Here is a 57,671-nt window from a genome sequence, read left to right as displayed (position 1 = left end):
GCTATGAGTTTAAGGGAAGCAGCATTAATTCAATCGTTTCCTTTTAGTTACCGTTTTACTGACAATACAAGTAACTACTCAATTACGAATGTAGCGAGAATGATTGGTAATGCTGTTCCTGTAAATCTAGCTAAAGCTATTGGTGAAAGCCTTAATCTTCATGTAGTTTCTTACGGTTAAGCTTGTAAATACTTTTGACTATCAACACAGTCAATAATATTGTCAAAGATTTCATACATAAAAGCTATTACTTCATCGCATAACTTTTTTAACTCTGTGATGCTTTTTGTTGCTCCAACCTCTGAAAAGGTCTTGTTGCCATGTGCAAGATCATTTCTATTTTCTTTAATATTGGTTAAGTGCTCACCGTTTCTTGTTTTAAGATAGTCTGTTTTATCATTAAAACCATATATTGAAGCTGTATTTTTTATTTCTTGTCTATCTATATTGCCTGAGAATAGCTTCTCTTTTTTTAATGCTGCATTGTGAATATTCAATGAAATATCTCCTGCAAAATCTTGTAGAACAGTTGCTAAAGGGGTATTATTTTTTTTTGCTCGTTGTATAATTTTTGTTTGTAATTCTGATCTTAGATTATTAAAGCTGACTCCTGCGACAGAAATTTTTTCATGAATCTTTACTACAGCCTCCCGCATCGTTGATTCTATTAAATTATACAAAATAAGGTACACAGTACCTTTAGATGTTTTCAGTAAGTGATTGTTAACTTGAAATTCAATATTTTTTTCATTAGAAATTACTTTGCTTGAATCTAAAAATTCGATTAATTTAAGGTAACCTTCAAGCTCATTTTTTCTTTCTTCTAGCTCTGTAAGTAAGTTTTCCAATTTTAAACTCCTTCTAGAAGCTTATTTTTAACATACTCTATTCTTGCTATAACTCTAGGTTTACTATTTGAAGCATCTCCAGTTGTTAAGCTCTTAAATTCATCAGAAAATAACCATTTAGATATTTCTATTGGCTTTAAATCAGGCTCTTCTTCTAAGGCAAGAGCTATTCCAACAGACAAAGCCTCAAAACGGACTCGAGGTGTTGTTTTTGAACCAGTTGATTTTTTGAAACCAAATGGAAAATATTCTTTAGCAAAAGTCATTGTTTTATCAAAAATTTGATTCATATCAGCGATTTCTTCTTGTGTTTTATCACTATTTGAATCCAAATAGCTGTCTAAAAACTCTTTCACGGAATGATCGAATTGTTTATAGTTTTTTAAATATGCAAAGAACCTTAGTGAAAACTCAAGATCTTCACCTCGTTTTAGCTTCACTGGGCTTAAAGGCACAACTTCTTTAAAGGTTAAATTATCTGCACAAACTTTAATGACTTGATTATATAAAGCGGAGTTACCATGTTTAGAGCCTTTTCTTACTTCCATGTCTTTAAGTTCATCACTACCAGTATTTATTCTTTCAAACAAATCACGCCTAGTAGCTTCTGTACAATTACTAAGTTCAATTATTCTGACAGAAATCCGACTGAACCTTCTTTGTCTAGACGTGGGTAAGTCTGAAAATTTAAAACCATTTAATTGCGGTATCAATTGAAGATGTTCAAGTGTTAATTCATCATTTAAAAATGCATGAAGAGTTCTTATTCTCTGAGAACCATCGACAATCTCAATCCGTCCGTCAAGATCTGGGTCTTCAGACTCTACATCTGCGACAAATATATGTGGGATTGGTAGACCTATAATTAATGATTCAATTAGTCTACTTTGATTTTTAACAGGCCAAACAAAATCTCTTTGGTAATCAGGTACAAACAATTCATTCTCTTCTATATCTAGCTTATCCATATATTTAGAGACTACTAATTCAATAGTCATTTCTTTGGAATCAAAATCTACTTCGCGTTGATGCCTTCTAACTTCACTTTCAGCAACATCCTTAATAGTTTCAATTTTACCTTTAATCTCAACTTTTCTTTCGTCACTGTTGGCTTCAAGTAGTAATTGTTTGAGCTGTTTTATTTGAGGTTCCATTTCATATACCTATAATTTTAAGTGAAGTAGTTTTTCTCCTAAGATAATAATGACTTAATTATGGTTTGTATAGTGACTTAAAATTAAATGGTAACCGATTGTATATATGAAGTTTCAAAGAAAATTTATTTATCTTTATTGGATTTCCTCGGCGGGACGCGCAACTCCACTCACCTGCATTTTATTTTCTATGATCGCTACACCTTGGGTATTCTCTAAAAATTTTTGTGCCAAAGCGCGTTCAAAGCCAGTTTCTGCTTGGCCGTATAAGGCTACTTTGTTGCCATCAACATGGACTTGCAGTTGTGATAAGTTGAGGTTTGGATTGCTGCGCAGTTTATCAACAAGCGTTTGCTGTAGCGTTGGTTGAGGAGAAACGCTGCTGATCATAATTGTACTAGTGGCTGCACTGACTTGCGTTGCGCAGGCGAGTAAAAATACACAGCAAAGTGATACCAATGATACATTTAATTTGAAGCGACTCATGATTTTCCCTCATAACATCTATTATATTTAGTGAATAGCAACCCTAGTATTACAATATTTATTCCAAGGTTAAGTCTTTGAAATGTAATGGTAATTTAAATTTTTGGTGAACTGTTTAGGTATTTTTTACATTCAACTGAGTAAAAAATACGCTAGTTTTTAATTGCTTTAGATTTATTTGTTCCTTTTTTTATTTTTTTTAGAACAATATGATATAAAATCATCTGTAATATTTATTTTACAAAAAATCATGGAACTCAAGTAAATCAAAGGCATGTGGTTTAGTTACTGTATAGCCATCTAATTAAAAAATACTTTCTTTAATTGCAATAGATTAATTGCTCTACTTCCTATGGCTAGTGAATGTGTTTGGTTTGTTGACAGCGTTGTCTTTAGGTGTTTTTATTAAATTTCTGTGAATTAAATGTTAATTTTAATTCTATTTAAACTAACATCCAAGGATTTTTAAATGAAAGCGTCGAAAACCCCACCATTCAAAATAACGGCATTAGCGAGTGCTATTTTGTTATCAACAGCAGGCTCTGTAATGGCAGAACAAGTAGAATCAGAGCGCTTCATAGTGCACTTGTCTGAGCAAACAACTGCGGTACACACTGCGTTTGCACGCAGTAAAGCGCAGATTAATAATATTAAAGTAAGTTTAATGAGCGATATTGCTACTCAAGCTAATGTTGAAGTATTACAAAGCTTGCCTGATATTAACGCAATGGCGGCGGTTTTAACGGCGGATCAAAAAGCGCGTTTATTACAAAGTAGTGATGTAGCCAGTATTGAAGTGGATCCAAAGCGCTATTTAATGGCTGAAAGTACCCCATATGGTATTACTATGGTTCAAGCTCAGCAATTATCGGACAACCTAACTGGTAATCAAAAAGTATGTATTATGGATACTGGCTACACACTTAATCATCCCGACTTACCAAATACAGGGATCACTGGCAATGATGGTTATGGCGCTAATGATACAGGTAATTGGTATAATGATGGTAACGGCCATGGTACACATGTTGCTGGTACTATTGCAGCGTTAGGTGGAAATGGTCAGGGTGTTGTTGGGGTTAATTCTTCGGGCCAATTAGGGCTGCATATTGTAAAAGTATTTAATGACCAAGGTAATTGGGCATATGGTTCTGATCTTGTTGCGGCTATTGGCCAATGTCAAGCCGCTGGAGCAACAGTTACCAGTATGAGTTTAGGTGGTCCTCAATCATCTAATGCTGAGCGCCAAGCTTTTGCTAATAGCTATTCGCAAGGTATGTTACATATTGCAGCTGCAGGTAATGGAGCGAACAGCTCGTTAAGTTACCCTGCATCTTATGATGCGGTTATATCTGTGGCGGCAGTTGATAGTAATGGTAATAAGGCATCGTTCTCACAATATAATGCTCAGGTTGAAATTGCAGCGCCAGGCGTTGGTACTAACTCAACATGGAACAATGGCGGGTATAAGAGCATTAGTGGTACTTCCATGGCTACACCGCATGTATCTGGTGTAGCAGCATTAGTCTGGAGTCACTTTCCAAACTGTAGTAATCAACAAATTCGTGATGCTTTAAATGCCACTGCGCAAGATCGTGGCGCACAAGGGCGTGATACCTCATACGGTTTTGGTATCATTAAAGCAAAAGATGCCTATGATTATTTAGCGCAATCTGATTGTGGCAGTGACGTAGATAATGCGCCTGTTGCAAGCTTTAACGCAATCGTAAATGATAAACAGGTTACTTTTAATAATACCTCTACGGATGATAAAGGGATCAGCAGTTATAGCTGGAGTTTTGGCGATGGGAATTCATCGAATACTAAAAACCCTATTCATACTTATACATCTGAAGGTAATTATACCGTTCTTTTAGAAGTGACCGACACTATAGGGCAAACAAACCAGCGTAGTCAAATCGTGGCTATTTCATCGAATCCTCCAGGCGGTTGTGATGGTTTAGCTAGCTGGGATGCAGCAAAGTCATACCGTGTTGGTGATTTGGTTGAGTTTAATCAAGTTAAATATAAAGCAACTTGGTGGTCAACGGGGGCAAGTCCTGCGATTTATTCAAATGTTTGGTCGCGTCAAGGTAATTGCCAAAATGACGGAGATGTAAATCAAGCACCTAAAGCGAGCTTTGATTTTAGTGTAAATGGTTTAGCAGTCAGCTTCACTAATGCATCGACTGATGATGTGGCTGTTACAGCCTATAATTGGACTTTTGGTGATGGCAGTGTCGCTAATACTGTAACACCCGATCATACTTATCAAACCGCAGGTTCCTACGATGTAGCACTTACGGTAAGCGATGCCCAAGGACTTAACCATACCTTAACTAAAACAGTAATTGTTACAGATGGTACACAAACCGGCTGCACAGATTTATCAAACTGGAGTGTAAGTGCAGTTTACATGGCTGGTGAAGAGGTGGCCTATAATGGCAAGCGCTATAGTGCGAGATGGTGGACGCGCGGCGCAAACCCTGCTGATAATTCCAGCGCATGGGCCGTTTGGAAAGACCTAGGAGTCTGTCAGTAGCTGCTGGTAATTAAACTAAAAAGCCGAGACTATGATAAATCTCGGCTTTTTATGTAGCGTTAAAGTAGGTAAATTATTTCTTTTTCTTAGTTTTTGCTTTGGCCTTTTTACGGGCTTTGATTTTTACCGGATCTTTATGTTTTTTGATTGGCGCTTTAGCTTCTTTATGGCGCGGCTCAAATCCTTTAACAACACGGCGTTTAAGGCGCAACTCAATGTAGCGTTCAATTTTTGCTAATACTGCAATGTCATGGGCTTCTACTAACGAAATTGCAATGCCTTTCTTACCTGCGCGAGCTGTGCGGCCAATACGGTGAACATACACGTCTGCTGTGCGTGGCATATCAAAGTTGATCACATGACTAATATCAGCTACATCAATACCGCGGGCGGCAACATCAGTCGCAACTAATATTCTTGTACGGCCACTGTGGAAATTATCCATTGCCTTCATGCGTTTGTCTTGTGGCATCTCGCCACGTAACCAGGCTGCGCGAACCCCTGCATTGGTCAGCTCGCCGACTAATGTTTCTAGGCGATCACGGGTTTTAACAAACACAATAGCTTTGTTTAAGTCTTCACTGTTTAGTATTTCAACCAACATAGCTAATTTATGGTTGTAATCATCAGCAATGTGTACCCATTGGTGGATTTTAGCTTTTTCTTTACGTGAAGATTCAGCTTCTAATAGGGCTGGATCTTTTAAAATTTGCTCTGCAAATCGTTCAACGCTATCGCCTTCAAGAGTGGCTGAGAATAAAAAGCACTGACGACGATTTTTTGCTTCTTCACAAATACGCATCATTTCTTTACGAAAGCCCATGTCTAACATGCGGTCTGCTTCGTCTAAAATAAGCATCTCGACGTTTTCGGCATGAAAGTTTTCGGTTTCTAAATATTCCATTAATCGCCCTGGTGTGGCGATTAATATATCGTTATTTTTTTCAAAAATTTCTTTATGTGTACCGTAGTTAATACCGCCAGTAACAACACCAATTTTAAGGTTAGTGCCTTTAGCAAGTAGTTCACACTGTTCATGAATTTGATAAGCTAACTCGCGCGTTGGAGTCATGATCAAAACACGAGCAAAACCAGGCTCGCGACGCGGGAAATCAAGTAAGTATTGAATCGCCGGGATCAAAAATGCCGCTGTTTTACCAGTACCGGTTGGCGCAGAGGCTAAAATATCACGCCCTTGCAGCGCTTCAGGGATCGCTTGTTGTTGAATGCTAGTTGGGGTTTCGTAACCCATTTTAGCAACGGCTTGCAGTAGCTTGTTATCAATATCAAAATCAGAAAATTGCATAGAGTGTCAAAAATAGAGGACAATTGCTGGTAATTATACGCGCTATCCGCCAGTTGGTGAATGAAAAGGTGAAAAAATGTCAGGCTTTGTGTTTAAACAATTTAAAGTAGCGCAAACGCGCAGTGCGATGAAGGTCTCGACGGATGGAATTTTACTCGGTGCATGGGCTGACTTAACTACTTCACAGCGGTTACTTGATATTGGCACAGGTACTGGGTTGTTGGCATTAATGTGCAAGCAACGCAAACCAGCTATGCAGGTTAATGCTGTTGAAATTGATGCCAATGCATGCGCTGATGCGCAGCAAAATTTTACAAATAGCCCATGGCCCGATATTAAATTGATGCAAAAAGCTATTCAGCAAGTAACCACCACAACTGAGTTTGATGTTGTGATCAGTAACCCTCCGTATTTTAATGCCAGTTTAAAAGGGCAGGACTTAGCCCGTAATACCGCACGTCATACAGATAGCTTAAGTTTTAGTGAGTTAATCACTGCGTTTAAAAACCTTAGTCACCAAAATGCTTTTTTTAATGTGATCCTACCTTGCCCAGAAGCGCAGTTGTTTATTGCACAGGCGCAATTACAAGGTTTGTATTTAGTGCGCCATTGTTTAGTACAAACTACTGCCACTAAAGCGCCGAGCAGGAGCTTAATGTGCTTTGCTTATCAGATGCAAGAATGTGAGCTGACCAGCTTAACGATTCATGGTCAAGGGGCTCAATATAGCGATGAGTATATAGCTTTATGTAAAGACTTTTACTTGAAAATGTAATCATCATTGAAAAACAGGTACATTTATCGCACACTGATGAAAAACCTCAGTGATAGATATGGATAATCAACTACCTAAACCTTTTATTTTTGTACTTTCCTTAGTGCTTATATTGGTGCTCAGCAATATCCTATTACGCTGGTTAATAACGATGCTTTAACGGCCATTTTTATATTCACAGCCTTAATTGCCAGCTTTAAAGCACTTATGTATATCCAACAACTGATTGGTAATGAAGCAATTAGTTATAGCCAATTATTCAAGCTCTCATGGCGTAACTTTATTTTATTTGCAGAGTGTTGGTTATTCGTTTTAATTTTCAGGGGAATTTTGCAGTTAGGAGCGGCGCTATTTAATGCATTAGAGATTACATTCTTCTCTGAGCTACTCAAAAAATAGCTAAATTGCTCACGGTGTTTATAGACCTTGGGGGAGATATTTATTTTTAAAGGGCTAGAACCACTTTATCATTTAAATCAGAGTATTTAGTTTTCATTTTTGTAAAGCTGACTTTCAGCTGATATCGACTAACCTTAATTGAATAAGGTCACACATTTGGAGCGTAAAATGACGGTTTCAGCAATACCAAAGGGGTATCATGCAATTACTCCTTACTTGATAATTAATGGCGCAACAAAAGCAATAGATTATTACTGTAAGGTATTTAACGCGCAGCTTATTATGCAAATGCCGCTGCCAGATGGTGGGATTGCTCACGCAGAAATTAAAATTGGTGATTCGCATATTATGCTTTCAGATATGTGCCCTGAAGCGCATTTTAAAAGTCCCGGTGAGCTAGGCGGTACGCCGGTTAGCTTAATGCTGTACGTTGAAGATGTTGATGCCGTATTTTCTAAAGCGATTGCCGCAGGTGCTATAGAGGTGCGCCCAGTGCACGACCAATTTTACGGCGATAGAGCGGGCACTTTACAAGATCCATTTGGCCATGTATGGACTATTGGCACTCATAAAGAAGACCTTAGCGATGACGAGATTAGTCAACGTATGGCTGATTTAATAAGCAAAGAAGAAGACGCATAAATTATTAACACGCATAAATTATGGGGCTCATATCTGATCTTAAAGTTTTGAAAAATAGGTTTATATTTCATCTGACAGGCAGCTATGAGCGATGTATAGTCATCCAAGCTCGTTTTTGGGAAAACCTGGTTAACTTAAGATAATCGCGTGCCTATAATTGCTGTTCGACATTTCGTGCTAGAGGATTCTGGCTTCGTATAAAGCTCAACACTAAATCCAACTTCTTCCATAACTTTCTAATAATACTTGATACCAAATAACCCCAGTTCCATACGGTCAAACTCTATTTGTGTCACTCCTTGTTTTTGTTCGTAGTAGGAGATCAGTACATTCAGTCGATTTTTATCCGTAGGATGGCGCTCGATATAGTCGATAACAGTCAAGTCGGTTTCAGGAAGTGATGTTATGCGATGATTAACAATCGGTTTATTTATGTTAGCCTCTGCTGTTTAGTTAATTGATAAACTAATTAGGGCTCTGGTTTTGAATTAAGCTAATCCTCGAAAAGTCGAGGCTAACACAGTGAGGGGCCACTATGTCTAACTATTTAATTAATCTCATATGGAAGTATTATGATTAAAGTATTACTACTCTCAATTTCATTGTTTTCTGTTGCTTTATTAGCGCAGAACAAGGTTCTAATTGAAAATGTCACTATCATTTCACCTCATTTGCAAGCTCCCAAAATACAGATGAATGTATTAATAAATGACGGACGAATTACCGAAATAACTGATAAAAATGTTATATCCTACGATCTTAAAATAAATGGTTCGGGAAAATTCTTAACGCCTGGTCTTATGGATAGCCATGCCCATGTTTCGTCAATTCCTGGTATGGGTTTTGGTGTTGAACCTGTGGCTATTAAAAACCCAAAACTCGTAAAGGCTTATTTTGAACAACAACCAAAAAGCTTTTTATATTATGGGGTTACTCAAATACTTGATCCCAATCCGGGAGTGAGTTTCGACTATTTTACTTCGGCGCCTCATCACCCTGATTATTTTCGCTGTGAGGTATTAACATCAAAGAATACCTTTCCATATATAGAAAAAACAGATGATCTATCAAGATCAATATTTACTTATTTAATTGATGAAAGTGCAGAGGCAACCGCAGTAAATTCAGTAGAAAGGCTCGTTGGTGAAATTGCCAATTCAGGTGCTTCATGTATAAAAATTTATTTTGAAGACGGTTATGGTAACGCTAGTCAATGGCAAACATTTTCAACTAATACGCTAAAACGAATTAAAATAGCGGCTGAAAAATATAATTTACTTATAGTAGCCCATGCTAATGCCTTAGATATGCAACAATTAGCACTTGCCGCAGGTGTTGATGTTATCGCTCATGGTATGTGGAATTGGGGACAATATAATCGCGAGAAAGATATACCTAAGGAGGTATCTAACACTCTGGATATAATCATTGATAACAAAGTAGGCTATATGCCTACACAAAGAGTGATTGCTGGCTTAGGTGAAGTAATGCTCCCAACTATTGTTAATTCCCCTGAATTTTTATCCATTACACCTAAGTCACTTATCGATTGGTATAGGACGACTGAGGCGCAGTGGTTCAAGGAGGAACTTCGAATTGGTTTTGATGGAATGCCTGATCAATCAATATCAGATGCATTCTTATATGGGCGAATAGGAAAAGGTAATAAAGTCATTCAATATCTAAGAAGTTCTAACCTTCCTATTTTATTGGCTTCAGACTTTCCTGGTAGCCCTAGTTTTGCTAACCAACCGGGACTGACAACCTACCAAGAAATGGAAGCTATGGTTACCGCAGGGCTATCGCTTGAAGAAGTACTGGCGGCGGCAACTATTAATAATGCTAAAAAATTCAGAATTGATAAAGATTATGGCACTGTAGAAGTTGGCAAAATTGCTAACCTTCTGCTGCTTAAAACTAATCCTTTAGACTCTATAGAATCGTGGAACCGTATAGAAACGATTATCCTGCATGGAGACCCCATAGCTAGAGAAAGTTTGGTGGTCAATAAATAGCTAATCGGGTAGCCGGAGGCCTCTAACCTCCAGCCCCCACAGCACCCATCATGCGCTTTCTATTAACAGGAAGTGCAATGGGCGGCTCATCTCCCGTAATGAATATTGATCCAAATATCTCTTAGTGAAGAATACGTGCTCTGATCGTGCCTTCAACCGCACTCAACTCTTTTAGTGCTATTTCAGAGTGGTCGGTATCTACGTCTATTACTACGTAACCAATCGCTTCGTCGGTTTGTAAGTATTGCGCGGCGATGTTGATGCCGTGCTGGGCAAATGCTTGGTTAATTTGAGTTAACACACCTGGGCGGTTGTGGTGTACGTGTAATAAACGGCTACGGTTGGCAAGCTCTGGCAGTGATACTTCAGGGAAGTTAACAGCAGTAATCGTTGAGCCGTTGTCTGAGTATTTTGCTAGTTTACCCGCGACTTCAATACCAATGTTTTCTTGCGCTTCTTGAGTTGAACCACCAATATGCGGCGTTAAAATTACGTTGTCAAATTCGCGTAGTGGCGACACAAATTCTTCATCGTTTGATTTTGGCTCAACTGGGAATACGTCGATGGCAGCGCCGCTGATTTTTTTATCACGCAGTGCTTCTGCTAGGGCATCAATATCAACTACGGTGCCGCGTGAGGCGTTGATCAAAATTGAACCTTGTTTCATCACTGAAATTTCCGCGCTACCAATTAGGTTTTTAGTCTGCGGTGTTTCAGGCACATGTAAGCTAATAACATCAGCGCGTTGCAGTAGCTGCGTTAGGTTATGTACTTGTGTGGCATTACCTAGGGTTAGCTTGTCTTCTATATCGTAAAATTCAACGTTCATACCGATATTTTCAGCCATGATACCTAGCTGCGTACCAATGTGGCCGTAACCAATAATACCTAAAGTTTTACCACGGGCTTCAAATGAGCCATTGGCGGTTTTTAACCAGCCGCCACGGTGGGCAATGGCATTACGCTCTGGAATACCACGGAACAATAGTAAAATTTCACCAAGTACTAACTCAGCAACAGAGCGGGTATTAGAAAACGGTGCGTTGAATACTGCAATACCGCGCTTGCGTGCGGCACTTAAATCAACCTGGTTAGTGCCGATACAAAAACAACCAACGGCAACCAGTTTTTCTGCGGCTTCAAGTACAGCTTCAGAAATATGAGTACGAGAACGAAGGCCTACAAAATGCACATCTTTAATGCGTTCAATTAGTTCGTCCTCAGGCAATGAGGTTTTTACATAATCAATATTGCTGTAGCCGTTACGTTTTAGCGTTTCTACAGCGCTTTGATGTACACCTTCAAGCAAAAGAATTTTAATTTTGTCTTTTGCTAACGATACCTTACTCATATCCTCATCCTATTTTATCTAATTTGCGGCCCATTTTTGGTACCGATAATCACTTTATCTGCGCCACGGTGGGCAAATAAGCCGTTGGTTACTACGCCAACAATTTGGTTAATTGTCAGCTCTAAATCTTTTGCTTGGCTGATCGACAAGTTATGTACGTCTAAAATAACGTTACCATTATCTGTTACCACGCCATGGCGATAAACTGGATCGCCGCCTAGTTTAAGCAATTCACGAGCAACATAACTGCGTGCCATCGGAATCACTTCTACCGGCAGTGGAAATTCACCTAAGGTGTCCACTATTTTTGTTTCATCAACAATACATATAAACTGTTTTGCTACAGCTGCGACTATTTTTTCGCGGGTTAGTGCTGCGCCACCGCCTTTGATCATTTCGTTCAGCGCATTTATTTCATCTGCGCCATCAACGTACACGTCAAGGGCATCAACATCATTGAGTTCAAATACTTCAAGGCCGAGTGCTTTTAGTTTTTCGGTTGAAGCGTCAGAACTTGATACCACACCGCGTATGGTGTCTTTTACTGAGCCTAATGCATCAATAAAATGGTTTACGGTTGATCCTGTGCCAACACCCACAATGGTGTCTTTTTTTACAAATTCGAGTGCAGCCCAAGCAGCTGCTTTTTTTAATTCATCTTGTGTCATGATTATGTGCTCAATAGGTGAGAGGGATTGCCATTAGTATATAAATAAATTGCTTACCAATGGTAGATTTTCTGTGGTGTGATTATGTAATTTAATGGTACATCCCACGATTCAACCGGTAAACTTGGAACATGTTGGCATTGATGTGCAAGGCCAATCAGTTGTGGTTTTTGCCAGTTTTCTTTTTCGTAGCGCGCCAAAGTTTTATCATAAAAGCCACCCCCCATCCCTAACCGGTTTCCGTTATCATCAAATGCAACTAATGGCATTAGCAGATAATCAAGCTCCGCAAGTGGGCATATCTGACTACAATTTAACTTAGGCTCCAAGATACCATAGCGATTTGCCCTCATGGGTGAATTTTCTTCATAGCGCTGAAAGTATAAAGTTGTGCCGTTAAAGGGGTGGATAACGGGTAGGTAGAGGGGGTGATTTTTAGCCCAAAGATCTTTTATTAACAATGAGGTGTCTAATTCTGCGTCATTGCTAAAATAAATGCCAATATGGGCATTCTTAATGGTTTTTTGCTGTTTTAAGTGTTGAGTAAAATTCACTTTAAGCGATTCTGCGGCAATTTTTTGCTCAAATTTTGACAGTGAGTTACGTGCTTTACGGATTTGTTGGCGGATCAGTGCTCTTTTTTCGCTCATATTTATTTTTGCTTTATCGGTTAATTATCCATAAAACTGAATAAATCAGGGAATGCAAACGACAATCCTAGTACTAAAAGTAAAACAACAACCATAGCAATAAGTGAATACAGCAGCATGTTACTGCGTTTTTTGATCGGCGTTGTCAGCTCTTCATCTAGCAATAGATCATCAGTTTGCCACTCGTCGCCTTCATCAGGATCTGGTTGTTGGGTTGTGGCTGGTAAGCGTTGCTCTAGATCGTCGAGCTTTTCTTCGATGCGAATTAAACTACTGGTGATGTAATCAAGGGCGTTAAAAATACGCTCATCTCGCTGGCTGGTTGCATCGCTGCTACTTACCGCTGGTGCGTTGTTTATTGGTTGCAGTTTACTTTTGATGCCTACGCTGGCAAGTAGCTTTGCTTGCTTGAGCGCTTTTTCTTTTTCACAAGGGGCAAATAGGGGGTTGTTCTCAAAAAATGCAGCTACTTTACTTTCAGGGGCTTTGAGCTTTACAGCCAGTTGTTTAATCGCATTCGAACGCTCAATATCTTGAGCTAGACCTGCATACATAACACGGAAGTTTTCAGTCATCTGTGTTTTCCAAAAACGTAAAATCAATAGGTTGAGTATATCCGAATTATCGATAAACAAAAGCCCGTAAAAACGGGCTTTTTTGATCCAGTGGTTTTAAGCGTTGTTTAATACTTCGCAGCTTCACCTTCTTTTGGTAGTGACTGTAAAATAAAATCACGTAAATCGTTATTTGATGTTTTTAAATCTGCATGGCGTAAATACATCATGTGGCCACTGCGGTAGCCTTTAAAGCTTAGGCGATCGCGCATTTTACTGCTTGGATCTAGTTGCCATAAAGTGTATTTAGCATCAAAGTAGTTAGTGGCACCATCATAGTAGCCTGTTTGGATCATCACATTGAGGTATGGGTTTTGCGCCATTGCTAAACGCAGATTTTCACCAGTGTTATTATTGCTGCGATCCCACGGGTGTACATTACCAAACAGGTTATATTTTACGTCAGTTTTATAGTTAAGCTCTTCACGTAAGTAGTGATTGATGGCTGGTGTAAATGAATGCAACCATGATGTTAGCTCAGCCCAGTAGTCTGGAGATTCGCCAGCATCACGTTTGTCCATGCCTAAATAACGCGAATCTAGACGGCCTAATGTTTGACCGCGCTCGCGTAGTAGTTCTTTCCAAAAAAAATTGGTAGGAATATCAAGGTTATTTTGCGCAACAAACTTTTCAGAAACACCGGCATACAGTGCCATTTGTTTGATGATAGCGCGTTTTTCTTCATCATTAATAAAGCCACCTTTAGCAAGTGCAGGAATTAGCTTGTTAACGGTAAAGTCTTCAACTTCTGGCAGTAATTCATCTAAATCTTTAGCTTGCAATACTGGGCTTAAAGCTTTGTGATACCACGCCGTTGCAGCAAAGTAAGGTAAACGGTTAGCCGCTTTTATCGGACCGTCGCGTTTAATACCAATGTCTGTTGGTGAAACCAGCACAACCCCATTGATATACATCCATTGACTGTTTTGTAATTCATGGGCAAGTCCTGAAACGCGGGTTGTGCCGTAGCTCTCACCAATTAAAAACTTAGGTGAGCGCCAGCGCTCAGTGCGATTTACAAAGGTGTTTAACCATTCTGCTAGGTATTTAATGTCGGCATTGACACCAAAAAACATGCTTTTTTGCGCTTCTTTACTTGGTAATTCACCTTTATCGTTTTCAAGAATACGCGAGTAGCCAGTGTTTACTGGATTAACGTAAACAATATCAGCAACATCAAGCACTGAGTATGGGTTGTCTTTCACACCATACGGTTGAATAGGGTAGCCTTCGTCGTCAATTTTTAATACCCGTGGTCCAGTATAGGCTAAGTGCATCCATACTGATGCAGAGCCAGGTCCGCCATTAAACGAAATCAACAATGGGCGTTTAGTACGATCGTCAACTTTATCGCGTTCATAATAAGTGTATTGCAATGTTGCAACGGCATCGCCTTTGTCATCCCATACCGGTTGTGTGCCTGTGGTTGCGGTATATGAAAAACGCTCGCCATTGATGCGCGCTTTATGTTCGGTGACAACTTTACTATCGACATCGATACGACGTTGGTTTTCAGCATAGCTGGCTGTGCTTACACTCAAAGTAAGTATGGTCATAGAGACACTAATGATACTGATAAGCTTCATGGTGGATCCTTTAAACAATAGTTAACCTATTAAAGATAATTTTTTTGTAAATAACAAAGGGAATGAGACTAGACGACGATATTAATCGGCGAGCATTAGACATAAATATTATCAGTAACGTAAATACTCTATTTTATGCGTATATATTCAGCAATATATTTTGCTCAAACTGATAATAAAGTATATTGCTTTATGTTATTAATTTTGATTTTTTATTCTTAAAAAGTTTACCCTAACAATGTTCACCTGACGTGTAGAGAATAGATATATGCAAAGAGTTTTAGTTTTTGAAGATAGTAAAGTGGTCCAGTAGGTGTTGCGACACTTATCAGCTCATTATCTTGATGTTGCTGTCGATTTTGCATGGTCGTGATGATTTAGCGATTATTGGCTTATCAGTGCGGGTAAGCACGGTTTATTAAATTCGGCGCGAAGAATTTGCAGTTGTCTGAGTATGACTTTGTGATTAATGGGAGAGGTATTTGCAATTACGGTGAGTATAGGTTTAACAAAATTTCAAAATGTCACGTTAGAAAGTGCCATGCGCTTAGCTGATAAGGCTTTGTATCAAGCCAAAGAACAAAGCCGAGACTGTGTCGTCAAACAAAATTAGGCTGCTGCACCAGTACAGTTAAGATGTTAAAAAAATGCACTTATATGGTGCATTTTTATGCGGCTAATTTGTTTTTATTATGTAATTTGTTGTTTTTAAAACGTTAAAAATAGTGGCACAAAGGTTGGATTGTCTTAGCAAACAGGATAACAATAAGCGTCCGAAGGGGGCCACTATGAAAATGATTAGTGCAATAATAAAGCCATTCAAATTAGATGATGTGCGTGAAGCGCTAGCTGATTTAGGCATTGAGGGGATGACGGTTGTTGACGTCAAAGGTTTTGGTCGTCAACGCGGTCATACAGAGTTGTATCGTGGAGCTGAGTATCAGGTTGATTTTATTCCTAAAATTAAACTGGAAATTGCTACTCGTACCGAAAATTGTCAAAGGGTCGTTGAGACCATCACCAAGATAGCATCAACAGGCAAAATTGGCGACGGCAAAATTTTTGTTTACGACTTAGATCAAATTGTCCGTATCCGTACGGGTGAATTAGATGAAGAAGCAATTTAAGGGGGCTTTATGGAAAACACGATCGTAGAACTTAAGTTTTCGTTAGATACATTTTATTTTTTAATGTCGGGTATTTTAGTGATGTGGATGGCCGCAGGTTTTGCCATGCTCGAAGCGGGCTTAGTGCGTTCAAAAAATACCACTGAAATTTTAACTAAGAACGTGGCGCTCTATGCCATCGCATGTACCATGTTCTTACTAGTTGGCTACAACATTATGTATGTAGACAACGCTGAAGGTGGCTTAATTCCATCTCTAGGTGGGCTTATTGGCACCCAAGCCGCTGACGCTAATCATTCTTTAGAATCAGATTTCTTTTTTCAAGTGGTATTCGTGGCAACTGCAATGTCGATTGTTTCGGGGGCAGTTGCTGAACGTATGAAGTTATGGGCTTTTCTAGCTTTTGCAGTGATATTAACGGGCTTTATTTACCCTGTTGAAGGCTACTGGACTTGGGGGGGGGGGTTCTTATCTGAAATGGGCTTTGTTGATTTTGCAGGCTCAGCCATTGTTCACGGCACAGGCGCGGCAGCAGCACTTGCAGGTGTATTAATGCTAGGTGCGCGTAAAGGTAAATACGGTAAAAATGGTGAAATCTACCCAATTCCTGGTTCTAACTTACCATTGGCTACACTCGGTACATTTATTTTGTGGATGGGTTGGTTTGGCTTTAACGGCGGGTCACAACTACTTATCTCTGATGCTGAAAATGCCACTGCGGTTGGTCAAATTCTCCTTAACACTAATGCTGCTGCGGCAACGGGGGCAATTGCAGCATTATTCGTATGCAAAGTGCTATGGGGTAAAGCTGATTTAACTATGGTTCTTAATGGTGCACTTGCAGGTTTGGTTGTTATTACTGCTGATCCATTATCACCATCACCTTTATTAGCGTGTTTACTAGGGATTTTAGGTGGCTCACTTGTTGTATTCAGCATTGTAGTACTAGACAAAGTTAAAATAGATGACCCAGTTGGCGCAATCTCAGTGCATGGTGTATGTGGTATTTTAGGTATCATCCTAGTACCAGTATCAAATGCTGAAGCAACGCTAGTTAATCAGTTAATCGGCTTAGTATGTATATTAGGTTTTGTATTTTTTGCCTCACTTATCGTGTGGTCAATATTGAAGAAAACCATGGGTATCCGAGTAACAGAAGAAGAAGAACTAAACGGCATGGATCAACATGATTGTGGTATTGATGCTTACCCTGAGTTTGTTTCGGTACGCAGTAACTAAGTAAAAATTTTAAAATCATTGTGTTTTTAAAACAAAGCCCTAATTTAGATTCGGGCTTTTTTTGTCTTTACGCAGGCGTGAAGTTTATTAATACAGCAGAAATCACAATAAGTAACTATGCTTAAAATCAGTCCAACTACAAATAATAAGGTTAAGCATGGATAACAAACTATTGCTGATTATTTTGTCTATATTCTTACCACCTGTTGCTGTGTTTTTGAAAGCGGGTGTGGGTAAAGATTTGATTATTAATATTGTCTTGTGCTTTATATTTTTTATACCGGCAATGATCCACTCATTGTGGTTGTGTACACGCTAAAAAATTATGAGGTCAGAACGTTGGATAATTGATTTACTATTTACTGTTCAGGTTAAGGTTTCAGTCAAGGTTAATTTTGCAGGTGTAATATACCCAAACCACCTCAAGAGGCGAGTTTCTGTTGGAATTAAAAGCGATTTAGGCAAGGCATTGATTGCAAGTAATAGTGGTTCTATTGCTAAAATCAATAACGCAGTATAAATCGCATTTAAACCAACCCCTTGGGCGTTTCACAGGAACTTACTCTCATCGTTGTTACTTCTTAAAAGGGATTACCATAGTTGCAAAGTAACGCCTTGATATTAAGCCCCTGTGAAACGCTGAATTCTGCATCTTGAGGTGGCTTGGGTATATAGCTATATGCTAAGCTCGCACCTGTAAATTTAACTCTGGAAATAAATAGCAACGTCAATGGCTGATAAAAAAGACCCACGCTCCACTAAAACTCCATCAAAACGCCCTACAAAGAAAGCACCAAGTACAGCGTCTAAGTCGGTGAAAAAAAAACGGGCTAATAATACGGTGGTAAAAAATATAAATAAACGTGGCATTGGTCGTAAGGTTTGGTCTATTTTTTGGAAACTTAGCTTAGCTGGCATCGTTGCAATGGCGTTATATTTAATTTATCTGGATGCCAAAATTACGCGTCAATTTGAAGGCAATAAATGGCAATTACCAGCACAAGTTTATGCACGAGCAATGGGTTTTTACCCAGGACAATTCTTATCTAGTCAAGAAGTACTGTGGGAGCTTGATAGGCTAAACTATTCATCAGTCAATCAGTTAAGTCGTACTGGGCAGTATGTAAAAGCGGGTGATAGTATTAAAATCTTCCGCCGTGAATTTGAGTTTTATGATGGCTTAGAGCAAGCACAAGTTATAGAGTTACGCTTTGCAGGACAAAAACTCGCGAGTATTAAAGATAAGTTTGGCAGGCGCTTAAACAGAGCTCGATTAGAGCCAGTGCAAATAGCGCGCATAGGGAATGATTCAAAACAAGATCGAGAGTTTGTGCCGTTGGATAAATTTCCGCCGATGCTTACCGATACTTTGCTCGTGGTTGAAGACCAACATTTTTATCAGCATCATGGGGTTTCTGTATGGTCAATCATGCGGGCTTTATACAGTAATATTAAAGCAGGGCGCACAGTCCAAGGCGGCAGTACGTTAACGCAGCAGCTGGCAAAGAATATTTATTTAACTCGTGAGCGTACGCTGATCCGTAAATTTAACGAAGCGTTGATCGCGTTAATTTTAGATTATCGCTATTCAAAAGATCAAATTTTAGAAGCTTATCTAAACGAAGTGTATCTTGGTCAGTCGTATAACCAAGGCGTACATGGCATGGGCTTAGCTTCTGAATTTTACTTCTCTAAGCCTGTTGATGAGCTTGAGTTCGATCAAATTGCACTACTCGTTGCTATGGTAAAAGGGCCTTCATATTATAATCCACGCCGTTATCCTGAGCGCACTATGGAGCGTCGTGATTTAGTATTGCGCTTAATGGTTGATAATAAATTAATTGATACCCGCGAATACCGTACTGCACTAAAACGATCAATCGACATTGCTCCAATGAAAGACAGCCTACCTAAATCATACCCTGGGTATTTAGAGCTGGTGGATCGTGAGCTGCAAAAGTTACTACCGGACCAACAAGTACTAGATGCCGGCGTGCGAGTATTTACCTATTTTGATTTGCAAAAACAAGCGGCAATGGAAGAGGCAATTGAAAAAAGCCTACCGTATCTTGAAAAGCGCGCCACGACAGAGCAGCTTGAAGCGGCGATGATCTCAGTTAATGTTGAAAAGGGTGGGGTATCTGCACTGGTCGCAGGGCGCGACCCACGTTTCTTAGGATTTAACCGGGTATTAGATACAAAACGCAATATAGGCTCATTAGTTAAGCCGGCTGTGTATTTAACAGCTCTGGGTTTACCCCACTATAACTTAGCTACTTTGTTAGATGACTCGCCAGTACAAGTGACTAATGAGCAGGGCAAAGTATGGCAACCAGAGAACTTTGATCATCAATATCGCGGTATGATGCCGCTTTATAAAGCGTTTAGTAAAAGTATTAATATACCAGCGGTAAACTTAGGGCTTGATGTTGGGGTTGATAAAGTCGCGGATACACTGACTAAGCTTGGCGAAAAAGGTAATATTCCCCACTACCCATCATTACTGCTTGGTGCACTTGAGATGTCGAGCTTTGAAGTCGCGCAGCTTTATACCACGTTGGCGGCTGATGGCGAATACCGTCAATTAACATCTATTTCTGCGTTAACCGATTCCGTTGGACGCGTACTTTATCAGCATCAAGTTAGTGCTGAACCACGTTTTGATAAAGCAGCTGTTTATATGACTAAATACGCGATGAAACGAGTCACTAAAGATGGCACGGCTAAACGTTTAAATGCCCATTTTCCATCAATTCAGCTGGCTGGTAAAACCGGCAGCAGCAATGATTTACGTGATAGTTGGTATGCAGGGTTTGATCAAAATACAGTAACCGTTGCTTGGCTTGGCCGTGATGATAATAAAAGTACAGGCTTAACGGGCAGTGTTGGTGCATTAGAAACGTATATTCGTTATCTTAAGCCGCTCAACCCTGAGGCAATAGCAGATACTCGTCCGCCTTCAATTCGCTGGGCTTTTATTAATGAATTAACGGGTAAGCAAGCGCCTCCGGGCTGCGGTAAAGTAATTCAACTGCCACTTAGAGCTAGTGAATTTGAGCCAAGGCCAAGTTGTATGCGTTAAATAAGTAAGCTTTTTTTAGCTCATAAAAAAAGCCCTTACGGGCTTTTTTCTTGCTTAAAATTAAAACTTATAACTTAGCAAACGCGCGCTCAGCGGCGGCAATTGTATCAGCAATTTCTTGCTCAGAATGTTCAGAACAAACAAATCCGGCTTCAAATGCTGATGGCGCTAAATACACGCCTTCTTCAAGCATCAAGTGGAAGAACTTTTTAAAGCGTTCTAAATCGCACTGGGTTGCTTGTTGGTAAGTGGTTACTTTTTCTTGTTCAGTAAAGAAGAAGCCATACATACCCCCTGCGTAGTTAGTGGTCAGTGGAATACCCGCTTTTTTAGCTGCAGTTTCAAAGCCTTCACAAAGTGCTTTGCTTTTAGCTTCAAGCTCAGTGTGTAGGCCATCAACACACAAAAGCTCGAGCGCTTTTAAGCCTGCCGCCATGGCAATTGGGTTACCAGAGAGAGTACCTGCTTGGTAAACTGGGCCAACAGGAGCGATGTAATCCATGATCTCAGTTTTACCGCCGAACGCGCCTACTGGCATGCCGCCGCCAATCACTTTACCTAAACAGGTTAAGTCAGGAGTAATGTTGTAATAAGCTTGAGCGCCACCAAGGGCTACACGAAAACCTGTCATTACTTCGTCAAAAATAAGCACAGATTGGTACTGATCACAGACTTCACGCAGTCCTTCTAAAAAGCCAGGTACTGGTGGAATACAGTTCATGTTACCTGCAACTGGCTCTACGATAATACAGGCTATTTCGTCAGTGTATTTGGCAAAAATAGCTTTTACTTCATCAAGGTTATTAAACGAAACTGTTAATGTATGCTTGGCAAAATCTTCTGGGATACCTGGCGAGTTTGGAACACCCATTGTAAGTGCGCCTGAGCCTGCTTTTACTAATAATGAATCTGCATGGCCGTGGTAACAGCCTTCAAATTTAAGTATTTTGTCACGGCCGGTAAAACCACGAGCTAAGCGAATTGCACTCATTGTTGCTTCAGTGCCTGAGCTTACCATGCGTACTTTTTCGATTGATGGCACTAGCTGTTTTACTTTTTCGGCCATGAAAATTTCGGTCTCAGTTGGCGCGCCATAGCTTAGGCCGTTTTCTACCGCATCAAGTACAGCTTGTTTGATTGCTGGATGATTGTGGCCCATGATCATAGGTCCCCATGAACCTACGTAATCGATATAACGGTTGCCATCGGCATCAAAGGTAAATGGGCCTTGTGCTTTAGTAATAAACAGCGGCGTGCCGCCAACGCCATTAAAGGCACGTACTGGAGAGTTTACGCCGCCAGGGATAGACGCTTGGGCGCGGGCAAATAAATCTTGGCTAATTGTCATGAAAAATCCTATTAATTGTACTGGTAGATTAACTATCGCGTTTACGGCTAAACCATGGCACAGATACTTCGTATTGCTCAACTTTATCGGCAACGTCAAGTGTCAATGCAAACAGCGCCATGCGAATTAACACGCCATTTTGTACTTGGCGGAAAATAGCTAAGTTATCGTTACTATTTAAATCGTTATCGAGTTCATTGGCTTCCATGCGGCTGTCGCGTGGTAATGGGTGCATTAATACTGAGTTTGGTTTGCAGTGCGCATTGTAAATTGATTGGCTGATCCGAAACCCCCCTCGGTATTTATTGGCTTCTTCTTGCGAAGGAAAGCGCTCTTCCTGAATGCGGGTTTGATAGACGATATCAGCGGCTAAATTGCCTTCCATTTTATTGACGATTTCAATCTTATGACCCGCATTATCAACGGCATCTAAAATATAGCTTGGCATTTGTAAGCCATCAGGTGCCACCATCGAAAATTTTATATCTTTATAATGACATAATAATTTTGATAATGAATGCACGGTACGGCCATATTTTAAATCACCAACAAGGGCGATATGCATACCATCAATGCCTTGCTCAAAACGGTTAAGCTCGCGCTCTATAGTTAATAAATCAAGTAACGCTTGAGTGGGGTGTTCATTAGGGCCGTCGCCGCCGTTGATAACCGGTACAGAGCAGCCAGTGGCAAATTCAGCCACTGAACCTGCATCAGGATGGCGCATAGCAACCGCATCTGCGTACGCTGAAATAACGCGAGCGGTATCGTATAATGATTCGCCTTTCGCAAGTGCTGAGCTTTGCATGCCGGTGGTTTCACGAACTAGGCCACCTAATAAATTAAAGGCGGTGCCAAAACTTACACGGGTACGGGTACTTGGCTCAAAGAATAGGTTTGCTAAGATCGCGCCTTCTAACACATTGGTGCGTTTTTGCTTTTTAGCATATGGCTCCATTTTTTTGGCTACTGCAAAAATACGTTCAATACAGTCGCGGTCGAGCTGATTGACAGAAAGAATATTTTCACCTTGGAAACTTAACATGGGGGTTATTCCTATCACATTGAAAAGGGGCGCGATCAACCATCAAAGATGGACACGCAATCGCGCGGTACTATAGCAAATTTTTTATAAACTGGGTTTAGTTACGGCTAAAAATATGATGACTAAAAGTAGTAACACAGGTAACTCATTAAAAATACGATAAAAACGGTGACTGCGGGTATTGCGGTCGTGTTTAAAATCAGCCAGCAACTTAAAACAAAAGCCGTGGTACAAATATAAAATAATCACTAATACCAGTTTGTAATGAAGCCACATACTGTGTCTGAACCAGTCACGGCCATATTCAACAATTGTTAGCACGCCAAACACTGCTGTTAATACCGCAAATGGTGTAACAAAATACAGCAACCGACGTTCCATCACTTTGAGCATGGAGTTACAGGACTTTTCTTCACTCATGGCGTGATAAACAAAGAGGCGGGGCAAGTAAAATATGCCGGCAAACCAGGCAATCATAAAAAAGATATGTAAGGCTTTGTAGATCAGTAGCGCGCTCATAATGTTCTCTTATGTTAGTTACAGTAAGCTATTACGTATGGTGAGAATGTGACGGATTTGATCCCAGCGCATTATTCCCATAATTTGTTGATTATCTAGTAAGTTATAAATATATACAGCGCCGCTGCGTTTATCTTTTAATATATCAAATGCATCGGCCAAAGTGGCTTGACTGCTTATCCCTTGCAAGCTGATATAGTTGATCGAAATATTTTGATCTGACATTAAACTTAAATCATATTCAGCAAGACGATAGCCATTTTCAGCATCGTAAACAATCAATGGGGTTTGACTATCAACAGCATTTAAGGTGTTTTCTATTTGTTCTTTATTTTCGGAATACAACAGTTTGAAGTTTTCATCCATTTCGTCCATCACCCCTACTTTTTGCAGTGCTTCGGTGGCTGGGGAGACATGATAGCTTAAACCTTGAAAATCGAGCTGCTGTAAAAATATTGACCGATTTCCAAACACTTGTAATGCGGTGACGTATGCTGCTGAGATAACTAGCATGGCCGGTACGATTATTTCAGGACTTGAGGTTAACTCCATTACCGTAGTTAAAGCGGCCAGAGGGGCATGTAAAGTGGCTGCTAATAAGCCTGCCATGCCTAATACGCTGTAAGTACCCGCAATATCAACGCCAGGACTAATAAACTGAGCAAAAAAAGCCATTAAAGTACCCATCAGTACCCCTAAACCAATTACAGGACCAATGATCCCACCTGGTATACCCAAGCCAATGGCAAATAATGTCGCCAGTAATTTAGCAATTAAAATAGTGATTAATAGCTGCACATCATCAGGGCTTTCTATTGCTAAAGTTATTGCACTCATACCAGATCCCATTGCTTGTGGCACCATAAAAGCAATGCCACCGGCAATCAGACCTGCCAATAATAAACGTGGAAACATACTCAAAGGCTTGAAAGTACGAATGATCAGCATCAGATTTTGGTTAAATGCATAAGCAACTGCGCCTAAAGCCATACCAAACAGAATTAAAAATGGATAGTGCCAACCACTTAATGCGGTCACTGTGATCAGTGCTAATTCTGATACATCACCAAATACAAACTGTGTCGCCAGTGCACCGGTGACCGCAGCAAGCATAATAGGTACAAAGATGTGCACTTTGTATTCCCTAAGTACTACCTCCATCACAAAAATAACAGCTGCAAGCGGTGTATTAAACGAGGCGGCAATACCTGCTGCAACACCACAACCACTGAGTGTTCGCATGGCGTTATAAGGCAAATGTAATTTATCGGCCAGCAAACTTGCACCAGTTGCCCCCATATGTACAGACGGCCCTTCACGGCCAACCGAGAAACCACTGATCAATGCCAATGCACCACCGACAAATTGATTTACCGTGTTGTATAATGGCATTTGCCCGTAATGGCGTTTAATACGATGAATAACAAAGGGAATACCTAATCGATAATGCTTAAAACCAGTCAAAGCTGCAAATAGCGCAATTAAAAAGGCTGCTATAATCGGCATTACAACCCGCTCAATAGGCGGCAAGGTAGTAAAATCGTCAGGATTATCAAGGAACAAACCTTGGAAAAATAGAATAGTTAAGCGAAATAGAATGATCAAAAACGCCGCAATTAGTCCGGCACTTACGCCAAGTAAGCACAATTGCACCGATGTTTTTGGCTTTGCCAAGCGACGCCTAAGCGTTTCAAGCCACATGCATATTTCCTCGCCACCTATTTCAGCGGGCAGTTTATCAAAAGTGCTACAGTAAGTCCTTTTGATTTTAGAATTATCTACATAACCAAGGATTTATTCTTGGTAAAATTTGCGGGCCGAGTGATGACGTGAAGCGAGGTATTGGTAATGAACGAAAATGTTCTCAAGGTCAAATTAGCTTCACCACAGCAAAGCTAGTGCTAGATCGCAACTGTATCTACCAGTTATACCTAAATATTTAATTACACAATAAACTTTTTAAGTAAGTTTTGTTGGTCATTTACGTTTTCAGCTAAATTAGTGTTAGTTTCAAATTGCTCTTTAGCAAACTCATCAACTTGTACGCTAATATCTTTAATATTGATTGTATTTCTATTAATTTCTTCAATAACCGTACTTTGCTCTTCAATGGCGGCGGCTATTTGAAAATTTCTATCCATAATATCTTTAACTGACATTGAAATAGTATTTAAAGATTGATTTGCAATTTCAGTTTGCGTAACACATTGAGAAGCCTTCTGTTTACTTTGCTCCATAGCTTGCTGTACTTTAGATGAAAACAACTGAATTTGCTCGATCATCGATTTAATTTCTGTTGTTGAACTTTGTGTTCTAGAGGCTAAGGTTCTTACTTCGTCAGCAACTACAGCAAACCCACGACCTTGCTCTCCTGCTCTTGCTGCTTCAATAGCTGCATTCAAAGCAAGTAGATTGGTTTGTTCTGCAACGTTATTAATAACAGATAATATTTGTTCTATACTATTACTGTGCTCAGCGAGTTGATTACTTAGTTCTTGAGAGTTGGAAATAGAGTCTGATAGGTTAGTTATATCTGAGGTTGTTTTTTCAAACAGTGACTTACTTGAGGTTGTTGAATCATTGACTAAAGTCACTGACGTTGCAGCTTCTTGGGCGCTCGAGGCAATTTCAGAGGAGGTTGTACTCATTTCATGCATTGCAGTCGCTAGACTGTCTATCAATTGGTATTGCTCGTTCAATGAGCGACTTGACTGGGTTGATAATGATTTTGCTGCTGCGCTTCTTTCTTGAACATTATTAGCTTTATCGATAACGCCTGTGACAAGTATTTGTAACGACGATAAAAACCGGTTAAAACTCTTCGCTACAACCCCGCATTCATCTTCAGTTGTTACTGTTAATCTCTGTGTTAAGTCACCGCCGCCTGAGGCAATTTCACTAATTGCACTTTCTAACTCATCCAATGGCTTTAATAACATTTTTGCCAGTGTTCTAATGACGAGAACACAAAATGCAATACTTAAAATTGCGATAAAGGATGTGCGTGTAGTAAATACGCCAAGTGACTCATAAACTTTATCTTTATCTAGTAACATCGCGAGAGACCAGTCAACACCAGCATTGTCACTTAGAGGGTAAAAATACAGCAGCTTTGTTTGGCCATTGTGCTCGATTTCTAAGATTTGTTTACTTTCTGTTGGTGATTTTTGGTAAATATTTTGAGTCTGTTTGTTGCTTAGACTTGCAGTTGGATGAGTGATAATTTTGCCAGTACCATCTACAACAAATGCTAAACCATTGCCATTAAAGTTGATGGTATTAACGCTATCTGCAATTGCATTTAAACTCAGGTCACCACCAATAACCCCTTTAAAACCATCAGGTGAATTAATTGCAGTAACCACTGATAATAGTAATTCATTCGTTGCAGCATCAACATAAGGTGCTGTAAATGAAATCGCATCATTATTTTGCGCTAATTTGTACCATGGTCTTTCTTTAAAATCGATGCCAGGAGGGTTAACTCTTTGCCTATTATTGGAGCGGAGTTTTTTTTCATCACTGAGCGTACCAAAGACGAGTAAAAAATCATTTGTAAAAGCGGGGTTTTCTAAACCAGTCTGAAAGTTTTGCTTAGAAAAATCGGATTCAATTTGTTTTTTCAAAACATTAACTTGTGCAGACTTACTAACAAGCCAGTTACTAATGCTTTGTGACAGCAGTGATGCGTTATCTTGTATATACGCTGCTGTGGATTTTTTTAGCGTTTGTTGTACAAGTAAATACGTCGTTGTTGCAAGCAGTGAAATAACGATGAATACCACTATGCCTGAAGCTATGGAGAATTTAGTTCTAATTTTCATATGTTTTCACTTTTTAGCTGAATTAAGACGAATAAGACGAGTTTTTTTTGTTATGTATAAATAAAGATAGTCTACACTTAAAAAAAGTTTAAATGTTAGGGCGTATTCATGCAAAAAAAAATTATTTGCTTTTTGTTAACTACCTCTTATGCGGCTGCTGTTTGTGCACAAGATGAACAAGAAGAGCTACAAAACTTAAAGTTACAGCTAGGTAAAATTAGCACACAATTAGCTACCTTAGAATCTTTAACAGTTAAGTTTGAGAGTATAAGTAAAAGAATAGAAATACTTGAAAATAAAAATCATCCCTCACCAATTGCATCGACATTAGCAGTTGCTAATTCAGCACCTGACTTAAAACCAGAGGAGTTACTTTCTGATAAATTTAAAAAAGATATAAAAATATATGCAACAATAAGACCAACATTTGGTTATGTCGATGAAAACAGTGAATCACAATGGGATGTGAGAGATGCGCTTTCTCATGTAGGCATAAAATCAACCGCTGCGTTTGATGACTATTGGCAAGCGACTTTACATGGTGAGTGGGGCGTAGACTTATCAAATAATGGGGACTTTGGTAAGGCGCGACAAGTATATGTTGCGTTGGATAGTCCCTATGGGAAAGTAGGTATCGGCAAGCAACGACCAGCTCAATATCTATTTATTGCTGAATATGTAGATATTTTTAACCATGGTAATAGCCCGTTTGCATATGACCCAGAAAGCCTCTTTTTTGTTAATAACTTGCTTACTTATCAGGTGGCACAAGGGGATTTTACGTGGATGTTAGTGAGCCAATTTGATGGTTCGTCAGGTGACAATAATAGCGATCTTGTAAATGGAGGGGTCAGTTATGACAAAGATAATTTACATCTTGCTTTGACTTATACGAATCAAGGCATTTACGAGAATGAACAGGAATTGGGTGACGATAATATTATAGGTAGCTCTTTTGCGTACTCTTTTGATAGTGGTTTATACTTTGCTCTAGGTTACCAGTTTAAAGAATATAATAGAGATTTCAATGCTGATAGAGACGGGCATACATTTGATTTATCAATGGCTTACCCGCTTAGTGAAAGTTATAAAGTGAAACTGGGGTACTTTGACTTTGATGATGGTCATCAGGCTGAGCAGTCTCAAAAATTTAATGGCACTAACCTGACCTTAGAATGGCTTCCTGCTGAAAATCTACGCTTACATGTTGAATACCTGTATCGAAATTTTAATTATCTAGCTGATTTTAGTTCATTATCAGTCGGGTTTCGTTATGACTACTCGCAAGAGTGGGGTTACTAACAATAAAATGGTGTCTATTTATAAAAAACCTTTTGCACTTGTATGTGGCTTGTCAATATTGATGTTCTCATTAACATGCAATAGTAAAGCTGTTATTACTATATTGGCGGATGATGATTATCCGCCTTATAGTTATTTCGAAGATGGTGAGTTAAAGGGGCTTTACATAGATTTATTGAAACATGCAAGAACTAAACTGAAGCCAGATTATGACGTTGAAATAATACCAATGCCTTGGAAAAGAGCTTTACTTACTATCAAAAAAGGTAGCGTTCTTGGCATTGTACCTCCATACATTCATTATGATTCAAGGCCTTATATTTCATCATATTCAGTGGCATTAGGTACCGAGTTTGTTGTTACTTACTGTCGCGAAAACATTGATTTAGAAAAAGCATTAAATACGAACTCACCTATTCAGAAACCTATTCACTTGGGGATGAATGCCGGTTATTTAATACTCGATGAACGTTACAAAAAAGCAATTAGGCAAGGGCGGATCCTGCTATGGGAAAATAAAAGTACAGCAGCTAATATAATAAAATTACTTACTAATAAGATCGATTGTTACGCCAACGATAGAAAAGCCACACAATATGAATTAGATAATGTGAAGAAAGCCAACCCACAATATGCTGCTATTACTGTTATAGAGCGAGATGAAATTAGCCATAGAACCGCGCATATTGGCTTTAGTCGCGAAGCTAGGTATTCATATAAAGATGACTTTATAAAACGTATGAATGAGGCATTGTTTGATGTGATGCATGAATCTAGAACTGAGAAGAATTAGGCAATTCAACTATTAATATAAGCCAAGGCTATACTTGATTAAAATACTCGGGTATTAGATAATCAAAACAATGTAGGTATAGAGGGTTATGGTATGTCTGAAGAATTACCCATTAAGTTCAGCGATGCAGCTGCTGTTCGTGTTAAACAGTTAATCGACGAAGAAGAAAATCCAGAACTAAAACTGCGTGTTTATGTCACAGGCGGTGGATGCTCTGGTTTTCAATATGGCTTTACTTTTGATGAAAAAGCAAACCCAGGCGATTTAGAAATTGTAAAAAATGGTGTAACCTTAGTGGTTGACCCGATGAGTATTCAATATTTAGTTGATGGAGAGGTGGATTACACCGAGGGGCTTGAAGGCGCACGCTTTTTTGTTTCTAATCCGAATGCAACCACGACTTGCGGGTGCGGCGCTAGTTTCAGCGTATAGAGTTATTGATTAAAGCCGCAGGTGCGGCTTTTTTATTAGCTACAATTTAAATACTAAGATAACACTTTTAATGTTATTGCCTTAAAACTACTACCTACTCTACTATTTATACAATTATCTTGCGCTCCTATTATTGATAGCTAAAAGGAAACTTTGCTTTTGAAAAAGCTTGCCCAACAATTAGAAGAAAAACCTTATATTCTCGCGATAATTCTTGCTGTAGCAATTAGTATCTGGATGGGGTCAGGAGCAAGATCAAGCTATGCTAGTGATGAGCAGTCACAAAGTAATCATGAGAAAATAGCTAAAGTGCAAGTGGTAAGGTTAGTCGCTCAAGACATAAAAAACACCTTGTCATTTTATGGTAAATCAGAGCCTGACAAATTAGCGCGAGTTAGTGCACGCCAAGCGGGTGAAGTAAACAAAATCTATGTCAAAGAGGGGCAATTTGTTGAGCAAGGTACATTGATACTCGAGTTAGATAAATCTGATTTAGTTGCGCAGCTAGATTCCGCGACGGCATTATTAAAGCAATATACGGCTGAGTACGAAGGTGCACTTTCACTTCGAGATCAAGGCCTGCAAGACCGTGTACAAACTATGCGTAGTGAGGCTGTACTAGCGCAAGGAAAAGCGCATCTAGCTGGGCTGGAATTACAATTAGAGCGCACCGAGATACGTGCGCCGTTTAGCGGCATTATTAATAAACGAGTAGTGCAGCTTGGTGACTATGTGGCAATAGGTGATCCAATTTTGGAATTGGTTGATTTAGACCCTCTAATCGTTCGTGCAGATGCAACGCAAAAAGAAATCACCGGTTTTCATGTGGGTCAAGCTGTTCATGCTCATGTTTTAAATGATAAAACATACTCAGGAAAAGTGCGTTATATTGCCTCTGTTGCAGATGACAGTACCAATACGTTTCGTATTGAAGCGGCCTTTGCTAACCCTGAAATGAAATACAAAGCAGGTTATTCTACTCAGCTTGATATCTCGCTAGACTCAGCGCCCGCCATGCTATTAAGTCCTGCCTACATGGCACTTGATAGCGAAGGCAATATCGGTGTCAAGGTGATTAACGCAGAGAATCGCGTAGAATTTATAAATGTTAGTTTGGCTAAATCAACTGCCGAGGGGGTGTGGCTGTGGGGATTGGGTGAAACAGCAAATGTGATCACGTTAGGGCAAGGTTTTGTCAGAGTTGGCGATATTGTTGAGCCAGTGTTTGTTAAAGCTGATACGACAGCGGGTGAGTAAGGCATGAAAAACTTAATTGAAGCCTCGCTTAATCACACGCGTACCGTACTGCTGATTTTCATTCTATTATTAGTATCTGGCTGGGTGACGTACCAAAATATTCCCAAGGAAGCGAACCCCGATGTCACCATCCCGTTTATTTATGTATCAATCATTCATGATGGTATTTCTCCAGAAGATGCCGAGCGGCTGCTGGTGCGGCCGATGGAGATTGAATTACGCTCCATTGAAGGAGTAAAAGAAATGACGGCGGTGGCCAGTGAGGGTCACGCCTCAGTGACACTTGAGTTTATGGCGGGCATGGATCCAAAAGAAGCGCTCGCTGATGTACGTGACAGAGTCAGTCTTGCTAAAGCTAAATTACCGTCAGAATCTGAAGAGCCTGAAGTACATGAAATTCTCATGGAAGATCAGCAACCAACCATCACTTTAACACTCTCAGGTGACTCACCAGAGCGGGGGTTATTGACCCTTGCGCGTAATTTAAAAGACGAACTTGAAAGTATCTCTAGCGTATTGGAAGTTGATGTCGGTGGTGACCGCGAAGACATGGTTGAAATTGAAGTGGATCCACTGGCGATGATTTCATATGGGCTTGAGCCAAGTGATATAATTCAATTACTCTCTAACAATAATCGTTTAGTCGCTGCAGGCACCTTGGATACCGGCAAAGGGCGGTTTGCTGTAAAAATTCCTTCGGTATTTGAAACTATCCAAGATGTGATGGAACAACCTGTAAAAGTGGTAGGCGATCGTGTGGTTCGCTTTATGGATGTAGCTAAAATACGTCGTGCTTATAAAGATCCAAGCTCAATCGCTCGTATCAATGGCCGCCAAGCGGTATCCCTTGAAGTAAAAAAGCGTGCTGGTGAAAATATTATAGATACAGTAGCGCAAGTCAAAGAGGTCGTTAGCCAAGCACAAAAAATCTGGCCTGAGCATATCCTTGTTGATTACACCGGTGATATGTCGAAAGACGTGGAAATGATGCTTTCAGACTTACAAAACAACGTGTTATCAGCAGTATTACTGGTAGTCATTGTTATTGTTGCCGTGCTGGGAGTACGGACCGCATTTTTAGTGGGAGTGGCGATACCCGGTTCATTTTTAACCGGTATATTAGTGATTTCCTTATTTGGCCTAACCGTTAATATCGTGGTGTTATTTGCGCTGATCATGGCGGTTGGTATGCTGGTGGATGGCGCGATTGTTGTTACTGAATTTGCCGATAGAGCAATGAGCGAAGGAAAAACACGTAAGCAAGCTTATAAAATTGCTGCAGAGAGGATGGCATGGCCTATTATTGCATCAACAGCAACGACGCTTGCAGCGTTTGCCCCGCTAATATTTTGGCCGGGAATGATGGGTGAGTTTATGAAATACTTACCAATCACTTTAATTGCGACGTTATCTGCATCATTACTGATGGCACTGGTTTTTGTGCCAACGATCGGGGGATTGATTGGAAAAATTAGACCGTTAACACCACGACAAAAGCAAGATTTAGTGACTGCAGAGTCAGGTGATTTAACTCAGCTACAAGGTTTTTTAGGGCGTTATGTACGAGTATTAAATCAAGCACTTGATAAACCATGGTGGACGCTGTTAGCTGCCATAGTGTTCTCAATTTTAGTCTTTGTAGGCTTTATGGTATCAAAGCTAGGGGTTGAGTTTTTCCCAGATGTTGAGCCAAATGGGGTAAATATTAAAGTACGCTCGTATAGTGATCTGTCTATTTATGAAAAAGATGTGATCATGAAAGAAATCGAAACTCGTATTTTAGCTGTTGAAGGTATAAAAACCTTGTATGCGCGAACCGGTGGGCAAGATCAAATCGGCTCATTTCGATTAAACTTAAAGGATTGGCATGAACGCCCGCCTGCTGAAGATATCATTACCCAAGTGAATGAAATTACAGCAGGCTTTGCAGGTGTTGAGATTGAAATGCGTAAGGATGAAAACGGCCCTGGTGGTGGTAAAGCTCTGAGTATTGAGCTGAGCTCAAAATTTCCAGAGGTACTGAACCAGCAGGCTAAGCTGATTCGTCAAGCAATTGAAAAAGATGGCGCATTTAGAAATGTTGATGACACCGCTTCAAAACCGGGGATTGAATGGCAGTTAAAACTCAACCGAGCTGACGCAGCAAGGTACGGCGCAGACGCTGCCATGTTAGGTGCTAATGTACAGCTAATTACCAATGGCTTAAAGTTAGGGGAGTATCGCCCTGATGATGTTGACGACGAGATAGACATACGAGTACGTTTTCCGCACGACAAGCGAGATTTAAGCCGCCTTGAAACTTTGCGTATTAAAACGCTGCATGGCCAAGTGCCGATTAGTTATTTTGTTGAACGTCATGCTGCGTCAAAAGTGGATACCATTCGCCGTGTTGATGCTCATCGAGTAGTGACCATTAACGCTGACATGAGAGTAGGTGAGCAGTTGGCTAAAGCTTTACCTCGCTTACAAGCGCAGCTTAAAGAGCAAGGTTTAGACCCTCGTGTTAAAATTAAAGTTCGTGGCGAAACAGAAGACCAAGATGAATCCGAAACGTTCTTAAAAAATGCCTTTTTAGTCGCACTATTTGTGATGGGAATTATTTTAGTTACACAGTTTAATAGTTTTTATCAGGCTTTTTTGATTTTAAGCGCGGTAGTGTTTTCGACTGTTGGCGTGTTCTTAGGGTTATTAGTGTTACAGCAACCGTTTGGTATTGTTATGTCAGGAATAGGGGTTATTTCGTTGGCTGGTATTGTGGTTAATAATAATATTGTACTAATTGATACTTACAATGTATTAAGAGCGCAAGGGCTTGCTGCAAAAGATGCCATTTTAAGAACCGGCGCACAACGATTACGCCCAGTATTATTAACAACAGTGACAACTATTTTAGGTCTAATGCCGATGGTGCTACAGATCAATATTGATTTATTTAATCGAACAATTGATTTTGGTGCACCGTCAACGCAATGGTGGGTGCAATTAGCGACCGCTGTTGCAGGTGGTTTAACTTTTGCCACCATACTAACTTTAGTGCTGACACCTTGCTTATTAATGTTACGCGAACGCCGCAAGGCATAGTGTTGGTTTATTTTTGACCACTCAATCGACGTGAGTGACTTGGATCATTAAAATAAAAAAAACCAACACTATTGCAGAAAACGCTAAAATGTATATAAAGCCTTTCTTCCCTTGTTTGATCGGCACGTCATTTGCTTTAAGGAAAAAATACCAGCCTAAGCTGAGAATAACGGGCAGTAAAAACAATAACCTGAACATAAATTCTTGCTCCTAACAATTAAAACGATAGTTAATAATGTAACTATTTAATTTGCAAGTCAAAAATAATTAATCATAAAAAAGGTTTATTTAAATTAATTATTTGTTACATTAAAAAGGAACTGTTTATAGAATGTGTATTTTATTGTGCATTTAACAATAAAGTTATTTAACTACAATAGTTTGTTCCTAAAAATGGGGTGAACGACTGAAATTAGTTATTCACATGGGCCTGAATAGTATATAATGTATCCAAGAGTGAGACGGGCAAAATTTCACTCTTAATTAATTAAACTTTAAATCATCTAGTAGGAGATGTTTTTATGATGGGTAAAACAGTTTCTTCGGAAGAAAACTCGAAACTAACCAAGTGGCTTAAAACTAAACGACATGAGAAAGGTCACACAATGCGTAGCCTTGCTCAAGTACTTGGTACGCCGCATTCATTCATTGGCAAAATTGAAAACCAAGAGCGTCGTTTAGACGTAATTGAATTTTTACGTTATTGTGATGCATTAGAGGTCGATCCGTATGAGGGTTTAGGCTTATTAAAAGAAGGCTAATATTTAGTTTTTTTGTAAGCGCAGGGAAGCGCTCTCATTGATGTAAAATGATTTCTTCCCCTGTTAATTTTTACCGTGATAACTATTCTCTAACTCATATAATTTATTCCGGATCAAGTACAAGAATATTAATGATGGTATCACCATCAAGGCAGTCAAAATAAAGAATAACGACCAATTTCCACCTAACCAATCATCAATCACCACACCACTGTAACTTGAAAGCAAGGTTCGCCCTAAGTTCCCTAGTGAGGCTAGTAAAGCGTAATGTGTTGCACTAAAAGCGCGATCACATAGCATAGATATAAATGCCACCATAGCCACTAACGACCATGCTTGAGTAAAGCCATCTACGACAATTGCCATTGCGTATAAATGTTCTTGCGGGCCTGCAAGAGCGATCCAAGAAAACATTAAGTTAGAAGCAGCCATTGCCACACCGCTAATAAACAAACCTTTAACAATACCGTACTTGTGATTAAAAATACTGCCTAAAAATGCAAAAACGATGGTGATTAAACCTGTTCCCAGCTTTGAATAGTTTGCTATTTGAGTGTTAGAAAAGCCGACTTCTTTGTAAAATACAATCGACATACGGGCTAAAAATGCTTCACCAATTTTGAATAAAAAGATAAAAGCCAGCAGCGCGAGTGCTGTTTTTACACCATTTCGCGCGAAGAAGGTTTTAAAAGGATCAAGTACAGTAACAGCCAGCCATGCCGTCACTTTAGTTAATTGAGTCTGCTTACCCAATGCCAGCTTTTGTTGGTAAATACGTTCTAACTCAGCATGCACTGCCTCACGATTTGATTCTGGTTCTTTGGCCCAAAATACACAACTCATTAGCAGTAACATCAAAATAGCTAAAAAGTAATACACTTGTGGCCAGTCAATGTTTGGCATATCAGCCATATAAAACGGGATGGCACCAAGCAGTGCATAACCGCTCCACCAACCTGAAGTCGCCATAGCAGCCGCTGCGGTGGCTTTATGGCTTTCGTTTTCACTGAGGGTATCGATACGAAATGCATCAATAGCGATATCTTGAGTGGCAGAGGCGACTGCGATGAGTAAGCATAAAGCTGCAGCGACACCTAAATGGGCAGTAATATCGAGCCCGGCTAATAAAATAACACCGAGTAAAATAAAGCTCTGGCAAAGCAGTATCCAGCTGCGGCGCTGGCCAAGCCAGCGATAAAGAATGGGCAGTTTGATTCGGTCAACCAAAGGTGACCATAAAAAATTAATGCTGTACGCGCCAAATACAATGCCAAATAAGCCAATCATACTGCGACTGAGGCCTTCGTCTTTGAGCCAGGCTGACATTACAGAGCCAATCAGCACCCAAGGAAAGCCACTACTCATGCCAAAGATAAACACATTAATGAGGCGTTTATCTTTAAAGTAAGAAAAATATTCTACTATCGACAAATTTTTAGTCATAACGCCTTCAATGGCAAAGAGAGTTAGGCTCTCTTTATTATAGTTATAATGGAGTTGGCTCTAATACAGCCATATTTAAAATAATAACAGGGGTTTTTGGCACAAAGTCATAACCAATTTTTTCGTTAAACCCCGTTTCAACTTGCATGATTTTATCAAGTGTTTCATAGCCTTCCATTACCATACCGAACACGGCAAAACCCCAATCTTTACCGGGGTTTAGATGGTCGTTATCATCCATGTTAAAGAAAAATTGACGAGTACCAGAATGTGGTTGGCGGTCTTGATAGGCCATAGCTATGCTGTACATATCATTTTTTGAACCATTGCCACTTTCATTAAAGATAGCCTCACCTTCATAAACGCCGTCATATTCTTTATCGTAGCCACCGCCTTGAATAACAAAGTCTCGCTCGTTTTCTACATCACGTTCCACACGATGAAAAACAGTGCCTTTGTAACTGCCATCCATTACGTAAGTTAAAAAGTTATTGACGGTAATAGGGGCTTTTGAGCGATCCATTTCTATCACTATCTTGCCCATAGTGGTGGTGATCTCTACACGAGGGAACATATTGTTTTTCTGAACAAAGCGTCCTTCAGTTGCCGCTAAAAGTGGTTGGCTCAGCAGTAATAAAGCAGCCAATAAAAATACAGGTTTCATGATTAACCTTCTAAAAATGCGAGTAATTCAGGATCTGATACCATGCGGGTAATTAGCTGCTCAGTCAACTTATTGAGTTGACCTTCAATTTTGGCTCGGTCATGACCAAGCGGTCCTTCAAGGCTCGCATTACCACGGTAAATTTTACTAAAATTACTGCTGCTACGAATAACCCGTACACCGAGTTCAATTTTTGCATCGCTGGTATGAGAGACCATTTTTTCAGTCACCACTGCTTGTAAAGTACGAATATCCACTTCAAAGCGAGTCGTTGCCAAATTTGAAATGCTAGCGCCGTTGCGGCTCAGCGCGCTATCAAGCGCACTTTTAATCGACTCTGTGAGCCCTTGGCTGGCAATGGTTTGAGTTTTATCTGAGGTGATCAATTTTAATGTAGCAGGGTCTCCACGTAAATCAATCACACTGGTACTTAAATTTTGATTAATAGCGCTTAACTTGCCACTTTTATAAACCGGGTTTAGGATCAGTTGATTAGGCTGGCTACTACAAGCAGACACTGATAAAAAAGTACAGCAAAGTAAAATGTATTTCATCATGGTTATAGCATTCCATTATTTTTAGTCGCACTTAAGACTACAAACTTTTTATTTGAACCAAGTAACTCACAATTGCCAAACATACGTTTTAGTTTGTCATGGTAGTCTAGATGACGATTACCGATAATACGCAATTCGCCACCATTTTTTAAGGTGTCTTTGGCTTGCTTAAACATTTGCCATGCAATGTGATCAGTAACCGCTTGCGCTTGGTGAAAAGGCGGATTACATAACACTATATCGACACTTTCACGCTCAAAGCCAGTTAAGCAATCATTTTCAATAAAGCGGCATTGCTCAAACTTATCTTCCATATTGAGCTCAACAGTTAATCGTGCTGATTCAACCGCCATATATGATTCGTCCACAAAGGTAACTTCAGCGTTAGGGCAGCGTGACAGAGTCATTAGCCCAACTACGCCATTACCACAGCCTAAATCAACAATACTTTTTGCTTTATTGGTTTGTGGTAAATAGTCAAAAAAGAACCGCGCACCAATATCAAGTGAATCACGCGAGAATACATTGGCATGATTGCTAATGGTAAAGTCAGTGCCTTCAAGCGGCCAGCTTACCGGGAAATCAGCGGCTTTATAACCACCTGCGGCGTGGCTAATAATAAGGCGCGATTTTTTCACCGCTAAACTGGTTTTTGTTTCGCCAATAAATTGCTCAAACGCTTTAATAGTTGAGTTGTGTACATCTTTGGTTTTTGCTGCGCCAATAACCGGCGTGCCAGGTGCAAGTACTTCGCTGAGCTCAGACAATTGATATTGTAAAAAAGCTAATGTGCGCGGCACTTTTAAAATCACTAAATCAACCTGCTCAGGTAAAGCCGATAAGCTATCTAGCTGGCTAAATGCCGTAGTTGGTATTTTATTCTCAGCTAAGTTATAAGCGGCTGCTTGATGGCTAATATAAGAATCATTGACTGAACAAACCGTTAACTGACGTTTGCTAAAATAACAAGACAAGCCACCAAAGCTATCATTTAAGATTAGCAAAGAGCGACAATCAGGATAATGTTCAGTAACATAGTCGATTAAGTACTCGTCTGCTGAATCCCAAGCTTGTAAGCTACGGTTTTTTTGATCGAGCGGAAAACGTTCAAGAGTAAAGGGAGTATCGCCGAGCTGTGCTTGCGTGGTCATAATATTAGTGATCAGTAATCAAATGATAGGTAAATTCTAACATGCAACGGCAAAAGACCAACCCCCAACAGTTACCAAATGGCTTTTCTTATCAAAGAAGGGCGCTGAGTGCACAAAAAAGCCTCGATTTATTTTATTATTTGCAACAAAATTTAAACTGGCAGCAACCTGCAACCACTGTTTATGGTCGAACAGCTCCCATACCTCGATTACAAAGCTTTATTAGCGATAATGATATTGAATACGGTTATTCGCAGAGCAAATTAATAGTTGAGCCTTGGTCGTCAGTTCTATTGGCGATGCGAAAACGTTTAGAGAGGCATTTACAGCAGCCTTTTAATTCTTTATTGGTAAATTATTATCGCGATGGTCACGATACCATGGGCTGGCACAGCGATGATGAAATTGAGCTTGGTATACAGCCAACTATTGTGTGCATCTCTTTAGGCGCAGAGCGGGTGTTAAAACTCAAACATAAGGCCAGTAATAAAGTAACCGACTTATTGCTCCAAAGTGGTAGTTGTTTAGTGATGTATGCTGACAGCCAGCGGGATTATCAACACGCGATTGCCAAGCAAACCACGTTAGCTCACCCACGTATCAGTTTGACGTTTAGGTATATTTTACCAAAACCCAGCTAGCCAACTTACAAACTTACTTGTTATAGTAGGCTAATTAATCAGTTTTAAAGTGAGCATTTATGTCAATGCAACAACAAATAGAAAGCAAATTAGCCGATGGCCTAGCTTGTAAGCATCTTAATGTGGTGAACGAAAGCCATATGCATAGTCGTGGAACTGATTCGCACTTTAAGGTGATTGTCGTCAGTGAAGAATTCAGCGGAAAGCGCTTATTACAACGCCATCGTCAAATAAATGAAATTTTAAAAGATGAGTTAGCTAATTATATTCATGCATTAGCAATTCATACTTTTACTCCAGAAGAATTTAGTGAGCAAAGCGGTCAAGTCGCAGACTCACCAAGCTGTTTAGGCGGTTCAAAATTAGATTAACGGCCAGGTTTGGTTGAGCACAATACTCATCAGACCTGTATTTTTACAATTAGCCTTTAAACTAGCGCTAATTTTTATTGAGATAGATATAGGATGATCAATGGTCATTAAGCCTAAAATTCGCGGTTTCATCTGTACTAACGCCCACCCAGTTGGCTGTGCAGCACATGTGCAAGAACAAATTAACTATGTAAAACAGCAAGGTAGATTAAAAAGCGCGCCTAAAAATGTACTCGTTATAGGTGCTTCAACTGGCTATGGCCTTGCATCACGTATTACAGCTGCATTTGGCGGTGGCGCTAAAACGTTGGGTATCTTCTTCGAAAAAGAAGGCACAGAGCGTAAAACAGGTTCTGCGGGTTGGTATAACACTGCAGCATTTCAAGCAGCCGCAGATGCTGAAGGTTTATGGTCTAAAAATATCAATGGTGATGCGTTTTCTAACGAAATCAAACAAAAAGCGATTGATACAATTAAAGCGGATTTAGGCAAAGTAGATTTAATTATTTACAGCTTGGCATCGCCTCGTCGTACTGATCCAAATACCGGCGAAGTTTACTCATCAACACTTAAGCCAATTGGTGAAGCTGTTACAACCAAAAACTTAAACACCACAAAGCGTGAAATTGACGACATTACCGTGGAAGCTGCAAGCCAAGAAGACATCGACAATACTATTAAAGTAATGGGCGGTGAAGATTGGGAAATGTGGATTGATGCGCTTAAAGCAGCCGATGTACTTGCTGATAACTTTAAAACGACTGCTTATACCTATATTGGTAAAGAGTTAACATGGCCGATCTATGGTCATGCAACAATTGGTAAAGCAAAAGAAGATTTAGACCGTGCAACTGTGGCTATTAAAGAGTCGACCAATGCATTAAATGGTGAAGCGTATGTGTCGTCACTAAATGCGGTTGTAACACAAGCCAGCTCTGCAATTCCTATTATGCCACTTTATATTTCTGCTTTATTCAAAGTAATGAAAGCTGATGGCACATATGAAGGCACTATTGAGCAAATTCATGCTTTATTTACTGAAAACCTATACGGTGATTCACCGCGTTTTGACGATGGCGGCCATTTATTCCAAAACTACAAAGAGCTGGAAGATGACGTACAAGCGCGTATTCAAACTGTGTGGGACAGTGTAACCACAGCAACAATTGACGAATTAACCGATTACGTGGGTTACCATAATGAGTTTTTACGCTTATTTGGTTTTGGTATCGACAGTGTAGATTACGATCAAGACGTTGATGCAATCGCGCCTATTGCAAACATGATTGACTAATTCAGCATTGTTTATTTTAAAAGTCGCTGCGGCGACTTTTTTTATGGTTCGCCACTTTTCTGCCGCTATTTTTGTTTAATTTCCATCCTTACTCGCGAGTAATAGCACTTTGGTCTATATTGAATTTTATTCAAATGCGGCGATTGAGTTAAATAACCACACTTGTCGTATTAATTTCATATTTACACTCGCATAGTAGTCACGATTAATGTTAAAATTCGTGCAATATATGTGAGGAGTTTAACTGCGTTGCTTGTTTTGAGATTAAAGCAGGTAGTTCTTTGATATCTTGAATTTAACTTAGATCATCGAAATAGCGACGTGGTTGGTACGATTTTTCAGTTTCTTTCCGTTAATGTAGTGCAAGTGCGTATGATCAACATAAAAAAAGGTCTGGACTTACCCATAGAGGGCGCGCCTCAGCAAGTTATTCATGATGGTTCTACCGTCAAACGTGTAGCTGTGCTAGGTGAAGAGTTTATTGGTATGCGTCCAACCATGCATGTTCGTGTGGATGACCAAGTCAAAAAAGGCCAGGTACTTTTTGAAGATAAAAAGAACCCTGGCGTATTATTTACTGCCCCAGCTGCTGGTACAGTAAAAGAAATTAATCGTGGTGCAAAACGTGTGCTGCAATCTGTCGTAATTGAAGTAAACGCCAGTGAGCAAATCACCTTTGACGCTTTCTCAGCTGAGCAGCTTTCGAGCTTAGAGCGTGAAAAAGCCAAAGAAGTGCTTATCCAGTCAGGTCAATGGACGGCACTTCGTGCTCGCCCATTCAGTAAAGTAGCGGCTGTGGATGCGAATCCTAGTTCTATCTTTGTGACGGCTATCGACACTAATCCACTTGCTGCAGATCCTGCAGTGGTTATTGCTGAAAATGTACACGCATTTGAAGCGGGATTAGCTGTGGTTTCTCGTTTGACTGATGGCAAAGTATTTGTTTGTAAACAAGCTGGCAGCCAAGTACCTAGCTCATCAATTCCTCAAGTGGAAGTACATGAGTTTGGTGGCGTACATCCGGCTGGCCTTGTTGGCACACATATCCATCACTTAGACCCCGTGTCTGCAAGCAAGCAAGTTTGGCATATTGGTTACCAAGACGTTATCGCCTTTGGTCACTTATTTCTAACTGGTGAAATCTCAACAGATCGAGTTATTTCTCTTGCAGGTCCTCGTGTTAAGAACCCTCGTTTAGTGAAAACTCAACTAGGTGCTGCTTTAGATGATTTAGTTGCTGGCGAATTAGAAGATGGCGATAACCGTGTTATCTCTGGTTCTGTTTTAGCAGGTGCTATTTCACAAGGTCCTCAAGCGTTCTTAGGTCGTTACCATGTTCAAGTATCTGTTTTACTTGAAGGTCGCGAGAAAGAATTATTTGGTTGGATCCGTCCAGGTAGCGATAAATTCTCTGTAACACGTACTTTCTTATCGCACCTAACACCGAGTCGTTTATTTAAAATGACAACGTCAACAGGTGGTTCAAAGCGTGCAATGGTACCAATTGGTAACTATGAGCGCGTGATGCCTTTAGATATTTTACCAACACTATTATTACGTGACTTAATTGCCCGTGATTTAGATGGTGCAATTTCATTAGGGGCGCTTGAACTTGATGAAGAAGATTTAGCGTTATGTACCTTCGTTTGTCCAGGTAAATACGAGTATGGTTCAATCCTACGCGATTGCTTGACTACGATCGAGAAGGAAGGCTAGAGAGATGGGTTTAAAGAAATTTCTAGAAGATATCGAGCCACATTTTGAAGCCGGTGGTAAACATGAAAAGTGGTATGCACTGTATGAAGCAGCCGCAACTATTTTTTATACCCCTGGTCACGTAAATAAAGGCGCGACACACGTACGCGATAACATCGACCTAAAACGTATGATGATTTTAGTGTGGATGGCGACGTTCCCTGCAATGTTTTTTGGTATGTTCAATATCGGCCATCAGGCTGCAGGTGCATTAGCACAAGGTTTTGAACTAGCAAATTCTTGGCAAGTTGGCCTGTTCCAGATCTTTGGTGGTGAATTAACTGCTGACTCAGGCTGGGGCGCTAAAATGTTTTATGGCGCATGTTTCTTCCTACCTATTTACGCAGTTACATTTGCTGTAGGTGGTTTCTGGGAAGTATTATTTGCCTCAGTGCGTAAGCATGAAGTTAACGAAGGTTTCTTCGTAACGTCGGTGTTATTCGCGCTTATCCTACCTGCAACCATTCCTTTATGGCAAGTTGCACTAGGTATTACATTCGGTGTTGTAATCGCTAAAGAAATCTTTGGTGGTACTGGTCGTAACTTCTTAAACCCTGCATTAGCGGGCCGTGCGTTTTTATTCTTCGCATACCCAGCACAAATTTCAGGTGACACAGTATGGACAGCAGTAGATTCATTCTCTGGTGCAACTATGCTAGGTCAAGCGTTTGTAGGTTCACTTGATTACAGCAACATGGCGCTTTGGTGGGATGCATTCTACGGTTTCATTCAAGGTTCAGTAGGTGAAACATCGACATTTGCGCTGTTAGTGGGTGGTTTGTTCCTAATTTATGTACGCATTGCTTCATGGCGTATCGTGCTAGGTGTGTTTTTGGGCATGGTGGCAACAGCATTCTTATTGAATGCAGTTGGCTCTGATACTAACCCAGTATTTGCAATGCCTTGGCATTGGCACTTAGTACTCGGTGGATTTGCTTTTGGTATGTTCTTTATGGCGACAGACCCTGTGTCGGCGGCATTTACTGATAAAGCAAAATTCGCATATGGCGCGCTAATTGGTGTGATGGTTGTAATGATCCGTGTAATTAACCCTGCTTTCCCTGAGGGTATGATGTTAGCAATCTTATTTGCTAACTTATTTGCACCATTATTCGATCACTTCGTAGTGCAAGCTAATATCAAGCGGAGGTTGGCACGTAATGTCTAGTAATAACGAATCAATCGGCAAAACGCTAAGCGTTGTTGTGGCACTATGTTTAGTGTGTGCAATCATCGTATCGTTTGCTTCAGTTCAGCTTCGCCCTTTACAGCAAGCTAACAAAACGCAAGATATTCAAAAAAATATCTTGGCAGCTGCGGGCATTGATGTATCTGGTTCTGTATCAGAAACTTTTAAAGCTAAGATCGAAACTCGCTTAGTTAATATGGAAACCGGTGAGTCTCAAACTGGCGAAGCAGTCCAAGCTAAAATTGCCGCTTTCGACTTTGAAAAAAGTAAGTTTGATCAAAAAGTTAGCTTTGCATTAAAAGCAGAGGGCATTAAGGATATCGCTGGTATTCAGCGTATGACTCATGAGTCCCCTGTATATATCTCGAAAAAAGCAGACGGTTCTACAGATGCTATCATTTTACCAATCCAAGGTTATGGCCTTTGGGGTATTATGTATGGTTTCTTAGCGCTTGAAAGCGATGGCGAAACTGTTAAAGATATTAACTTCTACAAGCATAAGGAAACACCAGGTCTAGGTGGGGAAATTCAAAATCCACAATGGACTGCTAAATGGGGTGGCAAAGAGTTACCAGTCGATGTTGTAAAGAGTGGTGCTAAAAATGATCATCAAATTGATGGTTTATCAGGTGCAACTTTAACTTCAAATGGTGTTGATCACACAGTTGACTTTTGGACTGGCGAAAACGGCTTTGGTCCTTTCCTTGCGAGAGTACGTGAAGGAGCGTTGAAATAATGGCTGATACTAAAGAAATGAAGTCGGTCCTATTTGGCCCGGTACTGGCAAATAACCCAATCGCATTACAAGTACTTGGTATTTGTTCTGCGCTTGCGGTAACGTCGAGCTTAAAAAATGCTTTAATCATGTCAATCGCATTGACTTTGGTAACAGCGTTCTCAAGCTTCTTTATCTCAATTATTCGTAACCAGATCCCGTCATCTGTTCGTATTATCGTGCAAATGACCATTATTGCATCATTAGTAATCGTTGTTGACCAAGTATTACAAGCTTTCTCTTACGCTACGGCAAAAGAGTTGTCTGTATTCGTTGGCCTAATCATTACTAACTGTATCGTAATGGGTCGTGCAGAAGCATACGCAATGAAGTCACCGCCAGTTATGTCATTCCTTGACGGTATAGGTAATGGCTTAGGTTACTCAGTAGTGTTACTAACTGTTGGCTTTATTCGTGAACTATTTGGTAAAGGGTCATTATTTGGTGCTGAAATCATCCCTCTTGTACAAGACGGTGGTTGGTATCAACCTATGGGCCTATTGATTTTACCACCTAGTGCATTCTTCATAATTGGCTTATTCATATGGGTACTACGTACTTATAAGAAAGACCAAGTAGAAGCGAAAGGGTAAGGGGCAGACAATGGAACATTATATTAGTTTATTCGTAAAAGCGGTTTTCATTGAAAACTTAGCGTTAGCCTTTTTCCTAGGTATGTGTACTTTCCTTGCAGTATCAAAGAAAGTAACAACGTCTATAGGCCTAGGTGTAGCAGTTATCGTGGTATTGGGTATTTCAGTGCCAGTTAACAACTTGGTTTATCATGCGGTTCTTGCTCCTGGTGCACTAGAGTGGCTTGGTTACCCTGACGCGGATCTTAGCTTCTTACGTTTCTTGACGTTTATCGGTGTTATTGCAGCATTGGTACAAATTCTTGAAATGGCATTAGATAAGTTCTTCCCAGCACTTTATAACGCGTTAGGTATCTTCCTTCCATTGATCACAGTTAACTGTGCGATCTTTGGTGCGGTATCTTTCATGGTAGAGCGTAACTATAACTTCACTGAATCAGTGGTGTATGGTATCGGCTCTGGTGTTGGTTGGGCGCTGGCAATTACTTTACTTGCTGGTATTCGTGAGAAAATGAAATATTCAGATGTGCCAGATGGCCTGCGTGGTTTAGGTATTACCTTCATCACTGTTGGTTTAATGGGTCTTGGCTTTATGTCATTCTCTGGTATTTCACTTTAATAGGTAGCGAGGATAAATCATGAGTAGTGAGATTTTCTTAGGCGTTGGTGTTTTCATCGCTATCGTTGTACTGCTAGTTTTAGTTATCATTGGTGCTAAATCTAAGCTAGTTGCAAGCGGTGACATCATCATCGGCGTAAATGGCGATCCAGATAAAGCCATTACAACATCAGCAGGTAGTAAGCTTTTAGGCGCGTTATCTGAGTCAGGTATTTTCGTATCATCTGCATGTGGTGGCGGTGGCTCTTGTGGTCAGTGTCGTGTTCACATTAAAGAAGGTGGCGGCGATATCTTACCAACTGAACTTGATCACATCTCTAAAGGTGAAGCCCGTGAAGGCTGTCGTTTAGCGTGTCAGGTAAATGTTAAAAATGACATGGAAATTGAACTTGAAGAGTCAATTTTCGGTGTTAAAAAATGGGATTGTGAAGTTATCTCTAACGATAACAAAGCAACCTTTATTAAAGAGCTTAAACTACAGATCCCTGATGGCGAGTCAGTACCGTTTCGTGCCGGTGGTTATATTCAGATTGAAGCCCCTGCGCATCACGTTAAATATGCTGATTTCGATGTACCAGAAGAGTATCGTGGCGACTGGAACCATTTTGGTTTCTTCAAGCTGGAGTCTAAAGTAGACGAAGAAACAATTCGTGCTTACTCAATGGCTAACTACCCAGAAGAAGAAGGCATCATCATGCTGAACGTGCGTATCGCTGCGCCGCCGCCAAGAGATTTAAGCTTACCTTGTGGTAAAATGTCATCGTACATTTGGTCACTTAAAGAAGGTGATAAAGTAACTATCTCTGGTCCATTTGGTGAGTTCTTTGCAAAAGATACTGATGCTGAAATGGTATTTGTAGGTGGTGGTGCTGGTATGGCACCTATGCGTTCACACATCTTTGACCAACTTAAGCGTTTGAACTCTAAGCGTAAGATGAGTTTCTGGTATGGTGCACGTTCTAAGCGTGAAATGTTCTATGTTGAAGATTTTGACGGCCTAGCGGCTGAAAATGATAACTTCGTATGGCATACCGCGCTTTCAGATCCACAACCAGAAGATAACTGGGAAGGCTATACTGGCTTTATCCATAACGTGTTATTTGAGAACTATCTTAAAGATCACGAAGCGCCAGAAGATTGTGAGTTCTACATGTGTGGTCCTCCAATGATGAACGCAGCTGTTATCACTATGTTGAAAGACTTAGGTGTTGAAGACGAAAATATCTTACTAGATGATTTCGGTGGCTAACACCCGTATCAAAACAGTTTAGTTTTGGTTAGAATATCAGCCTCGTAGCAATATATGTTACGGGGCTTTTTTATTTCCATTACTTAAGTAGGCTGCTATGAATAGAATTTTTCACCGACAAGGCTTTATTGCCTTATTCTTTCTTTCCCTCACTTTACTCATTAGTGGCTGTGGCCAGAGCGATGAGCCTCAAGAGTTATACCTTGAAGGTAAAACTATGGGTACTACTTACCATATTAAAGTTTTCGCCAAGCAGCAAAAGCTTGATTCATTAAATTTATTACCAGAAGTGACTCTGTTGCTCAAAGATATAAATCAATCAATGTCGACTTATATTGATGATTCTGAAATCAACACTTTTAATCGTCTTCCCGCGGGTCAAGTTATGGCTATTAGTCGTGATTTTAGAGCAGTTGTAAGCGAGTCCATCCGCTTAGGAGAGTCTACTAAGACTCTTGATGTAACAATGGGACCACTGATTGACTTATGGGGCTTTGGTCCTGATAAAAAACCAACAAAACGTCCAACGGATGAAGAGCTCGCAGCCATGGTTGCACAAATTGGCGTTGATAAACTAATACTGACGGAGCAAGGCCTAGCGAAAACAGTCGCGGGTTTGGAATTATCATTTTCTGCTACAGCAAAGGGTTATGGTATAGATAAAGTAGCTGAATTATTAGAAAGCCATGACTTAACTGATTATATGGTTGAAATTGGTGGTGAGTTACGTGTATCAGGCAAAAAACCGAATGACCAAGATTGGCGTATCGCTATTGAGCAACCGGATGCTGAGCCTGGTGTGCGCAAAGTGCACCGTGTATTAGCGCCGGGTAATAACGGCATTGCAACATCGGGTGATTATCGCATTTTCTATGAGATGGACGGTATTACCTATAGCCATTTAATTGACCCGGTAACCGGTATGCCGAGCCGCCATGATTTAGTATCGGTTACAGTGCTTCACCCATCAGCAATGACAGCGGATGGCCTTGCAACAGCACTAACGGTAATGGGTATGGAGAAAGCCAAAGCCTATGCAGAAAAACATGACATACCAGTTTACTTAATAGGTAAATCAACGGATGGTTTAGTGACTTATTCGAGCCCAGCATTCAAACCCTATTTGTAGCAGCGCGCAAAGCCGTTTATAATACACACAGCTTGGTGATTATCACCAAGTATTATTTTATTGCTGATCAATAGGGGCTAAGCAATGTCACTTTTTCTTCTTACATTTGGTTTATTGCTTTTAATAGTCGCAGCGATGGCTGTAGGCATGATGGTACAAAAGAAATCTATGGCCAGCAGCTGTGGTGGTTTAGGCTCTGTAGGTATTGATAAAGCCTGTGATTGCGATGATCCATGCGACAAACGCAAAAAGCGTATGGAAAAAGAGCAAGTTTGGAAAGAAAACCAAATTTTATAAGCTCATTTTAGCAAATTAATAAACATAAAAGCGTCAGTTATTAACTGGCGTTTTTTTGTGCCTTATTACAGTTTCGTGTGTATAGATAAAAATTATTATGATTGCATACTCTTGATTTTTAATGATGTGTATTGGTTTAAATGTAGGCTAAAGCCCATGGATTAATTTTTTTCATCTATCAGATTTATTTTTATCAGTTGTCAGCTCTGAGTTATTACTCTAAATTTAATCTTATCGGAGCGCAATGAACCAATGCGCTACAAAAAAATCTTTATAATTGTGTGTGAAGATGTTGTCAAAAGACGACTCAAGTTAGGGATAACCTAGCTTGAGTTGCTTTTTATTTTTTCAAAGCAGTCAATTATCATTTGAGTTACTTTTAAAGCGCCAGTATGGCGCTTTTTTTATAGCTGTAATTCAACATATTAGTAAAAAGTCAGCCTGCTATGTTGTTTTATACTTGTAGCTTGTGTTGACTTTGCTATAATCCTCCCGAAATTTCAGTAATTACTGAAATTTCATTGATGAAGATCATAACAACGAAGTAAAAAATAGCGTAAAGCCAGTCGCTTTACTTCGTAATATATAACCAATAAGGCCATATACGTTTGAATTCGCAAAATTGTCCGTCAGCAAAAACGCACTCTACGCTTAGTAGATGGCAGTTGCGTGCGCGTGCACTTTTTGCCGGACGAGAGCTGCTTTCTGTAATAGTTATTTTATTAATTAATTCAGTCATGCTGCTAAATGGTAGTATTGAAGACGCGACGGAACTAAAAAGCTTATTAACTGAAGGGACTGTGTATGAGTCATCTTTAATTAATGTATTGGGCTTTTTGGCATACCCTGTCGTGTCGTGCCAGTTACTCATTGGTTTATGTTGGTTGATTTTTCACTTTTTCCCAGCACGACGCGCTGGGGTTATTTTACGCAAAGCAGCCTTTGCTTTTCGTCAAACAAAAACATCTTTAGTAGTACACAGCGCTCATGGTTGTCGTGCTCCACCTCTTGTTAATGGTTGAACGCTACTCGTTATAGATAGTTTGGCTTTAGCAATTAACTAATCTGCTGATTCTGTCTGCTGTAATAACGCTTAGCCGCAGTGTACCTGCGATTCAACTAACACCTTCAAATTCCTTTATTGCTTTTTTGATGCTTAGTATTTTTTATGGCGCTAAAAAAGTTACCTGAGGAATATTCAAACCGTTGTTTTTACGCTTTTATTTAGAGTTGTAGGGGCAGCACATATCAAATTTAGGTTGTAGGATAGTCCTTTGTTAATTCGAAACCTCTGTAATATTGCTCTGGGCACAACTGTGCTCGCACTGACTGGCTGTAAAGGCGGTGTGCTTGATCCAAAAGGGCAAATTGGAATAGATGAAAAAAATCTGATCATCATTGCCACTGTGCTGATGTTAATTGTGGTTATTCCTGTGATTGTGATGACCTTGTACTTCGCGTGGAAATATCGCGATGGCCAAGAACAGCAAATTTATGCGCCAAAATGGGCACACTCAGGAAAAATTGAAGCCGCAGTCTGGGCTATTCCTATTGTGATAGTGATTGTACTGGGTGTCATTACTTGGCAATCAACGCAACAGCTTGACCCTTATAAACCGCTTGAAGGTAAAGGTAAACACCTAACAGTTGAAGTGGTATCACTGAATTGGAAATGGCTGTTTATTTATCCTGAGCAAGGTATTGCTACTGTTAATGAATTGGTATTTCCAGCCAATGTACCGGTGGAATATAAAATCACCTCAGAAAGTACCATGAACTCATTTTTCATCCCACAACTAGGTAGCCAAATCTACTCGATGGCGGGCATGGAAACCAAACTGCATTTGATTGCTAATGAACCGGGTACGTTTAAAGGCTTTTCTGCTAACTACAGCGGCGCAGGTTTTACTGGTATGAAATTTAATGCCATAGCTACGCCAACGCAAGCTGACTTTGATACGTGGGTAAACAAGGTAAAAAGCCAAGCTAATACGCTCACAAAAGCGAATTATGATGCACTGGCATTACCGAGTGAAAACAACCAGGTGACTTATTTTGCTGATGTTGATGATGGCTTGTTCCACACCATCATTATGAAATATATGCAAGCACATGGTGATATGAACAAAATGCACAGTGCAATGCCTGAGCACAGCGGTCATGAATATCACACAATGCACAGCGAGGGCGAGGAATAATTATGTCGTTATTTGGAAAATTATCGTTAGATGCCATTCCGTTCCATGAACCTATTTTGATGGTGACAATGGCGGTAGTAATGATTGCAGGTGCGTTGATTGCAGCTTTAGTCACAAAATATAAGAAATGGGGTGTGCTCTGGCACGACTGGATCACCTCAATCGATCACAAACGCTTAGGCGTGATGTATATTATTCTTGCGTTGATCATGCTATTTCGTGGTTTCTCTGATGCCATTATGATGCGGGCACAATTGGCGCTTGCTACAGGTGGCGCAACGGGTTATTTGCCGCCAGAGCATTATGACCAAATCTTCACCGCGCATGGGGTGATCATGATCATCTTTATGGCGATGCCATTTATGATTGGCCTGATGAACATTGTATTGCCATTGCAAATTGGTGCGCGCGATGTAGCATTTCCGTTTTTAAATAATTTAAGTTTTTGGCTTACAGCCGGAGGTGCAATATTAATTAATATTTCATTGTTCTGTGGCGAATTTGCAAAAACCGGTTGGGTGGCCTATCCGCCGTTATCGGAGATGTCCTTTAGCCCTGGCGTTGGGGTCGATTATTATATCTGGGCACTGCAAATATCCGGTATTGGTACTCTCTTAACGGCAGTAAACTTTTTAGTGACTGTGTTCAAAATGCGTGCGCCGGGCATGCGCTTAATGCAAATGCCAATTTTTACCTGGACCTGTACATGGGCAAATATATTAATTGCGGCGTCATTCCCAATTTTAACTGCTTTGTTGACTATGTTAACGCTAGACCGTTATTTAGGCTTCCACTTCTTTACTAATGAAGCTGGCGGCAACGCCATGATGTACATCAACCTGTTCTGGGCTTGGGGTCATCCAGAAGTGTATATATTAATTTTACCTGCGTTTGGTATTTTCTCTGAAGTTATCTCGACCTTTACCGGTAAACGTTTATTTGGTTATAAATCTATGGTTTATGCCAGCGGTGCAATTTCTATCTTAGGTTTTATTGTTTGGTTACACCACTTCTTCACTATGGGGTCCAGTGCTAATGTTAATGCCTTCTTTGGCGTAATGACCATGGTTATTGCGGTGCCCACCGGAGTGAAACTGTTTAACTGGCTATTTACTATTTATCGTGGTCGTTTACGCATCACAGTTCCTGTGCTTTGGACACTAGGCTTTATGGTCACCTTTACCATCGGCGGGATGACTGGGGTACTCCTAGCAATCCCCGGTGCTGATTATGTATTACACAACAGCCTATTCCTAATTGCACATTTCCATAACACTATCATCGGTGGTGCGGTATTTGGTTACTTAGCTGGTTTTGCATTTTGGTTCCCGAAAGCAATGGGCTTTAAACTTCACGAAGGTTGGGGCAAGGCGTCTTTCTGGTGTTGGTTAATTGGTTTCTTTGTTGCATTTATGCCGTTATACGTACTTGGCTTTTTAGGTATGACGCGTCGCTTAAACCACACCAATAACCCAGATTGGAATATCTGGTTGTACATTGCCTTTGTCGGTGCGGTGATCATTATGTTTGGTATTTTGTTCCAAGTTGTACAGCTTATTGTGAGCTTTAAAAATCGCGAAGCATTAAAAGATACAACTGGCGATCCGTGGAATGGTCACACACTTGAGTGGTCAACATCGTCACCACCACAATACTATAACTTCGCTACTATACCACATGTACACGATATTGATACTTGGACTGATATGAAAGAAAAAGGCCAAGCGTATCAACAACAAGCAAGCTATGCGCCTATTCATATGCCAAAAAATACTTCGGCAGGGGTGATGATGAGTGCTTGCTTTACAACTTTTTGTTTTGCCATGATTTGGCATATTTGGTGGTTGGCTATTGTCGGTGTTATTGCTGGCATCACGGTATTCTTTAAGCGCTGTTACACCAGTGATGTTGATTACTACGTGAAACCAGAAGAAATTCTTGAAATTGAAAGTGCACATAATAAAAGTGCAACAACATTTAACCAAGGTAAGGAGTTCAGCGCATGAGTGCTACCTCTGCAGATATAAATATCATAAATCATGATGCCCATGCTCACGAGCATCATGATACTGGTGGCGATACGGTATTTGGTTTTTGGCTTTACTTAATGACTGACTGCTTATTGTTTGCTTCTTTCTTTGCAACCTATGCAGTGTTGTATATGAACACAGCGGGTGGTGTATCTGGCAAAGATATTTTTGAACTGGACTTTGTCGCGGTTGAAACTGCTGCGCTATTACTAAGTAGTATCACTTTTGGTTTTGCGATGATCTCAGCTCATGCGCAAAAGAAGGCAGCTACATTAACGTGGCTGGCAATTACTTTTACTTTTGGTGCTGTGTTTATCGGTATGGAAATTTATGAATTTCATCATTTAATTGCCCATGGTAATGGCCCGCAGCGCAGCGCATTTTTAACCTCGTTCTTCTCTTTAGTTGGCTTGCACGGTATGCACGTAACCGCAGGTCTGATCTGGATGGCGACGATGATGATCGAAGTATCACGCCGTGGTTTAAACCCAGCAACCGTTACACGTTTAAGTTGCTTAAGTTTGTTTTGGCACTTTTTAGATGTGGTATGGATCTGCGTATTTACCGTTGTTTACTTAATGGGAGTGATGTAATGAGCCACAGTGAATCACATGTATTAAATGATCTACATACACAAAGCCATAGTGATAATTCACATGGCAGCGTTAAAGACTATTTAATAGGTTTTGTTTTATCAATTGTACTGACCGCGATCCCATTTTGGGCGGTAATGAGCGGTACGTTGTCAAAACCAACCACATTTGCCTGCATTGTTGTAATGGCCATTGTACAAATTTGGGTGCATTTAAAATACTTCTTGCACCTGAACTTTAAAACCGAAGACGGTAAAGCCAGTTCGTTATCGTTCATCTTCAGTGCGCTGATCATCATTATGGTGGTTGGCCTGTCTGTATGGATCATCTACGAATCGAACGCCATGATGATGTACTAGCCCCAGCTAGTACGTTTTCGTAAAGCAAAGAATAGGGGAACTGCAGATGTTTCGTCGTTATTTAAAGGTCACTAAGCCCGGCATTATCATGGGCAATTTGATCTCGGTTGCGGGTGGGTTTTTACTCGCCTCGCGTGGTGATATTGATGGCTGGCTAATGCTTGCTACATTAGTTGGCTTATCGCTGGTGGTAGCCTCAGGTTGCGTAATCAATAATGTGATCGACCGTGATATTGATATTCGCATGGCGCGCACGCGAACACGGGTAACCGTAACCGGTGAAATGTCTGCAACCACGGCTTTGCTGCATGGCACAGTACTTGGCTTACTAGGCTTTGCTTTACTAATGGTTTTTACTAACTGGATTGCGGTATTTTTTGCTGTGTTTGGTTATGTCATTTACGTGGGTGTTTACAGCTTATATATGAAGCGTCGCTCAGTGTATGGCACGTTTATCGGTAGTTTATCAGGAGCAGTACCACCAGTGGTAGGGTACTGCGCTGTTTCAGCACATTTTGATGTTGGCGCGTTGATCTTATTAGTAATGTTTAGTTTGTGGCAAATGCCGCACTCTTATGCGATTGCTATTTTTCGTTATAAAGACTATCAAGCTGCGCGTATTCCGGTATTACCGGTAGCGCAAGGTATTGATAAAGCTAAACATCATATTGTGTTGTATATCGCGGTATATGCGTTAGTGGTGATGTTATTAACCATTGGCGGTTATACCGGTATGGCTTTTTTAGCTGTTGCTTGCACTACTAGTTTTTGGTGGTTATTAATGGCGCTGCGAGGTTATCGTCGTAATATTGATATTAGTGGTTGGGCACGCCAAGTATTTGCGTTTTCAATTGTGAATATCACTGCACTGAGTATCGCCATGGCAGTTGATTACCAAAATATTGCCCCGCATCTGTTTGCTTTTAACTAATTACTAAACCGAGTTTATTTCAAAGTTAACCAAAGGCTCTAAGATCTCCGAGGAGCCTTTTTTCATTTTTATAGCACCGCTAATTGATTAACTCAGCAATACTGAGTTTCCCTGATAACATTAAACTTTGCTTTATGGCTGCACGTATTTCAGCAGGCTTGTTTTGACTAAGTTTAAAATTGCCACGCCAGTGACTAGGAATAAATTCAATAAAGCTTAATTGTTGGTACATTGCATAGCGATGCTTTACAGGTACTTCATCAAGTTGCCATTTAGTTGTATCAGGTTGGGTAAAGTGTTGCTCAAAGTGATCAGTTAGTCGTTGCATGATCTGTTCTTTGTGCTGTTGGTCTTTAATAATACGCACTTTAGCTGTCACATAAACACTCGAATAAAGCCAACTAGGTAGGGTTTTATTGTGTGCGTAAGCGGGCGATAAATAGCAATCATCGCCACTAAATAATAGCTTCACTGATTGACCATCAAATGATGACAGGGGGTTATATTTGGCCACATGGCCGATAAAAAACTCGCGAGCTGGGTCATATAATAATGGCACGCGGCATATATCATTGAGTTGGTTTTGTGTATTAGGCATTAAAATGGTCGCCAGTGGATAGCTATTTACTAACTGTTGTAATTGCTTACTATCATGTTGTTGAAAATGGGCCGCTGGGTACATTATAGTTTTCCTTCTAACTGAGATTTTATTGTCGGCCATTGCTCGTCTATAATACTGAACTGAGCGGTGTTTCGGTATGAGCCATCGGCAAGTAACCTGTCTTTATAACTAATGCCTTCAAAGCGGGCGCCAAGGCGTGCTATAGCATTACGCGATTTTTGGTTTTGTTCATGGGTATTAAAAGCAATACGCACTAAGCCTAATTCTTCGAACGCATATTGCAGTAGCAAGTATTTAGCGTGGGTATTTACAAAACTACGTTGCCACTTTTTAGCAATAAATGTGTGGCCAATCTCGGCGCTGCGATTTTGTTTATCTAACCTAAATAAACGTGTAGTACCAAGCACCTGTTTACTTACTTTATCAACTATGGCGTAGACTATTTGTTGTTCGGCATTAAACTGCGCTGTATTGATAAACCAATCATCGAGAGTTGCACGGGTTTGGGTATAATTCATTAAAACCCAGCGCCATATTTGTGGATCTTGGCCTGCTTGATACAGCCCCTCTAGGTGGTTTTGTGTCAGTGGCTCTAAAGCCAGCTTATTGGTTTGATGAATGTGTTTTGTAAACATGATAAGCCCCATATTTTGCTATTTATGAATAACAAAGGTACGCTACTTTGGTCAGTAATAAACAACCAGTTTTAGCTTTTTAACTAGACCAGTTTAGAGTGTTTTTGGAGTCGTAATGCAGCCGTTAGTTATTGAATTTGATGAGTCAGAGCCTGCCAAATATTTGCAACTGGCCAGCGCGATACGCAATGCCATAATGCAAGGCAAGCTTGCGCCAGGGGTAAAACTCAGCTCAGCGCGTGTCATGGCAAACACTTATCAACTCAATCGCCATACAGTGATGAATGCATTGCAATTATTAGTAGCGGAAGGCTGGCTTGAATCTCAGCAGCGCTCAGGTTATCGGATCACCAAGTCATTGCCCATTCAAAGTAGTGTTATTACTTCAAGTACTCCAATACTGAAAGCAAAACCTTATCAATTTGCTAAAACATTGGCTGTGCCTGCTGCTGGAATGGATTTAACTGCGTATAGATATAACTTTGCTGGAGGCTTGCCTGATCTTGCCAGTTTCCCACAAAAAGAATTTAAACGCTCCGTCAGCCATGTGTGTAATCATTTAGATATCAATCAATTGCATTATGGGCAGGTCAGTGGAAACGAGCAATTAAAAGCTCATATTTGTGATTACTTATACAAAGCGCGTAATTTAAACGTAAGCGACGTATTGATCTGCAATGGCTCGCAAGAAGCACTGTTCTTAATCGCAAAAGCGTTTATAAAAAAAGATGATTTTGTCGCAGTAGAAACGTTAGGTTATCCGCCAGCAAGGCAAGCATTTGCAGCGTGTGGCGCGCAGCTTATCGATATTAAGCAGGATGAAGATGGCTTATGTGTTGATGATTTAAAAGCCCAGCTGGAATGTTATCCAATTAAAATGTTGTACTTAACGCCGCTGCACCAATACCCAACTACCGTGACCTTATCGCCAACGCGGCGCTTGCAAATTTATCAACTGTGTTATGCCCATAACGTGATGATCATCGAAGATGACTACGACCATGAATTTCATTATCGCTGTCAGCCATTACAACCCATGGCCGCCGATGACCCCGCAGGCATTGTAATTTACCTATCGACGTTTTCAAAGATAATGTTCTCAGCCGCTCGAATCGGTTATATCTGCGCAGCGCCTGAAGTATTAGCGCAATTAACCGCGTGGAAGCAGCTGATGAACCATAAGAACGATGTGATCATGCAATTAGCTGTGGCGCACTGGATGAAAGAAGGTGGCTTTGAACGCCATTTAAAGCGTATGACCAAACTGTATAAACAGCGCTATGAAGCGATGGATGCCTATTTAATAGAGCTACAAGCACTTGGGCATCCTATAGAATATAAAAAGCCCGACGGCGGCATGGCGATGTGGGTCAACTTTAATAAAGACACTCAGCACTTAAAAGCGCAGTTAGCAAAGCAAGGTATATATTTACAAACCCAAGCCGAGTTTTACTTTAGCAACTCAGTACCTAGTTTAAAACCCATAAACTATAGCTATGCTCGGCTTGGTTTTGCAGGACAATCGAGCGAGAAGATGCAGCAAGGTTTACAGCTTGTAATGCAGGAGTTGTATGCCAGTGTACGAAAATAATATAGTAGAAAGTTAATCATAGATAACTTTATAGCTATTACTTCTGTTATGGCTTTAGTTATTAATTTTTCATAAATTGGATCTATGTATAACTTTAAATATGTTAATAATCAGTCTGTTAACCATTTGGACTTCTGGC

55 protein-coding genes (1 of these 55 running past the window's edge) are annotated in these 57,671 nt (G+C 40.2%); 34 read left to right on the top strand and 21 right to left on the bottom strand.

What is annotated here, in order from left to right; genetic code table 11:
* Nucleotides 1-180: the 3' portion of a DNA cytosine methyltransferase gene (locus J7338_RS16045; protein WP_210797976.1), read on the top strand. 852 nt of this gene lie to the left of the window's left edge; the window shows 180 of its 1,032 coding nt (coding positions 853-1,032); its start codon lies beyond the left edge, outside the window; the stop codon is at nt 178-180.
* On the opposite strand, the gene J7338_RS16040 is transcribed toward J7338_RS16045, so the two are convergent.
* The 3 genes from J7338_RS16040 to J7338_RS16030 form a co-directional block, all read right to left on the bottom strand.
* A complete protein-coding gene (locus J7338_RS16040) occupies nt 177-848 on the bottom strand; it encodes an MAE_28990/MAE_18760 family HEPN-like nuclease (protein ID WP_210797975.1) in 672 nt (223 codons plus the stop codon). The two genes, J7338_RS16045 and J7338_RS16040, sit on opposite strands and share 4 nt — an antisense overlap.
* A 2-nt stretch (nt 849-850) precedes the next feature.
* Nucleotides 851-2,002, bottom strand: coding sequence for a DUF262 domain-containing protein (locus J7338_RS16035; RefSeq protein WP_210797974.1), 1,152 nt, complete (start codon nt 2,000-2,002; stop codon nt 851-853).
* Between the two features lie 135 nt (nt 2,003-2,137).
* Nucleotides 2,138-2,488, bottom strand: coding sequence for a BON domain-containing protein (locus J7338_RS16030; protein WP_210797973.1), 351 nt, complete (start codon nt 2,486-2,488; stop codon nt 2,138-2,140).
* A 469-nt stretch (nt 2,489-2,957) separates the two neighbouring features.
* Here J7338_RS16030 and J7338_RS16025 point away from each other — a divergent pair, with 469 nt between their 5' ends.
* The gene (locus J7338_RS16025) at nt 2,958-5,030 is read left to right on the top strand and encodes a S8 family serine peptidase (protein WP_210797972.1); all 2,073 of its coding nucleotides are present in this window, start codon (nt 2,958-2,960) and stop codon (nt 5,028-5,030) included.
* Nucleotides 5,031-5,103: 73 nt separating this feature from the next.
* Here the strand turns inward: J7338_RS16025 and srmB are convergent, their stop codons facing one another.
* Nucleotides 5,104-6,336 carry an ATP-dependent RNA helicase SrmB gene (gene srmB / locus J7338_RS16020; RefSeq protein WP_210797971.1) on the bottom strand — a complete coding sequence of 411 codons (1,233 nt, stop codon included), beginning with the start codon at nt 6,334-6,336 and terminating at the stop codon, nt 5,104-5,106.
* A 76-nt stretch (nt 6,337-6,412) separates the two neighbouring features.
* Here srmB and J7338_RS16015 point away from each other — a divergent pair, with 76 nt between their 5' ends.
* From J7338_RS16015 to J7338_RS16005, 3 genes are all read left to right on the top strand, one after another.
* Nucleotides 6,413-7,111, top strand: coding sequence for a tRNA1(Val) (adenine(37)-N6)-methyltransferase (locus J7338_RS16015; protein WP_210797970.1), 699 nt, complete (start codon nt 6,413-6,415; stop codon nt 7,109-7,111).
* Nucleotides 7,112-7,678: 567 nt separating this feature from the next.
* Complete coding sequence (locus J7338_RS16010) at nt 7,679-8,152, top strand: VOC family protein (RefSeq protein ID WP_275074525.1); 474 nt, start codon at nt 7,679-7,681, stop codon at nt 8,150-8,152.
* Between the two features lie 572 nt (nt 8,153-8,724).
* Nucleotides 8,725-10,167 carry an amidohydrolase family protein gene (locus tag J7338_RS16005; RefSeq protein ID WP_228733010.1) on the top strand — a complete coding sequence of 481 codons (1,443 nt, stop codon included), beginning with the start codon at nt 8,725-8,727 and terminating at the stop codon, nt 10,165-10,167.
* A 121-nt stretch (nt 10,168-10,288) separates the two neighbouring features.
* On the opposite strand, the gene serA is transcribed toward J7338_RS16005, so the two are convergent.
* From serA to J7338_RS15980, 5 genes are all read right to left on the bottom strand, one after another.
* Nucleotides 10,289-11,518 (bottom strand): phosphoglycerate dehydrogenase, encoded by a 1,230-nt coding sequence (serA, locus tag J7338_RS16000; protein WP_145241268.1) that lies wholly within the window; start codon nt 11,516-11,518, stop codon nt 10,289-10,291.
* Between the two features lie 14 nt (nt 11,519-11,532).
* Entirely contained in the window at nt 11,533-12,186 is a 654-nt protein-coding gene (gene rpiA, locus J7338_RS15995; RefSeq protein ID WP_210797968.1) for a ribose-5-phosphate isomerase RpiA, read from the bottom strand.
* A 53-nt stretch (nt 12,187-12,239) separates the two neighbouring features.
* Nucleotides 12,240-12,836: a 5-formyltetrahydrofolate cyclo-ligase gene (locus tag J7338_RS15990; RefSeq protein WP_210797967.1), complete on the bottom strand. Its 597-nt coding sequence runs from the start codon at nt 12,834-12,836 to the stop codon at nt 12,240-12,242.
* Nucleotides 12,837-12,856: 20 nt separating this feature from the next.
* Complete coding sequence (locus J7338_RS15985; protein ID WP_210797966.1) at nt 12,857-13,411, bottom strand: hypothetical protein; 555 nt, start codon at nt 13,409-13,411, stop codon at nt 12,857-12,859.
* 107 nt (nt 13,412-13,518) lie between these two features.
* Entirely contained in the window at nt 13,519-15,036 is a 1,518-nt protein-coding gene (locus tag J7338_RS15980) for a S10 family peptidase (protein WP_210797965.1), read from the bottom strand.
* A 469-nt stretch (nt 15,037-15,505) separates the two neighbouring features.
* Here J7338_RS15980 and J7338_RS15975 point away from each other — a divergent pair, with 469 nt between their 5' ends.
* The 5 genes from J7338_RS15975 (at nt 15,506) to mrcB (ending at nt 20,484) form a co-directional block, all read left to right on the top strand.
* Complete coding sequence (locus J7338_RS15975) at nt 15,506-15,649, top strand: GGDEF domain-containing protein (protein WP_210797964.1); 144 nt, start codon at nt 15,506-15,508, stop codon at nt 15,647-15,649.
* Nucleotides 15,650-15,824: 175 nt separating this feature from the next.
* Nucleotides 15,825-16,163: a P-II family nitrogen regulator gene (locus J7338_RS15970; RefSeq protein ID WP_016708666.1), complete on the top strand. Its 339-nt coding sequence runs from the start codon at nt 15,825-15,827 to the stop codon at nt 16,161-16,163.
* Between the two features lie 9 nt (nt 16,164-16,172).
* Nucleotides 16,173-17,402, top strand: coding sequence for an ammonium transporter (locus J7338_RS15965; protein ID WP_210797963.1), 1,230 nt, complete (start codon nt 16,173-16,175; stop codon nt 17,400-17,402).
* Between the two features lie 157 nt (nt 17,403-17,559).
* Nucleotides 17,560-17,721 carry a YqaE/Pmp3 family membrane protein gene (locus J7338_RS15960; RefSeq protein ID WP_145241282.1) on the top strand — a complete coding sequence of 54 codons (162 nt, stop codon included), beginning with the start codon at nt 17,560-17,562 and terminating at the stop codon, nt 17,719-17,721.
* A 411-nt stretch (nt 17,722-18,132) separates the two neighbouring features.
* Entirely contained in the window at nt 18,133-20,484 is a 2,352-nt protein-coding gene (gene mrcB, locus J7338_RS15955) for a penicillin-binding protein 1B (RefSeq protein ID WP_210797962.1), read from the top strand.
* Between the two features lie 67 nt (nt 20,485-20,551).
* Here the strand turns inward: mrcB and hemL are convergent, their stop codons facing one another.
* The 5 genes from hemL to J7338_RS15930 form a co-directional block, all read right to left on the bottom strand.
* On the bottom strand, nt 20,552-21,832 hold the full coding sequence (hemL, locus tag J7338_RS15950; protein WP_210797961.1) for a glutamate-1-semialdehyde 2,1-aminomutase: 1,281 nt from the start codon (nt 21,830-21,832) through the stop codon (nt 20,552-20,554).
* A gap of 28 nt (nt 21,833-21,860) precedes the next feature.
* The gene (locus tag J7338_RS15945; RefSeq protein ID WP_210797960.1) at nt 21,861-22,877 is read right to left on the bottom strand and encodes an aspartate carbamoyltransferase; all 1,017 of its coding nucleotides are present in this window, start codon (nt 22,875-22,877) and stop codon (nt 21,861-21,863) included.
* A gap of 84 nt (nt 22,878-22,961) precedes the next feature.
* A complete protein-coding gene (locus J7338_RS15940; protein WP_210797959.1) occupies nt 22,962-23,396 on the bottom strand; it encodes a CopD family protein in 435 nt (144 codons plus the stop codon).
* A gap of 18 nt (nt 23,397-23,414) precedes the next feature.
* A complete protein-coding gene (locus J7338_RS15935) occupies nt 23,415-25,097 on the bottom strand; it encodes a chloride channel protein (RefSeq protein WP_210797958.1) in 1,683 nt (560 codons plus the stop codon).
* Between the two features lie 242 nt (nt 25,098-25,339).
* Nucleotides 25,340-27,220, bottom strand: coding sequence for a methyl-accepting chemotaxis protein (locus J7338_RS15930; RefSeq protein ID WP_210797957.1), 1,881 nt, complete (start codon nt 27,218-27,220; stop codon nt 25,340-25,342).
* A gap of 108 nt (nt 27,221-27,328) precedes the next feature.
* Here J7338_RS15930 and J7338_RS15925 point away from each other — a divergent pair, with 108 nt between their 5' ends.
* From J7338_RS15925 to J7338_RS15905, 5 genes are all read left to right on the top strand, one after another.
* Complete coding sequence (locus J7338_RS15925; RefSeq protein WP_210797956.1) at nt 27,329-28,522, top strand: porin; 1,194 nt, start codon at nt 27,329-27,331, stop codon at nt 28,520-28,522.
* Entirely contained in the window at nt 28,494-29,315 is an 822-nt protein-coding gene (locus J7338_RS15920) for a substrate-binding periplasmic protein (protein WP_210797955.1), read from the top strand. The genes J7338_RS15925 and J7338_RS15920 overlap by 29 nt, the downstream gene beginning before the upstream one ends.
* Before the next feature lie 93 nt (nt 29,316-29,408).
* Nucleotides 29,409-29,747, top strand: coding sequence for an iron-sulfur cluster insertion protein ErpA (gene erpA, locus J7338_RS15915; protein WP_007376119.1), 339 nt, complete (start codon nt 29,409-29,411; stop codon nt 29,745-29,747).
* 159 nt (nt 29,748-29,906) lie between these two features.
* On the top strand, nt 29,907-31,004 hold the full coding sequence (locus J7338_RS15910) for an efflux RND transporter periplasmic adaptor subunit (RefSeq protein ID WP_228733009.1): 1,098 nt from the start codon (nt 29,907-29,909) through the stop codon (nt 31,002-31,004).
* A gap of 3 nt (nt 31,005-31,007) precedes the next feature.
* Complete coding sequence (locus J7338_RS15905) at nt 31,008-34,085, top strand: efflux RND transporter permease subunit (protein WP_210797953.1); 3,078 nt, start codon at nt 31,008-31,010, stop codon at nt 34,083-34,085.
* Between the two features lie 21 nt (nt 34,086-34,106).
* On the opposite strand, the gene J7338_RS15900 is transcribed toward J7338_RS15905, so the two are convergent.
* On the bottom strand, nt 34,107-34,283 hold the full coding sequence (locus J7338_RS15900) for a hypothetical protein (protein WP_210797952.1): 177 nt from the start codon (nt 34,281-34,283) through the stop codon (nt 34,107-34,109).
* 323 nt (nt 34,284-34,606) lie between these two features.
* Between J7338_RS15900 and J7338_RS15895 the strand changes: the two genes are divergently transcribed.
* Nucleotides 34,607-34,846, top strand: a complete 240-nt coding sequence (locus J7338_RS15895; RefSeq protein ID WP_210797951.1) for a helix-turn-helix domain-containing protein — start codon at nt 34,607-34,609, stop codon at nt 34,844-34,846.
* Between the two features lie 63 nt (nt 34,847-34,909).
* On the opposite strand, the gene J7338_RS15890 is transcribed toward J7338_RS15895, so the two are convergent.
* The 4 genes from J7338_RS15890 to J7338_RS15875 are packed head-to-tail and all read right to left on the bottom strand — an operon-like array spanning nt 34,910 to nt 38,661.
* Nucleotides 34,910-36,289: an AmpG family muropeptide MFS transporter gene (locus J7338_RS15890; RefSeq protein ID WP_210797950.1), complete on the bottom strand. Its 1,380-nt coding sequence runs from the start codon at nt 36,287-36,289 to the stop codon at nt 34,910-34,912.
* 43 nt (nt 36,290-36,332) lie between these two features.
* Complete coding sequence (locus J7338_RS15885) at nt 36,333-36,953, bottom strand: peptidylprolyl isomerase (RefSeq protein ID WP_210797949.1); 621 nt, start codon at nt 36,951-36,953, stop codon at nt 36,333-36,335.
* 2 nt (nt 36,954-36,955) lie between these two features.
* Complete coding sequence (locus tag J7338_RS15880) at nt 36,956-37,510, bottom strand: YajG family lipoprotein (protein WP_210797948.1); 555 nt, start codon at nt 37,508-37,510, stop codon at nt 36,956-36,958.
* A gap of 2 nt (nt 37,511-37,512) precedes the next feature.
* On the bottom strand, nt 37,513-38,661 hold the full coding sequence (locus tag J7338_RS15875) for a methyltransferase (RefSeq protein WP_210797947.1): 1,149 nt from the start codon (nt 38,659-38,661) through the stop codon (nt 37,513-37,515).
* Nucleotides 38,662-38,702: 41 nt separating this feature from the next.
* Here J7338_RS15875 and J7338_RS15870 point away from each other — a divergent pair, with 41 nt between their 5' ends.
* From J7338_RS15870 to cyoE, 17 genes are all read left to right on the top strand, one after another.
* The gene (locus tag J7338_RS15870) at nt 38,703-39,302 is read left to right on the top strand and encodes an alpha-ketoglutarate-dependent dioxygenase AlkB family protein (RefSeq protein WP_210797946.1); all 600 of its coding nucleotides are present in this window, start codon (nt 38,703-38,705) and stop codon (nt 39,300-39,302) included.
* 59 nt (nt 39,303-39,361) lie between these two features.
* Nucleotides 39,362-39,673, top strand: coding sequence for a BolA family protein (locus tag J7338_RS15865; protein ID WP_210797945.1), 312 nt, complete (start codon nt 39,362-39,364; stop codon nt 39,671-39,673).
* A gap of 100 nt (nt 39,674-39,773) precedes the next feature.
* Entirely contained in the window at nt 39,774-40,967 is a 1,194-nt protein-coding gene (gene fabV / locus J7338_RS15860) for an enoyl-ACP reductase FabV (protein ID WP_210797944.1), read from the top strand.
* 372 nt (nt 40,968-41,339) lie between these two features.
* Nucleotides 41,340-42,683 (top strand): Na(+)-translocating NADH-quinone reductase subunit A, encoded by a 1,344-nt coding sequence (locus J7338_RS15855; protein WP_210797943.1) that lies wholly within the window; start codon nt 41,340-41,342, stop codon nt 42,681-42,683.
* 4 nt (nt 42,684-42,687) lie between these two features.
* The gene (locus J7338_RS15850) at nt 42,688-43,890 is read left to right on the top strand and encodes an NADH:ubiquinone reductase (Na(+)-transporting) subunit B (protein ID WP_210797942.1); all 1,203 of its coding nucleotides are present in this window, start codon (nt 42,688-42,690) and stop codon (nt 43,888-43,890) included.
* On the top strand, nt 43,883-44,647 hold the full coding sequence (locus J7338_RS15845; protein ID WP_210797941.1) for a Na(+)-translocating NADH-quinone reductase subunit C: 765 nt from the start codon (nt 43,883-43,885) through the stop codon (nt 44,645-44,647). Before J7338_RS15850 ends, J7338_RS15845 begins: the two co-directional genes overlap by 8 nt.
* Nucleotides 44,647-45,279, top strand: a complete 633-nt coding sequence (locus J7338_RS15840) for an NADH:ubiquinone reductase (Na(+)-transporting) subunit D (RefSeq protein WP_210797940.1) — start codon at nt 44,647-44,649, stop codon at nt 45,277-45,279. Before J7338_RS15845 ends, J7338_RS15840 begins: the two co-directional genes overlap by 1 nt.
* A gap of 10 nt (nt 45,280-45,289) precedes the next feature.
* Nucleotides 45,290-45,898, top strand: a complete 609-nt coding sequence (nqrE, locus tag J7338_RS15835) for an NADH:ubiquinone reductase (Na(+)-transporting) subunit E (protein WP_145241327.1) — start codon at nt 45,290-45,292, stop codon at nt 45,896-45,898.
* A gap of 19 nt (nt 45,899-45,917) precedes the next feature.
* Nucleotides 45,918-47,147 carry an NADH:ubiquinone reductase (Na(+)-transporting) subunit F gene (nqrF, locus tag J7338_RS15830; protein WP_210797939.1) on the top strand — a complete coding sequence of 410 codons (1,230 nt, stop codon included), beginning with the start codon at nt 45,918-45,920 and terminating at the stop codon, nt 47,145-47,147.
* A 97-nt stretch (nt 47,148-47,244) separates the two neighbouring features.
* Nucleotides 47,245-48,276, top strand: coding sequence for an FAD:protein FMN transferase (locus J7338_RS15825; protein ID WP_210797938.1), 1,032 nt, complete (start codon nt 47,245-47,247; stop codon nt 48,274-48,276).
* 84 nt (nt 48,277-48,360) lie between these two features.
* Nucleotides 48,361-48,573, top strand: coding sequence for a (Na+)-NQR maturation NqrM (nqrM, locus tag J7338_RS15820; RefSeq protein ID WP_064665619.1), 213 nt, complete (start codon nt 48,361-48,363; stop codon nt 48,571-48,573).
* A gap of 608 nt (nt 48,574-49,181) precedes the next feature.
* The gene (locus tag J7338_RS15815; protein WP_210797937.1) at nt 49,182-49,595 is read left to right on the top strand and encodes a hypothetical protein; all 414 of its coding nucleotides are present in this window, start codon (nt 49,182-49,184) and stop codon (nt 49,593-49,595) included.
* A gap of 252 nt (nt 49,596-49,847) precedes the next feature.
* A complete protein-coding gene (gene cyoA / locus J7338_RS15810) occupies nt 49,848-50,771 on the top strand; it encodes a ubiquinol oxidase subunit II (RefSeq protein ID WP_210797936.1) in 924 nt (307 codons plus the stop codon).
* 2 nt (nt 50,772-50,773) lie between these two features.
* Nucleotides 50,774-52,777, top strand: a complete 2,004-nt coding sequence (gene cyoB, locus J7338_RS15805) for a cytochrome o ubiquinol oxidase subunit I (RefSeq protein WP_210797935.1) — start codon at nt 50,774-50,776, stop codon at nt 52,775-52,777.
* Nucleotides 52,774-53,394: a cytochrome o ubiquinol oxidase subunit III gene (gene cyoC, locus J7338_RS15800; protein ID WP_210797934.1), complete on the top strand. Its 621-nt coding sequence runs from the start codon at nt 52,774-52,776 to the stop codon at nt 53,392-53,394. Before cyoB ends, cyoC begins: the two co-directional genes overlap by 4 nt.
* Nucleotides 53,394-53,753, top strand: coding sequence for a cytochrome o ubiquinol oxidase subunit IV (gene cyoD / locus J7338_RS15795; protein WP_210797933.1), 360 nt, complete (start codon nt 53,394-53,396; stop codon nt 53,751-53,753). Before cyoC ends, cyoD begins: the two co-directional genes overlap by 1 nt.
* 46 nt (nt 53,754-53,799) lie before the next feature.
* Nucleotides 53,800-54,684, top strand: coding sequence for a heme o synthase (gene cyoE / locus J7338_RS15790; RefSeq protein ID WP_210797932.1), 885 nt, complete (start codon nt 53,800-53,802; stop codon nt 54,682-54,684).
* 79 nt (nt 54,685-54,763) lie between these two features.
* Here cyoE and J7338_RS15785 read toward each other — a convergent pair whose 3' ends face one another.
* Both J7338_RS15785 and J7338_RS15780 read right to left on the bottom strand, forming a co-directional pair.
* Complete coding sequence (locus J7338_RS15785) at nt 54,764-55,366, bottom strand: FMN-binding negative transcriptional regulator (protein WP_210797931.1); 603 nt, start codon at nt 55,364-55,366, stop codon at nt 54,764-54,766.
* On the bottom strand, nt 55,366-55,941 hold the full coding sequence (locus tag J7338_RS15780) for a GNAT family N-acetyltransferase (protein WP_149982034.1): 576 nt from the start codon (nt 55,939-55,941) through the stop codon (nt 55,366-55,368). Before J7338_RS15780 ends, J7338_RS15785 begins: the two co-directional genes overlap by 1 nt.
* A gap of 115 nt (nt 55,942-56,056) precedes the next feature.
* Between J7338_RS15780 and pdxR the strand changes: the two genes are divergently transcribed.
* Complete coding sequence (gene pdxR, locus J7338_RS15775; RefSeq protein ID WP_210797930.1) at nt 56,057-57,532, top strand: MocR-like pyridoxine biosynthesis transcription factor PdxR; 1,476 nt, start codon at nt 56,057-56,059, stop codon at nt 57,530-57,532.
* Nucleotides 57,533-57,671 lie beyond the last annotated feature (139 nt).

It is taken from the genome of Pseudoalteromonas ostreae (genome assembly GCF_018069805.1).
In the GTDB taxonomy this organism is placed as follows: Bacteria; Pseudomonadota; Gammaproteobacteria; order Enterobacterales; family Alteromonadaceae; genus Pseudoalteromonas; species Pseudoalteromonas ostreae.
The sequence above is the reverse complement of the archived record's forward strand: the minus strand, read 5'-3'. Positions and strand labels throughout refer to the sequence as shown.

Excerpts from the sequence above, each read along its gene's own strand:
- serA (WP_145241268.1), bottom strand. The coding sequence starts at position 11,518 with ATGAGTAAGGTATCGTTAGCAAAAGACAAAATTAAAATTCTTTTGCTT.
- J7338_RS15925 (WP_210797956.1), top strand. The coding sequence starts at position 27,329 with ATGCAAAAAAAAATTATTTGCTTTTTGTTAACTACCTCTTATGCGGCT.
- J7338_RS15845 (WP_210797941.1), top strand. The coding sequence starts at position 43,883 with ATGTCTAGTAATAACGAATCAATCGGCAAAACGCTAAGCGTTGTTGTG.
- nqrE (WP_145241327.1), top strand. The coding sequence starts at position 45,290 with ATGGAACATTATATTAGTTTATTCGTAAAAGCGGTTTTCATTGAAAAC.
- J7338_RS15840 (WP_210797940.1), top strand. The coding sequence starts at position 44,647 with ATGGCTGATACTAAAGAAATGAAGTCGGTCCTATTTGGCCCGGTACTG.
- J7338_RS15930 (WP_210797957.1), bottom strand. The coding sequence starts at position 27,220 with ATGAAAATTAGAACTAAATTCTCCATAGCTTCAGGCATAGTGGTATTC.
- J7338_RS15855 (WP_210797943.1), top strand. The coding sequence starts at position 41,340 with ATGATCAACATAAAAAAAGGTCTGGACTTACCCATAGAGGGCGCGCCT.
- cyoB (WP_210797935.1), top strand. The coding sequence starts at position 50,774 with ATGTCGTTATTTGGAAAATTATCGTTAGATGCCATTCCGTTCCATGAA.
- cyoD (WP_210797933.1), top strand. The coding sequence starts at position 53,394 with ATGAGCCACAGTGAATCACATGTATTAAATGATCTACATACACAAAGC.
- nqrM (WP_064665619.1), top strand. The coding sequence starts at position 48,361 with ATGTCACTTTTTCTTCTTACATTTGGTTTATTGCTTTTAATAGTCGCA.
- J7338_RS15970 (WP_016708666.1), top strand. The coding sequence starts at position 15,825 with ATGAAAATGATTAGTGCAATAATAAAGCCATTCAAATTAGATGATGTG.
- J7338_RS15960 (WP_145241282.1), top strand. The coding sequence starts at position 17,560 with ATGGATAACAAACTATTGCTGATTATTTTGTCTATATTCTTACCACCT.
- J7338_RS15975 (WP_210797964.1), top strand. The coding sequence starts at position 15,506 with ATGGGAGAGGTATTTGCAATTACGGTGAGTATAGGTTTAACAAAATTT.
- J7338_RS15825 (WP_210797938.1), top strand. The coding sequence starts at position 47,245 with ATGAATAGAATTTTTCACCGACAAGGCTTTATTGCCTTATTCTTTCTT.
- J7338_RS15865 (WP_210797945.1), top strand. The coding sequence starts at position 39,362 with ATGTCAATGCAACAACAAATAGAAAGCAAATTAGCCGATGGCCTAGCT.
- J7338_RS15900 (WP_210797952.1), bottom strand. The coding sequence starts at position 34,283 with ATGTTCAGGTTATTGTTTTTACTGCCCGTTATTCTCAGCTTAGGCTGG.
- J7338_RS16005 (WP_228733010.1), top strand. The coding sequence starts at position 8,725 with ATGATTAAAGTATTACTACTCTCAATTTCATTGTTTTCTGTTGCTTTA.
- J7338_RS15985 (WP_210797966.1), bottom strand. The coding sequence starts at position 13,411 with ATGACTGAAAACTTCCGTGTTATGTATGCAGGTCTAGCTCAAGATATT.
- nqrF (WP_210797939.1), top strand. The coding sequence starts at position 45,918 with ATGAGTAGTGAGATTTTCTTAGGCGTTGGTGTTTTCATCGCTATCGTT.
- J7338_RS15850 (WP_210797942.1), top strand. The coding sequence starts at position 42,688 with ATGGGTTTAAAGAAATTTCTAGAAGATATCGAGCCACATTTTGAAGCC.
- J7338_RS15965 (WP_210797963.1), top strand. The coding sequence starts at position 16,173 with ATGGAAAACACGATCGTAGAACTTAAGTTTTCGTTAGATACATTTTAT.
- J7338_RS15940 (WP_210797959.1), bottom strand. The coding sequence starts at position 23,396 with ATGAGCGCGCTACTGATCTACAAAGCCTTACATATCTTTTTTATGATT.
- fabV (WP_210797944.1), top strand. The coding sequence starts at position 39,774 with ATGGTCATTAAGCCTAAAATTCGCGGTTTCATCTGTACTAACGCCCAC.
- J7338_RS16035 (WP_210797974.1), bottom strand. The coding sequence starts at position 2,002 with ATGGAACCTCAAATAAAACAGCTCAAACAATTACTACTTGAAGCCAAC.
- J7338_RS15875 (WP_210797947.1), bottom strand. The coding sequence starts at position 38,661 with ATGACCACGCAAGCACAGCTCGGCGATACTCCCTTTACTCTTGAACGT.
- J7338_RS15880 (WP_210797948.1), bottom strand. The coding sequence starts at position 37,510 with ATGATGAAATACATTTTACTTTGCTGTACTTTTTTATCAGTGTCTGCT.
- J7338_RS15945 (WP_210797960.1), bottom strand. The coding sequence starts at position 22,877 with ATGTTAAGTTTCCAAGGTGAAAATATTCTTTCTGTCAATCAGCTCGAC.
- J7338_RS15920 (WP_210797955.1), top strand. The coding sequence starts at position 28,494 with ATGACTACTCGCAAGAGTGGGGTTACTAACAATAAAATGGTGTCTATT.
- J7338_RS16025 (WP_210797972.1), top strand. The coding sequence starts at position 2,958 with ATGAAAGCGTCGAAAACCCCACCATTCAAAATAACGGCATTAGCGAGT.
- J7338_RS15990 (WP_210797967.1), bottom strand. The coding sequence starts at position 12,836 with ATGAGCGAAAAAAGAGCACTGATCCGCCAACAAATCCGTAAAGCACGT.
- erpA (WP_007376119.1), top strand. The coding sequence starts at position 29,409 with ATGTCTGAAGAATTACCCATTAAGTTCAGCGATGCAGCTGCTGTTCGT.
- J7338_RS15890 (WP_210797950.1), bottom strand. The coding sequence starts at position 36,289 with ATGACTAAAAATTTGTCGATAGTAGAATATTTTTCTTACTTTAAAGAT.
- J7338_RS16030 (WP_210797973.1), bottom strand. The coding sequence starts at position 2,488 with ATGAGTCGCTTCAAATTAAATGTATCATTGGTATCACTTTGCTGTGTA.
- pdxR (WP_210797930.1), top strand. The coding sequence starts at position 56,057 with ATGCAGCCGTTAGTTATTGAATTTGATGAGTCAGAGCCTGCCAAATAT.
- cyoE (WP_210797932.1), top strand. The coding sequence starts at position 53,800 with ATGTTTCGTCGTTATTTAAAGGTCACTAAGCCCGGCATTATCATGGGC.
- J7338_RS15885 (WP_210797949.1), bottom strand. The coding sequence starts at position 36,953 with ATGAAACCTGTATTTTTATTGGCTGCTTTATTACTGCTGAGCCAACCA.
- J7338_RS15870 (WP_210797946.1), top strand. The coding sequence starts at position 38,703 with ATGCAACGGCAAAAGACCAACCCCCAACAGTTACCAAATGGCTTTTCT.
- cyoC (WP_210797934.1), top strand. The coding sequence starts at position 52,774 with ATGAGTGCTACCTCTGCAGATATAAATATCATAAATCATGATGCCCAT.
- J7338_RS16015 (WP_210797970.1), top strand. The coding sequence starts at position 6,413 with ATGTCAGGCTTTGTGTTTAAACAATTTAAAGTAGCGCAAACGCGCAGT.
- hemL (WP_210797961.1), bottom strand. The coding sequence starts at position 21,832 with ATGACAATTAGCCAAGATTTATTTGCCCGCGCCCAAGCGTCTATCCCT.
- rpiA (WP_210797968.1), bottom strand. The coding sequence starts at position 12,186 with ATGACACAAGATGAATTAAAAAAAGCAGCTGCTTGGGCTGCACTCGAA.
- J7338_RS16010 (WP_275074525.1), top strand. The coding sequence starts at position 7,679 with ATGACGGTTTCAGCAATACCAAAGGGGTATCATGCAATTACTCCTTAC.
- srmB (WP_210797971.1), bottom strand. The coding sequence starts at position 6,336 with ATGCAATTTTCTGATTTTGATATTGATAACAAGCTACTGCAAGCCGTT.
- J7338_RS15780 (WP_149982034.1), bottom strand. The coding sequence starts at position 55,941 with ATGTTTACAAAACACATTCATCAAACCAATAAGCTGGCTTTAGAGCCA.
- mrcB (WP_210797962.1), top strand. The coding sequence starts at position 18,133 with ATGGCTGATAAAAAAGACCCACGCTCCACTAAAACTCCATCAAAACGC.
- J7338_RS15935 (WP_210797958.1), bottom strand. The coding sequence starts at position 25,097 with ATGTGGCTTGAAACGCTTAGGCGTCGCTTGGCAAAGCCAAAAACATCG.
- J7338_RS15980 (WP_210797965.1), bottom strand. The coding sequence starts at position 15,036 with ATGAAGCTTATCAGTATCATTAGTGTCTCTATGACCATACTTACTTTG.
- J7338_RS15785 (WP_210797931.1), bottom strand. The coding sequence starts at position 55,366 with ATGTACCCAGCGGCCCATTTTCAACAACATGATAGTAAGCAATTACAA.
- J7338_RS15905 (WP_210797953.1), top strand. The coding sequence starts at position 31,008 with ATGAAAAACTTAATTGAAGCCTCGCTTAATCACACGCGTACCGTACTG.
- J7338_RS15895 (WP_210797951.1), top strand. The coding sequence starts at position 34,607 with ATGATGGGTAAAACAGTTTCTTCGGAAGAAAACTCGAAACTAACCAAG.